Source organism: Acinetobacter baretiae (assembly GCF_015627105.1).
Lineage (GTDB): Bacteria > Pseudomonadota > Gammaproteobacteria > Pseudomonadales > Moraxellaceae > Acinetobacter > Acinetobacter baretiae.
This window is the reverse complement of sequence record NZ_VTDM01000023.1, coordinates 1-46,377: the sequence shown is the minus strand read 5'-3', so window position 1 is coordinate 46,377 and position 46,377 is coordinate 1. Positions and strand designations below refer to the sequence as shown.

At 38.3% G+C, this 46,377-nt stretch carries 46 protein-coding genes and 1 pseudogene; 16 read left to right on the top strand and 31 right to left on the bottom strand.

Annotated features, from left to right (window positions below):
* Positions 1-457: 457 nt before the first annotated feature.
* From I2F17_RS09835 to I2F17_RS09825, 3 genes and pseudogenes are all read right to left on the bottom strand, one after another.
* Positions 458-1,507 (bottom strand): 5'-methylthioadenosine/S-adenosylhomocysteine nucleosidase, encoded by a 1,050-nt coding sequence (locus I2F17_RS09835; protein ID WP_196423691.1) that lies wholly within the window; start codon positions 1,505-1,507, stop codon positions 458-460.
* Positions 1,508-1,580: 73 nt separating this feature from the next.
* A pseudogene (locus I2F17_RS09830) lies at positions 1,581-2,950 on the bottom strand (dihydrolipoyl dehydrogenase).
* Positions 2,951-3,076: 126 nt separating this feature from the next.
* Positions 3,077-3,415 (bottom strand): TIGR01244 family sulfur transferase, encoded by a 339-nt coding sequence (locus I2F17_RS09825; RefSeq protein WP_196423692.1) that lies wholly within the window; start codon positions 3,413-3,415, stop codon positions 3,077-3,079.
* Positions 3,416-3,606: 191 nt separating this feature from the next.
* Here I2F17_RS09825 and trxC point away from each other — a divergent pair, with 191 nt between their 5' ends.
* Both trxC and I2F17_RS09815 read left to right on the top strand, forming a co-directional pair.
* The gene (trxC, locus tag I2F17_RS09820; RefSeq protein ID WP_196423693.1) at positions 3,607-4,044 is read left to right on the top strand and encodes a thioredoxin TrxC; all 438 of its coding nucleotides are present in this window, start codon (positions 3,607-3,609) and stop codon (positions 4,042-4,044) included.
* A 9-nt stretch (positions 4,045-4,053) separates the two neighbouring features.
* Positions 4,054-4,473: an acyl-CoA thioesterase gene (locus I2F17_RS09815; RefSeq protein ID WP_196423694.1), complete on the top strand. Its 420-nt coding sequence runs from the start codon at positions 4,054-4,056 to the stop codon at positions 4,471-4,473.
* Between the two features lie 15 nt (positions 4,474-4,488).
* Here the strand turns inward: I2F17_RS09815 and I2F17_RS09810 are convergent, their stop codons facing one another.
* Positions 4,489-4,977, bottom strand: coding sequence for a YajQ family cyclic di-GMP-binding protein (locus I2F17_RS09810; protein ID WP_211139777.1), 489 nt, complete (start codon positions 4,975-4,977; stop codon positions 4,489-4,491).
* Positions 4,978-5,067: 90 nt separating this feature from the next.
* Between I2F17_RS09810 and I2F17_RS09805 the strand changes: the two genes are divergently transcribed.
* On the top strand, positions 5,068-5,376 hold the full coding sequence (locus I2F17_RS09805; RefSeq protein ID WP_196423696.1) for a rhodanese-like domain-containing protein: 309 nt from the start codon (positions 5,068-5,070) through the stop codon (positions 5,374-5,376).
* Between the two features lie 24 nt (positions 5,377-5,400).
* Here the strand turns inward: I2F17_RS09805 and mnmC are convergent, their stop codons facing one another.
* Genes mnmC through I2F17_RS09785 form a run of 4 tightly spaced genes read right to left on the bottom strand, consistent with a single transcriptional unit; the run spans position 5,401 to position 8,680 of the window.
* Entirely contained in the window at positions 5,401-7,251 is a 1,851-nt protein-coding gene (gene mnmC / locus I2F17_RS09800; protein ID WP_211139780.1) for an FAD-dependent 5-carboxymethylaminomethyl-2-thiouridine(34) oxidoreductase MnmC, read from the bottom strand.
* An 11-nt stretch (positions 7,252-7,262) separates the two neighbouring features.
* Positions 7,263-7,736, bottom strand: coding sequence for a hypothetical protein (locus I2F17_RS09795; protein WP_196423697.1), 474 nt, complete (start codon positions 7,734-7,736; stop codon positions 7,263-7,265).
* Between the two features lie 4 nt (positions 7,737-7,740).
* A complete protein-coding gene (locus tag I2F17_RS09790; protein ID WP_196423698.1) occupies positions 7,741-8,043 on the bottom strand; it encodes a YciI family protein in 303 nt (100 codons plus the stop codon).
* A gap of 25 nt (positions 8,044-8,068) precedes the next feature.
* Positions 8,069-8,680: an inner membrane-spanning protein YciB gene (locus tag I2F17_RS09785; RefSeq protein ID WP_196423699.1), complete on the bottom strand. Its 612-nt coding sequence runs from the start codon at positions 8,678-8,680 to the stop codon at positions 8,069-8,071.
* A gap of 44 nt (positions 8,681-8,724) precedes the next feature.
* On the opposite strand from I2F17_RS09785, the gene I2F17_RS09780 reads away from it, so the two are divergent.
* Positions 8,725-9,576 (top strand): PHP domain-containing protein, encoded by an 852-nt coding sequence (locus I2F17_RS09780; protein ID WP_196423700.1) that lies wholly within the window; start codon positions 8,725-8,727, stop codon positions 9,574-9,576.
* Here I2F17_RS09780 and I2F17_RS09775 read toward each other — a convergent pair.
* Together I2F17_RS09775 and radC are read right to left on the bottom strand one after the other, a co-directional pair.
* Positions 9,573-10,484: a bestrophin family protein gene (locus I2F17_RS09775; RefSeq protein ID WP_211139776.1), complete on the bottom strand. Its 912-nt coding sequence runs from the start codon at positions 10,482-10,484 to the stop codon at positions 9,573-9,575. The genes I2F17_RS09780 and I2F17_RS09775 overlap by 4 nt on opposite strands.
* Positions 10,485-10,504: 20 nt before the next feature.
* Positions 10,505-11,203: a RadC family protein gene (gene radC, locus I2F17_RS09770; protein ID WP_196423702.1), complete on the bottom strand. Its 699-nt coding sequence runs from the start codon at positions 11,201-11,203 to the stop codon at positions 10,505-10,507.
* 106 nt (positions 11,204-11,309) lie between these two features.
* Here radC and coaBC point away from each other — a divergent pair, with 106 nt between their 5' ends.
* Positions 11,310-12,554, top strand: a complete 1,245-nt coding sequence (gene coaBC, locus I2F17_RS09765; RefSeq protein ID WP_407926563.1) for a bifunctional phosphopantothenoylcysteine decarboxylase/phosphopantothenate--cysteine ligase CoaBC — start codon at positions 11,310-11,312, stop codon at positions 12,552-12,554.
* A 3-nt stretch (positions 12,555-12,557) separates the two neighbouring features.
* On the opposite strand, the gene I2F17_RS09760 is transcribed toward coaBC, so the two are convergent.
* Positions 12,558-13,910 carry an MATE family efflux transporter gene (locus I2F17_RS09760; protein WP_196423703.1) on the bottom strand — a complete coding sequence of 451 codons (1,353 nt, stop codon included), beginning with the start codon at positions 13,908-13,910 and terminating at the stop codon, positions 12,558-12,560.
* 230 nt (positions 13,911-14,140) lie between these two features.
* On the opposite strand from I2F17_RS09760, the gene hemW reads away from it, so the two are divergent.
* A complete protein-coding gene (gene hemW, locus I2F17_RS09755; RefSeq protein WP_211139775.1) occupies positions 14,141-15,295 on the top strand; it encodes a radical SAM family heme chaperone HemW in 1,155 nt (384 codons plus the stop codon).
* 45 nt (positions 15,296-15,340) lie between these two features.
* Here the strand turns inward: hemW and aroE are convergent, their stop codons facing one another.
* Complete coding sequence (aroE, locus tag I2F17_RS09750) at positions 15,341-16,147, bottom strand: shikimate dehydrogenase (protein WP_196423704.1); 807 nt, start codon at positions 16,145-16,147, stop codon at positions 15,341-15,343.
* A 197-nt stretch (positions 16,148-16,344) separates the two neighbouring features.
* Between aroE and I2F17_RS09745 the strand changes: the two genes are divergently transcribed.
* Complete coding sequence (locus I2F17_RS09745) at positions 16,345-17,838, top strand: OmpA family protein (protein WP_211139774.1); 1,494 nt, start codon at positions 16,345-16,347, stop codon at positions 17,836-17,838.
* Positions 17,839-17,904: 66 nt separating this feature from the next.
* On the opposite strand, the gene I2F17_RS09740 is transcribed toward I2F17_RS09745, so the two are convergent.
* The 3 genes from I2F17_RS09740 to ribA form a co-directional block, all read right to left on the bottom strand.
* Entirely contained in the window at positions 17,905-18,114 is a 210-nt protein-coding gene (locus I2F17_RS09740; protein WP_196423706.1) for a hypothetical protein, read from the bottom strand.
* 159 nt (positions 18,115-18,273) lie between these two features.
* The gene (gene hemF, locus I2F17_RS09735; RefSeq protein WP_211139773.1) at positions 18,274-19,212 is read right to left on the bottom strand and encodes an oxygen-dependent coproporphyrinogen oxidase; all 939 of its coding nucleotides are present in this window, start codon (positions 19,210-19,212) and stop codon (positions 18,274-18,276) included.
* Positions 19,213-19,327: 115 nt separating this feature from the next.
* Positions 19,328-19,948, bottom strand: a complete 621-nt coding sequence (gene ribA / locus I2F17_RS09730) for a GTP cyclohydrolase II (RefSeq protein ID WP_211139772.1) — start codon at positions 19,946-19,948, stop codon at positions 19,328-19,330.
* 300 nt (positions 19,949-20,248) lie between these two features.
* On the opposite strand from ribA, the gene dxs reads away from it, so the two are divergent.
* From dxs to I2F17_RS09715, 3 genes are all read left to right on the top strand, one after another.
* Positions 20,249-22,174 (top strand): 1-deoxy-D-xylulose-5-phosphate synthase, encoded by a 1,926-nt coding sequence (gene dxs / locus I2F17_RS09725; RefSeq protein WP_211139771.1) that lies wholly within the window; start codon positions 20,249-20,251, stop codon positions 22,172-22,174.
* A gap of 114 nt (positions 22,175-22,288) precedes the next feature.
* A complete protein-coding gene (locus I2F17_RS09720; protein ID WP_211139770.1) occupies positions 22,289-23,119 on the top strand; it encodes an inositol monophosphatase family protein in 831 nt (276 codons plus the stop codon).
* Positions 23,120-23,482: 363 nt separating this feature from the next.
* Positions 23,483-25,297, top strand: coding sequence for a DEAD/DEAH box helicase (locus I2F17_RS09715; RefSeq protein ID WP_211139769.1), 1,815 nt, complete (start codon positions 23,483-23,485; stop codon positions 25,295-25,297).
* A gap of 61 nt (positions 25,298-25,358) precedes the next feature.
* Here I2F17_RS09715 and I2F17_RS09710 read toward each other — a convergent pair whose 3' ends face one another.
* Both I2F17_RS09710 and I2F17_RS09705 read right to left on the bottom strand, forming a co-directional pair.
* Entirely contained in the window at positions 25,359-25,781 is a 423-nt protein-coding gene (locus I2F17_RS09710) for a ClpXP protease specificity-enhancing factor (RefSeq protein WP_196423712.1), read from the bottom strand.
* Between the two features lie 9 nt (positions 25,782-25,790).
* Complete coding sequence (locus I2F17_RS09705) at positions 25,791-26,444, bottom strand: glutathione S-transferase N-terminal domain-containing protein (protein WP_196423713.1); 654 nt, start codon at positions 26,442-26,444, stop codon at positions 25,791-25,793.
* A gap of 182 nt (positions 26,445-26,626) precedes the next feature.
* Between I2F17_RS09705 and I2F17_RS09700 the strand changes: the two genes are divergently transcribed.
* On the top strand, positions 26,627-27,838 hold the full coding sequence (locus I2F17_RS09700) for a glycoside hydrolase family 28 protein (RefSeq protein ID WP_211139768.1): 1,212 nt from the start codon (positions 26,627-26,629) through the stop codon (positions 27,836-27,838).
* Between the two features lie 48 nt (positions 27,839-27,886).
* On the opposite strand, the gene rpsI is transcribed toward I2F17_RS09700, so the two are convergent.
* Positions 27,887-28,273 (bottom strand): 30S ribosomal protein S9, encoded by a 387-nt coding sequence (gene rpsI / locus I2F17_RS09695; RefSeq protein WP_195769999.1) that lies wholly within the window; start codon positions 28,271-28,273, stop codon positions 27,887-27,889.
* 12 nt (positions 28,274-28,285) lie between these two features.
* Positions 28,286-28,714, bottom strand: a complete 429-nt coding sequence (gene rplM, locus I2F17_RS09690) for a 50S ribosomal protein L13 (RefSeq protein ID WP_196423715.1) — start codon at positions 28,712-28,714, stop codon at positions 28,286-28,288.
* A gap of 258 nt (positions 28,715-28,972) precedes the next feature.
* Here rplM and pdxA point away from each other — a divergent pair, with 258 nt between their 5' ends.
* From pdxA to I2F17_RS09675, 3 genes are read left to right on the top strand one after another with little or no spacing between them, the layout of a single operon-like run.
* Positions 28,973-29,944, top strand: a complete 972-nt coding sequence (gene pdxA / locus I2F17_RS09685; protein ID WP_211139767.1) for a 4-hydroxythreonine-4-phosphate dehydrogenase PdxA — start codon at positions 28,973-28,975, stop codon at positions 29,942-29,944.
* A 17-nt stretch (positions 29,945-29,961) separates the two neighbouring features.
* Positions 29,962-30,777 (top strand): 16S rRNA (adenine(1518)-N(6)/adenine(1519)-N(6))-dimethyltransferase RsmA, encoded by an 816-nt coding sequence (gene rsmA / locus I2F17_RS09680; RefSeq protein WP_196423717.1) that lies wholly within the window; start codon positions 29,962-29,964, stop codon positions 30,775-30,777.
* A 4-nt stretch (positions 30,778-30,781) separates the two neighbouring features.
* Positions 30,782-31,627, top strand: a complete 846-nt coding sequence (locus I2F17_RS09675) for a symmetrical bis(5'-nucleosyl)-tetraphosphatase (RefSeq protein ID WP_211139766.1) — start codon at positions 30,782-30,784, stop codon at positions 31,625-31,627.
* On the opposite strand, the gene I2F17_RS09670 is transcribed toward I2F17_RS09675, so the two are convergent.
* From I2F17_RS09670 to I2F17_RS09655, 4 genes are all read right to left on the bottom strand, one after another.
* Positions 31,624-32,295 (bottom strand): LrgB family protein, encoded by a 672-nt coding sequence (locus I2F17_RS09670; RefSeq protein ID WP_211139778.1) that lies wholly within the window; start codon positions 32,293-32,295, stop codon positions 31,624-31,626. The two genes, I2F17_RS09675 and I2F17_RS09670, sit on opposite strands and share 4 nt — an antisense overlap.
* Before the next feature lie 12 nt (positions 32,296-32,307).
* Complete coding sequence (locus tag I2F17_RS09665) at positions 32,308-32,679, bottom strand: hypothetical protein (protein WP_211139765.1); 372 nt, start codon at positions 32,677-32,679, stop codon at positions 32,308-32,310.
* Between the two features lie 21 nt (positions 32,680-32,700).
* The gene (hflX, locus tag I2F17_RS09660; protein WP_196423720.1) at positions 32,701-34,035 is read right to left on the bottom strand and encodes a ribosome rescue GTPase HflX; all 1,335 of its coding nucleotides are present in this window, start codon (positions 34,033-34,035) and stop codon (positions 32,701-32,703) included.
* A 72-nt stretch (positions 34,036-34,107) separates the two neighbouring features.
* Positions 34,108-34,245, bottom strand: a complete 138-nt coding sequence (locus I2F17_RS09655) for a hypothetical protein (RefSeq protein WP_196423721.1) — start codon at positions 34,243-34,245, stop codon at positions 34,108-34,110.
* Positions 34,246-34,386: 141 nt separating this feature from the next.
* Here I2F17_RS09655 and I2F17_RS09650 point away from each other — a divergent pair, with 141 nt between their 5' ends.
* On the top strand, positions 34,387-35,193 hold the full coding sequence (locus I2F17_RS09650; RefSeq protein ID WP_213014468.1) for a lysophospholipid acyltransferase family protein: 807 nt from the start codon (positions 34,387-34,389) through the stop codon (positions 35,191-35,193).
* Here I2F17_RS09650 and I2F17_RS09645 read toward each other — a convergent pair.
* Positions 35,185-36,789: a phospholipase D-like domain-containing protein gene (locus I2F17_RS09645; protein ID WP_196423722.1), complete on the bottom strand. Its 1,605-nt coding sequence runs from the start codon at positions 36,787-36,789 to the stop codon at positions 35,185-35,187. The genes I2F17_RS09650 and I2F17_RS09645 overlap by 9 nt on opposite strands.
* A gap of 77 nt (positions 36,790-36,866) precedes the next feature.
* On the opposite strand from I2F17_RS09645, the gene I2F17_RS09640 reads away from it, so the two are divergent.
* Positions 36,867-37,877, top strand: a complete 1,011-nt coding sequence (locus tag I2F17_RS09640) for a metallophosphoesterase (RefSeq protein WP_211139764.1) — start codon at positions 36,867-36,869, stop codon at positions 37,875-37,877.
* Positions 37,878-38,065: 188 nt separating this feature from the next.
* Here I2F17_RS09640 and polA read toward each other — a convergent pair whose 3' ends face one another.
* From polA to I2F17_RS09605, 7 genes are all read right to left on the bottom strand, one after another.
* Positions 38,066-40,828, bottom strand: coding sequence for a DNA polymerase I (polA, locus tag I2F17_RS09635; protein WP_211139763.1), 2,763 nt, complete (start codon positions 40,826-40,828; stop codon positions 38,066-38,068).
* Between the two features lie 100 nt (positions 40,829-40,928).
* The gene (locus I2F17_RS09630; RefSeq protein WP_196423725.1) at positions 40,929-41,798 is read right to left on the bottom strand and encodes a mechanosensitive ion channel family protein; all 870 of its coding nucleotides are present in this window, start codon (positions 41,796-41,798) and stop codon (positions 40,929-40,931) included.
* Between the two features lie 8 nt (positions 41,799-41,806).
* On the bottom strand, positions 41,807-42,628 hold the full coding sequence (locus I2F17_RS09625; RefSeq protein ID WP_196423726.1) for a hypothetical protein: 822 nt from the start codon (positions 42,626-42,628) through the stop codon (positions 41,807-41,809).
* Positions 42,629-42,709: 81 nt separating this feature from the next.
* Positions 42,710-43,534 carry a carbon-nitrogen hydrolase family protein gene (locus I2F17_RS09620; RefSeq protein WP_211139762.1) on the bottom strand — a complete coding sequence of 275 codons (825 nt, stop codon included), beginning with the start codon at positions 43,532-43,534 and terminating at the stop codon, positions 42,710-42,712.
* A 23-nt stretch (positions 43,535-43,557) separates the two neighbouring features.
* Positions 43,558-44,067 (bottom strand): STAS domain-containing protein, encoded by a 510-nt coding sequence (locus I2F17_RS09615; protein WP_196423728.1) that lies wholly within the window; start codon positions 44,065-44,067, stop codon positions 43,558-43,560.
* 111 nt (positions 44,068-44,178) lie between these two features.
* Positions 44,179-45,147, bottom strand: a complete 969-nt coding sequence (locus tag I2F17_RS09610) for a PP2C family protein-serine/threonine phosphatase (protein WP_211139761.1) — start codon at positions 45,145-45,147, stop codon at positions 44,179-44,181.
* Between the two features lie 54 nt (positions 45,148-45,201).
* A complete protein-coding gene (locus I2F17_RS09605; RefSeq protein WP_407926562.1) occupies positions 45,202-45,942 on the bottom strand; it encodes an MlaA family lipoprotein in 741 nt (246 codons plus the stop codon).
* Positions 45,943-46,377: the final 435 nt, after the last annotated feature.

Genomic DNA, 46,377 nt, shown 5'->3' with positions numbered 1-46,377 from the left:
TTTTTTTAGCCTTACATTTTTATAAATCCAAATGACACCTACTGTACATACAACATCTATAACCCACACTCAAAGAAAAAAACACAACATCTACCCACGACAATATCACCTCGTAAGAGCATGATACTGTTCTCATACATAAAGAAAATCCTTTATTTTATCCCTAAATCCTGTTTAAGGAATTCAGCTAAGCTACTGTTTTAAATAGCTTACTTTGAAGTTTAGTATAATAAATAGACCGATTTCCTTAAAAAATAACTCTGAGTGACTAAAAATATATGCGATATAATTTCAGTGTTTGATCAAAATACCATAATTAAATGATTTTAAAATAAAGGCTTAAGCAGGATTCGAATTATTTTATAAAACTAATTTTAATTTTATGTATTTTACTAATATTAATAAATTAAATCGTATTAAAGAGAAGTTTAAATTTCTCTTTAATACGAATATGTATTTATGGAGTAGTCCACTCTTTAACAAAACCTAAAGTAAGTTTTGCTGCATTACGCTGAGCAACACCTGAACCAAAAAACGCAGCTACATTGGGGTCATGATCTGCACCTGCTAAATCAGATAAGCTACGGAAGGCAATAAATGGTATCTCATTTGCATAAGCCACTTGAGCAACAGCAGCAGTTTCCATATCTACATAATCACCTTGCATATACTGATGTAAATAATCGCGATATTTTGAATTGGCTAGAAATGCACCACCTGAAACTCCATGATTCCCCATGACAATTTTAGGCTGATAACAAGTTGTTTTATCACTACAAATTGCTTCTAGTTGAATGGTGGGCTGGATAGTGTTGGCAATATTCCACATAGACTGATCAACAGAAAAATGACTTTTCATTTCCCCATAGGCAACTGGAATAGTTTGATCTCCAATTTTTGTAGTTAAAGCAATTTTTTGGTAGTTAGAAGAATTAATCACATTGGTTTTACGGAAAAACTGTTGTTGATAAGGTGGAATAGATTGATCTAAAACTAAGCCTAAGCATGAGATATCACCTGCTGAACCACATGCTGAGGGTAGGTCGGTATTGTTGGCAAAATAAACCTCATTGGGTGCAACCCAACCTTTTGCAATAACAACATCACCAACATGGTAATTAGGATTCAAACTACCAGCAATACCACTAAATATTAATCCTTTTAATTGAAAGTGGTCAGATAATAGCTGTGTAGTCATTGCAGCATTGGTCATACTGATGCCACTTAAAGTAATAACAACAGGTTTATTTTCAAGTTCACCTGTTGTAAATGTTTTACCGCGAATTAAATATTCTTTTTTATGGGTCATTGATGCAAGAAGCAAATCAGCTTCTTGACCAAACGCTGCAATAATACCAAGTCTTGGTGTTGCATCTGTTAAATACTGTGGTGTAGTAGAATGAGAGTGCATAGAAGATGATTTATGAGTGTTCATTGTCGTACATGCAGTTAAACCACCAACAATACTGACCATACCCAAAACAGTTAATAATTTTTTAAGTTGCATTAGCGTTTTCTACACAGAGTGATTTAAATGCACACATTTTAATATAAAACCAAGCTGTGTAGAATTTTAAAATTTATTTAGATTTTAGTTTATATTTGGCATCGCGAAATGCTGTTCTTACACCTTCTTCAAGTGTCGGGTGATAAAAAGGTTGACTGAGAATATCCTGAATCGTTGGTTTTTGTTTTAAGATCCATGCCAATAAATGCGCTAAATGTTCGCCTTCAGTGACAAAAATTTCTGCACCTAAAAATATTTGAGTGTCTTTTTCTATATAAACCTCGATTCCACCTATATTTTTGCCAAGAACTGTAGCACGACCTTGATTTTCATATGATGCAAAGCCTGTTTCAAAGTCAATTTGCTTATCTTTAAGCTGTTTATAAGATTGACCGACAATTGCAATTTCTGGAGATGAAAAAACAACAGATAATGGTGGTAAATCTTTTCCTTCTGTCACATCTGGAAAGTTAAATACATTTTTGACTGCAATTTTACCTTCATAAGATGCTTCGTGTTGTACAGGGGGTGTTGTGTGTGCATCACCTACAATAAAAATAGGATGTTTGGCTAATTGTTTAGTATATTCATCAATAGGTAATTGTTTTAAATCGGAATAGGTAGGATCAATTTGGTCTAAACCAAGCCCATCAAGATGAGATACACGTCCGGTCGCATTCAGCACATAATCTACAGCAATTTTTTGTTTTTGATCTTGATAAGTAAAATCAACTTCAACTTTAATGTCAATGAGTCGGGTGATGTTTCAAATAATACATTGAGCTTAGGTTGTAATGCTTTAATAACTAACTCTTGAATGCGTGGGCTTGTTGCACTCGCAATATGTTTGCCACGAGCAAAAATAGTAGTTTTAACATCTAAGTGATGTAAAGCAAGCGCAAGTTCAGTTGAAATTGTTCCGCTACCCACGACAGCGATTGAATTTGGTAAAGTTTTTAATTCAAAGAGGGTATCTGTTGTGAGTAAGCGATCTCCAACTGCTTTTTGCCACTCATCATTTGGGCGTGGAGTACTTCCAACAGCAATAATAAAGGCTTTAGCCTGATATTTTTTACCATTGACCTCAACCGTATTTGAATTTATAAAACGTGCTTTGCCATTTATTTTATGTTCAGCTTTCCAAGAGTCTACTGTTTTTTGCATGCCCTGTGTAAATCGATCACGGTATTCTCTTACACGTGGTAAAACCCCTGATAAATCTGCTGTAACTTTTGCATCTATGCCAACTAAAGATAAGTTTTTTGCATCATGGTATTGGTTTGCACTTGCAATGAGCACTTTACTTGGCATGCATCCTACACGGGCACAGGTTGTATCCCAAGGGCCATCGTTAATAATTAAAAGGTGATCTGTTTGTTTTTTTGCTGCAGTATATGCACTAATTCCTGCTGATCCTGCACCAATGATGATGATATCGTAAATCATTATGTGTTTGGGCTAATATTGTAATGATCTTAATATAGCTTATTTTTTGCCAGTCATTTTAGATATTGCATTTCTTTACATTTAAGAAAGCTACACTATACATATAGCGCAGCTTTCTTTTGCTTATTCGTCATCTAATAAGTCCATTTGTTTTGCAATTTGATATAAGTTATTTGCCCTACTTCCTGTACGACAAAACATTAAAATCGGTTTAGGGAGTTCATTATAATGATTAGCAAATGTTCTCACATCAAGCTCAGTAATTTGTCCTGAAATGACAGGTTGAAATACATAGTCTAATCCAACATTTCTAGATGCTTCTTCGATTTGTGCGCTTGTGGGTTGTTCTGCACCACCTTCAAAATCTGGGCGGTTGTTAATGACTGATTTAAAGCCCTTTTCAACAATTTGATCTACTTGTTGAGGAGCAATTTGTCCTGCAAAACCTACATTTTCACTCATCGTATACTCCAATATTTATTGTGTCAGCTTATACTACTCTAAATTATTAACAATGTGAGCGATGATCATGCTCTCTATTTTAATTTTTTACTGAATGAGTTAATGATTGGCATGATCGTCTATTGGGTAGCATCATTTAAGCTTTGGCATTATGATGGTTTGATAAATAATATCTGAATCATGGAGCAAAAATGATTGTTGTATGTCCTACGTGTACAGCTAAAAATCGATTAGAAAGCGCTCAGTTGAATGATGATCCTTTATGTGGTCAATGTCGTACTATATTGCTTCAAAAAAAACCAATTGAGCTTAATGAGAAAAATTTTAGTACTTTTATTCAATATAGTGACTTACCCATTGTGATTGATTTGTGGGCAGACTGGTGTGGTCCTTGTAAAGCAATGGCACCTCATTTTGCGCATGTTGCATCTCAATATCAACAGGTGGTTTTTGCAAAAATTAATACAGAAACTAATCCAAGGTTAAGTCAAGCTTTTCATGTTCGAAGCATTCCTACATTGGTATTAATGAATAAAACCACTGAATTGGCACGAGTGAGCGGTGCGCTCAAAGCAACTGAATTAAAACAGTGGGTTGATCAAAATATCACAAAAGTCTCATTCACATAGGAGTGTTATATGTCACAAATGAGCAAACCAGAAGGCACGCTGTCATTACAAACCATTGCTATGCCTGCAGATACGAATTGGAGTGGTGATATTTTTGGTGGCTGGATTGTTTCACAAATGGATCTAGCTGGCGCTATTCATGCAGAGCGTTTTAGTCAGGGGCGTTGTGCCACCATTGCAATTAATCAAATGTCATTTTTGGTGCCTGTAAAAATAGGTGATGTCATTAGTTGCTATACTAAAATTTTAAAAGTAGGAAATACATCTATTCAAATTCAAATTGAAGTATGGGATAGTCACGATGAATCTCGACCTGCAAAACAAGTGACAGCGGGGATTTTTACTTTTGTTGCGGTTGATGCAAATGGACGTAAACGTCAAATTGTAGAGGCATTAAAAAGTAAGGTATTAAAAGAAACAGCTCCTTAATGGAGCTGTGAGAGGTTAGTCTTTAAAGTTATTAAACTGTAATGGAATACCAAATTGTTGATCCTTCAAAAAGGCCATGACATTTTGTAGCGTATCTCGCTTTTTGTCTGTGACTCGAATCTTATCACCTTGAATAGATGATTGAACTTTGATGCCACTTTCTTTAATCGCCTTATTTACTTTCTTTGCTGTGTCTGAGTCTAACCCATCTTTAAGCTGAATGACTTGTACAATGTGTTTACCAGAAGCGGCTGCTTTTTGTGGGTCCATTGCTTGTACATCAATTTTGCGTTTATAAAAGTGATTTTCTAGCATGCTATATACTTGCTCACATTGAAAATCACTCTCAGTCGAAATTTTAATTTCTTTGTTTTTTTCATTCAGCTCGATATTCACGTCTTGTCCACGAAAGTCAAAACGTGTAGAGATCTCTTTTTGAGTGTTTTGTACCGCATGGTTCACTTCAAAAAGTTCGAGTTCAGAAACGATATCAAAAGATGACATATCTATACCTTTACAAATGGATGAAATATCTGAGATGCTATGGGGGTTTTCTTGATTTGCCAAGTGTTGTTTTATAAAAAGGAGTATAGCATGATCCGTAAACAAGAAATTACAACATTTGACTTCCCAAAAGATGCAGTCATTTGGGATGTTCGTGATGTTCAGTCGTATCGTGAAGGTCATTTGCAAGGCACAGTCAATTTACCAATTGATGATATTAATGAGCAAAGTCTGACGAATATATCTGTGGATCAGCCAATCTATGTACTTTGTGGCGGTGGGAGTAAAGCACCACGTGCAGCAGAAAAATTAGAAAACTATGATAGTCGTAGAGAGTATGTGGTGTTGATGGGTGGTATGCGAGCTGTTCGTGCAGCAAATATGCCTATACAGCATTAAAAAAAGCGCCTTAAGGCGCTTTTTTTAATGCTGATAATATGGCTTTTTAGCCTTCTTTTTTTTGTTAAAACGTTGAGTTGTGAGTTTGTTATAGAGGCTCTTTGGAATGGGAAGAACTTCGCCATTGATTTCTGCTGCTAAAACCTCTGCACATAGTGGTGCAAATAAAAAGCCTTTAGACCCTAAACCAGACAGAGTATATACACGCGTATACTCTTTAATTTTTCCAACTATAGGAAAATAATCAGGGCTTTGTGCTCTGATTGCACTGCGTCCTTGCCATGTGCTAATGGACGGAAAATGTTGGCTGTAGTTAGGGTACGCTTGATTTAGGAGCGTTAGATTGTGTGCATGGTCTTCTAAAAGAATCTCTGTATCTGTACGCTGTGGTTGAAATGATGCTCCAATAATTAATTGTGTTGGATCAAGTTGAGCCATGTAACCACCATAACTGAGTGCTGTTTGTGGTTTAAGTGGTGAAGTATTCGTTTTAAACCAACTTACTTGACCACGAATCGGTTTTAATTTTGGGTGTGCCGTAAAGAGTTCATGACTGGCGGTAGCAACGCAAGAGATAACGTGGTCGACTTGAATGCGATTTTTTTGTTGATCGATGACCATAACGCTCTGTTCATTTTCTTGTATTTCACATATGTCTGCGATACAAAGTTGAATATTTGGATGAGCAAGTATTTCATCTTTTAGTACATGGGGTCGAACGGCTCCAGCATGCATTAAAGTGGCTGTTGGATAGAGGCTATTTTGATGGGCTAAGGTCAATTGCGTAAAAGTATTGTGTGGATAATTTTGAGCAATTTTATGAAGTTCACCACTGTGTTTTAAGTCATTTTGTTCAACAGCAATGAGGGAGAATGCTTTAAATGCTGAATAGTAATTTTGTGCATATTGCCAACTCGACACCATAAGGTGTTCATGGGCTTGCTCGATAGGACAAATTTTTGGATTGATGAGCGCTAGAGGATTTCCTGAACCACCACAAATGGGGGCAGTTTTTTCAAAAATACGTACGTGATGTCCACGCTGTGCAAATGCCCACGCTGTGGTTAAGCCTGCAATACCTGCACCAATGATGGCAATGTCTTTTTGTGCGAATTGAGCATGATGTTGTGAGGTTGTTGTGTGAGGCCAAATACCTTTAAGCATTTCACGTTTATGTCCAAAACCTCGAGGTCGAGTAATTTGAATACCATGTGCTTGCAGCCCTCTTTTTAAGACTCCCGCAACACTAAATGACGCAAATGTTGTACCTTGATTAGACAAGCGAATCATATGTTTTAAAATATTTTCTTGCCATAATTCAGGATTGCATGAGGGTGCAAAACCATCGAGAAACCAAGCATCAATCGGTGTATTACTGGTGATGACAGGGAAAATATCCGTGGCATCTCCTAACCATAAATCGAGACTAAATCGTTCTTGAGGAAAACAGAGGCGATGACAGCCAGAAATAGGCTGAGGATATTGAGCAATCAATTGTTTGGCAAGCGGTTGAAGCTCAGGCCATGCATTGAGTGCTCGAATGAGATCGCTGTGCGAAAGTGGATATTTTTCTACACTGACCACGTGTAAGTGGCTATGGTTTTGGGGGCGCACTTCACGCCATAATTGCCAAAGTGCCAAAATGTTTAAGCCTGTACCAAAACCTGTTTCACCCACACAAAAGTATTGGTGATCGCTGAGCTCACTTAGGCGAGTATTCAGTTCATTACCCTGTAGAAAAACGTGTCGTGTTTCGAGTAATCCATTGGCTTTTGAAAAGTACACATCCCCAAACTGGCGAGAGCAAGGAATATCGATGCCATCTACGCATTGCCAATCTAACTGAGCATGTTCAATTTGTCCAAACACGTGTATTCCTTTTTACTTTACCATTGTCTACGGCGTTTACTATAAATATATCCTGCTAATATAAAGCCAAAAAGTACACCAACGCCAAGAGTGGCTGCACCATACATAAATAACTGAGCCGTACGCTCACTTTGTAGGACTTGTACTTGTACACCAAGATTATCATTTTTAAGTTGTAGTTCTTGATTGCGAGCCAATGCATCGAGGTTGGCTTTTTCAAGCTGTTGCATACGTGTTTCTTGGTTTTTAACCAATGCTTTTATTTTTAGGTCATCTTCTGCTTTTTTTTGAGCCAGTTGTGCAGGTGAATTAGGCTCTACAAGGGGAGCGGGCCCCTTTCTAACGGTGGGTGTTGCGGTAACACTACTGCTAGGGTTTGTTGGGATCGTTGTTGTCGGTTGTTGAGTTGGTGGTGCAGATGATTCTACCGCCCATGTCAACGAAGGGATGAACAGCATGCTCGCAACAAAACGACATACAATATGACGCATAGTGTTAGCCTTTAGGAAAAACTTGAAGAAATGGTTTTACATCTACATGACTGTAAACACCTGCTTTAAGATACGGTTCTTCTGCGATCCAAGCATCTAGTGCTTCTTTTGAAGAAAAATCAACGATTAAGGTACTACCATAAAAACCTTCTTGTACGTTTTCTGGGTTTTTAGGCATTGGGCCTGCAAGAATCAATTGTCCTGCTGTTTGTAATTTTTCTAAACGCGCAAGATGATCTGGTCGTGCAGCAAGTCGTTGAGCCAATACATTGTCATGGTCTGTACAGGTAATAATATATAAAGCCATCTTTTAGTCCTTGTGAATATCTAATTTAGTCTGTTGATTTAAAATGCTTTCTTAGCAAAATAAATTGCCCAATAATAAATGAAAACATAACGAGCATATCACCAAATGACGTGAATTCACCCCAATATTTACCGTGCATAAATATAAATGCAAAGAAGACATGTAAAGAGCACATCACCAAAAACATGCCTGCCCATGCATAATTGAGTTTACGCCAGCCTTGTGCTGAAAGTTCAAGTACAGGGCCAAACATACGCTTAATTAATGGGGTACGCTCTTTGTTAAAAAGTGGCGAGACTAAAAAGGCACCTGCAAATAAGAAATTGAGAAGAGCGGCTTTGAGCTTGATATAAAAATCATCGTTTAAAATTAATGTTACGCCACCAAAGATCACGGTCATAAATAAAATTAACCATTGTTGCTTATCAAGGCGAAATTTTTGAAAGATAAACAAGGCGGTATAAACGACAACCATGGAAATAATGAGTGCTGCTGTTGCAACCAAAATATTATTATTATCTTTACCACCTGCAGAACCAATCAGGGCGAGGAGTGGGTGATGATTATTGCTTGGATCGACTGTTTTATAAAAATAAAAAAATATAATTAATGGGATAAAGTCCAAAAGTGCTTTCATGTTAAAGTGTTTAATCCTATCTCGCGAGTGGTATAGTATAAGATATGCAGGGTATAGATTTACATACACATAGTAATATTTCTGATGGTGTTTTGACCCCAGAAGCCCTTGTGCAACGGGCTGTAGATTTAGGGGTGCATACCTTGGCATTGACAGATCATGACTCTATGGATGGTGTGCAAAGGGCGATAAATACTGCAGCTGATCATGACATAAAGATCATTCAAGGCGTAGAAATTTCTAGTCAATGGTCACGCCCAAGTACCCATAAAAACTATGGCGTGCACATTGTGGCGTTAAACATGCAACATGTCGAATGTTTAGAGGTAGTATTATGTACGCAAAAGCATATACGTGCACAAAGAGCTCAGCAAATTTGTGAAAAATTAGAAAAAGTACTCAAACATGATTTTTATGATGAAATATTACAGCGAGTTGATGGTCATGCTGACCATATTACTCGTAATCATATTGCACAGGCACTGTTAGAAAATAGAGTGGTTAATCGATTACAACAAGCGTTTGACCGTTTTTTAAAAGAAGGTAAGCCAGCTTATGTAGGGTTAAATTGGATCGATCTTCAGCAAACCATTGATGCAATTCATGAGGCTCAAGGTATTGCCGTTTTAGCGCATCCGACACGTTATGGCTTATCTGCCACGAATATTCGTTATTTGGCTGCACTGTTTCACCAACTTGGAGGAGATGCGATGGAGTTGCCACCACGTAGTGAAAAGGCATCTACACGACAAATGATTGACCGACTGATTGCTGAATATCATTTTGATGTGTCGGTTGGCAGTGATTTTCATGGTGATCATTTACCGTGGGCAAAACTCGGTCAAACTCCTGTATTAAAAGACGGACAAATTGGAGTTTGGGAAAAATTTCATTAATTTAAATGATGATGATTCAATATAATACTCGGTGGAAGAGGTTCATTGAGTGACGTGAGTAATTCTCTTTCGACCAGTCTAACAATTGAATCAAGCGGTAAATCATTATCTTGCTGTCCGAAAGGTTCTTCAAGCTCTGCAGCAAGTTTATCTAGTCCCAAAAACATATATGCAAGTAGCCCAACTAAAATAGGTGTCCACAGCCCAAGTGTTGAACCGAAGCTAAAGGGAAGTAAAAAGCAAAAACTATATACCGCTCGATTTAACAACACAGCATAGGCATAAGGGATGGGGGTGCCTGCAATACGGTCACAGCCTGCTTGTACTGAGCCAAGTTCGATGACGTGTGTGTTAAGTTGGGTGTATAAAATATCGCTAATTTCGCCTGCTTTATATGCATTAAACAGCTCTTGTTGCATGAGCCCTAACATGTACTGTGGCGCATTGATATGCTGGTTTAAGTCATTCACTGCTTGTATAGGAAGCGATGCTTCTTTTAAATAATTTTCTAAATCAATGGTTTGTTGGCGTAATCGGTCGCGTAATACATTGCTAAAAATCATTAAATGATGAAGAAGTTGTTTTCGTTTTAATGTGGGTAGAATATGACTGTCACGGTCGATGTGGCGTGCAGTTGCAATGAGTGCTCCCCACAGCTTACGTCCTTCCCACCAACGTTCATAACTGGCATTATTTCTAAAGCCTAAAAAAATAGATAAAATAATGCCAAAAAGTGTAAATCCGAGCGCTGGCATTTGTGGTGCATGAATGTATTGGTGAGAAACTAAAAAAACGATCACGGCTGATAAAAGCATTAAAATGGTCAGTTCTGGTAGTACCTTAGGCAGGATTGTACCTCGCCAAGAAAAGAGCAGTTGAAGAATATTATTTTTATCTCGGACGATCATATTGGCGTTCTGTGTGTCATTTATATGAGTTGATGTTCAGCAAATGAGAATGAACCTGTTGGTGCAATAATGCAATGGTCAACCAATTGTATTTCAAGCAAACTACAGATTTTTTGAATATCTGTGGTTAACTGATAGTCGGCATCGGATGGGTGTGCATGCCCAAACGGATGAGTGTGGCAAATAATAATTTGCGATGCATGGTGCTTAATAATATGTCGGGTAAATTGATTACTTGAAAACTGACATTGATTTAAACTGCCATAAAATAAAACACTAAAATCGAGTTGGCACAGTTCAGCATCTAAACAAAGTACAGCAAAGACTTCTTGTTTTTCACCTTGTAGTTGATAACGCAAAAAATCAATAACATGTTTAGATTGGTTTAATGGTTTTTTTGCCAATAGGTAATCTTGCTCCATATAACGCCGTCCTAACTCTTTAACAGCCATGATTTGTGCATATTTTGTGCTTCCAATGCCATGAAATGCGGTGAGCTGTTCTAAACTACAATCAAAAATTGGATTGAGTCCACCAAAATGCTGAATAAGCTGACGAGCAAGACTGACCGCAGAATGTTGTTGCGAGCCTGAACGTAAAAAGATCGCCAATAATTCTGCATCAGATAAACTGTGTGGCCCTTGTTTTAAGAGTCGCTCTCGAGGACGTTCCTGCTCAGGCCATGAATGAATAGGAGATGTCGTGTGGTAAATACTCATGTGTTTTGGTGGTTTATATGCTTGGGTCGTATTGTATTTAATGCTATTGTGACGTGCAGTGCAAGAGAAGGTGTCATGGATGAGTCATTTGAATCAAGATATAAATATGAGTAAAAACATTGTATTGGCTGTGACAGGTGGTATTGCTGCGTACAAAAGCGCAATTTTAGTTCGCCGTTTAAAAGATTATGGGTTTGATGTACGGGTTGTTATGACGACAGGTGCACAGGCATTTATTACACCGCTCACATTTCAAGCCTTATCTGCAAATCCTGTACACACAACTTTACTTGATCCAGACGCCGAAGCGGGCATGGGGCATATTGAGCTGGCACGTTGGGCTGATTTAGTTCTGGTTGCCCCTGCAAGTTGTGATGTGATGGCCAAACTTGCACAGGGCTTGGCAGATGATTTATTGTCAACTTTATATCTTGCCACCAAAGCACCTGTATGGATTGCTCCTGCAATGAACCAACACATGTGGTCTGCAAAAGCTACTCAACGTAATTTAGAAACTTTAACGGCTGATGGCGTACATGTGATGATGCCTGATGCAGGATCACAAGCATGTGGTGATGTAGGGCGAGGTCGTATGCCTGAGCCTGAAGTGTTGGCTGAACAAGTGTTTGCATACTTTCAGCAAAAACAACGAGATTTAGCAAAAAAAGTAGGGATACTGGCCGGACAACGTGTTGTAATTACGGCAGGTCCAACTCGAGAAGCAATTGACCCTGTGCGTTATATTTCAAATCATAGTACAGGAAAAATGGGTTTTGCTTTGGCTACTGCATGTTATGCAGCAGGTGCTGAAGTAACTCTGATTGCAGGGCCTGTGAGTTTGGCTACACCATTTGGCGTTAAACGTCATAATGTAACTTCCGCCACTGAAATGCTCACACACAGTTTGGCTTGTATAGATGCAGGGTGTGATGTATTTATTGCAACAGCTGCGGTTGCCGATTATAAAGTGGCAGAAGTGGCCACCCAAAAAATTAAAAAATCGGGCGACACATTAGCCATTCATTTACTTAAAAATCCTGATATTGTTGCAACAGTTGCCGAACATGCTAAAAGACCATTTATGGTGGGATTTGCAGCTGAAACACAGCATGTGGAAGATTATGCTCATAAAAAACTGATCGCGAAAAAATTAGATATGATTGCATGTAATGATGTATCTAGATCTGACATTGGTTTTGCTTCAGATCACAATGCAATGGTGGTCTTTTTCGCACAACAATATGCCATGCCTGCTCAAACATTACCACGTGCCACTAAATTTCAGATCGCAGAAAAGTTGGTTGAATCTATTTCAGTCGCTTTAACTCAACTAAAACATCATCGCGCATAGTGGCTATGATGTTTGATGGGTGATTTTTTGATTGGTAATATATAAGCGACTTAAGAGTAAAACACAAGCGACCAGTAGTCCAATGTTTAAACTTAACCAAATGGCTTCTGGGCCATGCCCAGAATAGCGAATCCAATAAATACTTAATGGCATACTAATACCCCAATATGAAAGCAGTGTCACCCACATCGAAGAACGAGTATCTTGCATGCCTCTTAAACAACCTGCTGCACTGACTTGTAATGCATCTAATAATTGGTAACTAATACAAAAATAGAGTAAAGATAATGTGATGTGAGCAACACGCATATCGTGAGTATATAGTGCAGTAATGTGTTCTTTAAAAATGGCAATAATTAGCATTGTAATACAGGACAAAAAAGCGGCCGTCACTAAACCGACATGTTGTACTTTTTTCATGGCATCCCAATTTTTCGCACCATAGTATGTTCCTACACGAATCGTGAGCGCAATCGATAAAGACATTGGAATCATAAATAATTGTGAGGTCACAGAGATGGCAATTTGATGTGCTGCAACAATGGTATCACCTAATGTGCTTAAAATAATTGCACCTGACGAAAACACACTCACTTCAAAGAAAACGGCAAGACCAATCGGGATGCCAAGAAGCATAATTCTTTTTGCCATGATGGGATTAAAACGATCCCACTGTGTAAACAGTTGATCGCTTTGATATGTTTTGGATTGCGCAATATAGATGGCCAGTGTAAATAACATGAGCCATTGTAGGATTGCCGTGGCAAAACCTGCACCTGCACTGCCCAATTCTGGGATTGGGCCTATGCCATACATAAAAATATAATTGAGTGGAATGAGCACGATCAAAGACAAAAGGCTAATAACCGTTACAGGGCGAGGATATCCAAGCGCTTCAGAATAGCAACGTAATGAAGTGTACATACATACTGCGGGCATACCAAACGCGATGGCACGTAAAAACAAACTAACTTTAGGCTGTAAATCGGCAGGTACTTTAAACACAGAAAGCATAAATGGCATAAGTTGCAAAATAAAAAATGCAAAGATCCCAAGTCCTGCAGACAGCCACATTGACTGTCGAACAATGTAGGAAATATTTTGACGTTTCTGCGCACCCATCGCTTCAGCAATTAATGGGGTGGTTGCAAGCACAATACTGGCGCAAAGTAACATGATGGGTATCCATATTCCTACACCAATGGCGATTGCAGCTAAGTCGGCCGCTGAAATTTGACCTGCCATAATCGTGTCGATTAAACCTAATCCTGCTTGCGAGAATTGTGTCATTAAAATTGGAATCATCAGTGTTAATAACTGTTTGAATTCAGTGCGAAAACTCGCAACCTGTGCCATACAAATACTCTTATGTTGCTATAATGGTTTGTGTTTTATAAAGTGCGGAAATACGATGTCAATGTTTTGTGTTAAACAGGTGGCAATATAACAAAATCTAAGCAAAAAAACTCAATTTAACTGACTTAAGATCAAACAGCAGTAAGATTATTTTGTAGCGAATATCAAAATTAATCAGACAGCATGTTAATATTACTACCGAAAAATTGATGTGTAATTGAGTGACATTTTTGACTGTATTAAACCCAAAAAATATTCCGTTGTCTTTGTATATTCATATGCCTTGGTGTGTGAAAAAATGTCCATACTGTGACTTTAATTCGCACACTGTCCCAGATGGCACACTCTCTTTAGATTTAGAGCAACAGTATTTACATGCTTTAGTTGAAGATTTGAATACACAGCTTGAGTATGTGCAAGAGCGCTGTATTGAAAGTATTTTTATTGGCGGTGGTACACCATCATTAATTTCTGCTCATGGGTATACGTGGTTGTTTGAGCAAATTAAAAGGAAAATCGAATTTCGCTCAGACTGTGAGATTACCTTAGAGGCAAACCCAGGTACACTTGAACACCAACCATTTGAAGACTATTTAAAAGCAGGTATAAACCGATTATCGTTGGGTGTACAAACCTTTGATACGACACATCTGCAAAAATTAGGTCGTATTCATTCTGCAAATAATGCTGTAGATGCAATAAAAAATGCCAAAAAAGCAGGGTTTCAACGTGTTAATGTCGACTTAATGCATGGATTACCTGAACAAAGTTGTGAACAAGCACTGTTTGACTTAAAACAGGCCGTAGAGCACGGAGCTACACATATTTCATGGTATCAGCTGACCATTGAGCCAAATACAGTTTTTTTTCGTACTAAACCCATTTTACCTCATGAAAACACCTTGGAAGACATACAAAGTCAAGGAGAAGTATATTTAAGGTCTCAAGGCTTTGTACAGTATGAAGTTTCTGCATGGCGTAAAGAGGCACCATCGCGACATAATATGAATTATTGGCAATTTGGCGACTATTTAGCAATTGGGGCAGGCGCACATGGTAAGGTTACTTTAAACCATGGTATATATCGTTTTCAAAAAACAAGGCAACCTAAAGATTATTTAGCTGATGTTCCTGCACCTAATATTCATTGGCAACACATCTCTGAGGAAGAAATGCCTTTTGAGTTTATGATGAATGTATTACGTTTAAATCAAGGGATTAGTGTCGAAAATTATACATTAAGAACAGGGTTGTCCTTAGAGCCTTTACATGCCAAGATTAAAAAATTGCAAAAACAAGGGTTGTTACGTGACGACCGCGAGGTACTTGCATGTACAACACAAGGTCACCTATTTTTAAATACTGTATTAGAGCAATTTTTATAGTCTATGGATCAATCTTAATCGATAGACTATAGCTATAAAGTAGGATTATTTTAAATCTAAAAAATCAGTCAGCTTAGGTTTGCATCCATTCCAAATTTCAAAAGAAACAATAGCCTGACCCACCAACATACCAAACCCATCGCTATAAGCAATGCCACGTTGCTGGGCATGGGTTAAAAAACTCGATGCTTTGCCATATGCCATTTCATAGGCGTAATTGAACTGAAGATCTTTTGGGAGTGTTAAAGTGTCGCCTGAAAGAGAAGCCGATGTTGCATTAATAACAAGGTCATATTGGCCAGATATTTGATCGATCGGGCATGCAGTCAATATGGTTGATGGAGTAATGAGCGCTTTAAGATCACAGACTAATTGCGCAGCTCTTGCGTATGTGCGGTTTGCAATGACAATCTGTGTTGCCCCTGCTTGTGCAAGTGGTAGAACAACACCACGAGTGGCTCCACCTGCGCCTAAAATTAAAATTTTTGCATGAGCTAGAGGCCAACCGAGAGCATGAATGGCATCGACCAATCCTTGGCCATCGGTATTATCACCATAAATCAGTCCATCTTTTGACCATAGTGTGTTGACAGCTTTGGCCGCTTGAGCACGGTCACTCAGTACATCACATAATGCAAATGCATCTTCTTTGAATGGAACAGTAACGTTCATACCTACGCCATGATGCGTAAAAAAATCATATACCATGCTTTTAAATTCTGATTTTTCTGCATATATTTTGTCATAGGTTAAAGATATATTTTCTTTTTTGGCAAAGGCTTGATGTAATTCAGGTGAGCGAGATTGTTCAATCGGATTACCAATCACGGCAAATTTTTTAATGTGACTCATACGCTGTACTTTAATGAATTGAATGGCTTTTATGTAAACATATGATAACAAAAATACAATGATAAAAACGGTTTTTGGTGAATATCTGAGCTAGTATAAATAAGTAGCATTTTATATAAGAAGTAAGTAGTAGCTGCAATAAATAGTCCTATTTATAGGCGAAAACAACAACCCAAATAATAACTTTGGAGTTCATAATGTCAATAAACCCGATCGAATTGCTGAAAGAGAAGGTTACACCGCAGGTGGTGAGTAATCAGCAATTAGAAGTTGATGCAGATAAAAAATCCTCCTTGTTAGCACAGTTTTATCCTGTTTTTTTATCACTATTGCATAATTTTCCCGAAAGAGTGGACGCAATTTTAGCAGATAAAAGCAATGCATTATCTGCATTGTTTGCAGATGATGCACCAGTCACAAAACAACTGGTTCACCGTTTAGCAAAGCATCATAGTTTACCCGATCAAACCGTCATTTCTTTACTTGATCAATCCATTGTACCGAGTGTAGAAGCGATTAAAGATGAAGTTGGAGTTCATGGTTTCCAAGGCTATTTGTCTCAACATATTGGGACTATAGCCAATGCGTTTCCTGCTTGGGCATCAGGATTGTTGTCTGTATTGGGTTTGAGTAGCATGTTAGGTCGCGAGGAAAAATCACAACATGTATATGCACAAAAAACAGATAAGCCCGTGAGTGTGTTTAGAAAGATTTTTCCAATTTTAGCTTTAATTATTTTGGCAATTTTAGTGTTTTTTGGGTTAAAGTCTTGTCAAAAACCCGATCAACCTTCAATGACTGCACCTGCTGCGAGTGAAGCAAATCCGAGTACGTCTCAATCAAGTGTTGCTTCTGAGGTTGCAAAAAATACGATGCCTGCGCACATTACGTTGGCTTCAGGAAAAGGGGACATGCTTCCTGCATGTACAGCACACGTCGGTAATGACGCACTATCAACCACAATTAAGTCTGCATTCCAAAAAGTATTTGGTGAAAAAGCGTCAAGTTGTAATGTCATGACAGACACAGCATATGCGTCAGAGTTACCTGCATCAGACAAATTAGAAGCCGTTCTTGCCGCGATTCATAAAGTTCCACGTGCAAGTTTTGAGTGGAAAGGTCAGCAATTAGTGATTAATGCACCAGATCAAAATGCATTAAAACGTTTAATTGATGAAGTAAAAGCAATTGCACCTGATTTAGATGTGACAGCTGCTATTCCATTAAATGTAGAACAGTCTGTGAATAAGAGTATTGAAGACAGTAAGCAAGCACTCGCTGAATTAAGCCAGCAAGCAAAACCTGCCGATATTGCGCATGCATTAAATTTACAGATTATAAATTTCCCAACTGCATCAAAAGAGCTTCCTGCTCGTAACAAGGAAATTTTAGACCAAGCAGCTGCATTGCTTAAAAATGTACCTCGTGTAAATGTCGTTGCAGAAGGCTATACAGATTCTACAGGTAATGCTGAAGCCAATAAACGATTGTCACAACGCCGTGCACAATCTGTTGTTGATTATTTAGTCGCTACAGGTGTTTCAGCAAGTCGATTGCAAGCGGTAGGGTATGGTGCAGAGAACCCTGTTGCAGATAATGAAACAGAAGAAGGTCGTTTTAAAAATCGCCGTATTGAGTTTAAAGTGATTGATACAGAAAATGGACAGTCTGAAGTCGTAAAAGGTCAGTAATCGATTTTGGCTTTAAAAATGCAGGCAATCGCCTGCATTTTTAGTCAAAAATAGGCGTGATTTGAGTTAAGGGTTACAAATATCGCGTATTTTTTCCATGACAAATAAAGATAAAAATAAGCACAAAGAAAAACCAAAAAATACACTGGCAGTCATTGATAAGCGATCAAATAAGACGTCATTATAAGCAAAAACACTACCAATCGCACTCAACATCAGGCTTGCAGCAATGGTGGTAAGGATAAGCCATTTATGTTGATGAAAATGTTTAAGCATAGTTTATATAAGTCCTACACGCTTACGCGGTGCTCAAAATTGTTGAGTACAACATCATAGAGTAAATGTATTAAATAGATATGAATAAGTGCGATTCATTTTAAAAAACATGAACAGAATGTAAGCGCGTAAGATTTAGGTGTGTACAAACGTTGCAGATTACGACTTAGACAACCAATCACGAGGTTTTAGATAATAGCTCGTTAAACGCTCTTCTGGCGAGCCTTCATCCCATGTGGGTCTATAATGCCAACTTACGGCATTGGGTAAACTCACTAAGATAGATTCGATACGTCCGCCTGTTTGTAATCCAAACAATGTTCCTCGATCATAGACTAAATTAAATTCAACATAACGGCCTCGTCGATACAGTTGAAAATCTCGCTGGGCTTGGGTATAGGGTTGTTCACGATGCTTTTCAAAAATAGGGATAATCGCATTTAAATAGCCATTTCCTACAGCTTGCATGTATTGAAAACAGGTTTCAAAATCCCAGCAATTTAAATCGTCAAAAAATAAACCGCCCACACCTCGTTGTTCATCGCGGTGTTTTAAATAAAAATAATCGTCACACCATTTTTTGTGTTCTGCATAAACCTGATCACCAAAAGGCTGGCATAAATCAAAGGCATTTTGATGCCAATGTTGAATATCTTGTTCGTCTGCATAAAATGGCGTTAAATCAAAACCGCCTCCAAACCACCAAATTGGATCTTGTCCCTCGGGATGTGCAACAAATAAACGTATATTGGCATGTGATGTTGGAATATGAGGATTTTTAGGGTGTATTACCAATGAAACACCCATGGCTTGTGCTTTAGCACCTGCAATATTTGGATGTCTAGCTGTTGCAGAAGCGGGTAGGTTTTTAATATTGATGTGTGAAAACATCACTCCACCTTTTTCAATCACTAGACCATCTTGTAAAACACGAGACCGACCCCCGCCACCTTCTGCTCGTGTCCAATCATCTGTAATGAACTGTGCTGTCCCTTGACCTTGCATTTCTTGTTGTTCTAGTGCAGTACAAATACGCGCCTGTAGATCGAGTAAGAAGTCTTTGACACGTTCGATGTCTACATGTGATGGATTTTGCATAACAACCTCATCGTTATTTGTTATGGTTGATGAAGCAACTATCAAAACATAAAACCATAAAATAAGTAAGGGATTTTATATAGATAAAATCCCTTAGCTTGATTTATTTTTTAACTTATGGATGTTCTTTAAAATCTTCTTGTTTGTAAAGATGTGACATTCTGCTGACTTTGGTTTTTAAATACGATTCATTAAATGGATTAAGTCCAACTGTTAGCGCAACACGATCACTGACATTAATGCCTAAATCGGTCAACGCTTGTACTTTTAATGGGTTGTTAGTAATCAGTTTAACTTGTGTAATGTTTAAATAATCTAACATGATTTTACACATGTCGTAACGACGTGCATCAGCAGGTAAATTGAGCATCAGATTGGCATCTACTGTATCATGCCCTTGATCTTGTAAAGCATAGGCACGAATTTTGTTGGTGAGCCCAATACCACGACCTTCTTGGCGTAAATATAAAATCACACCTTGCTCAGCTTCTTGAATCATTTTTTGAGTGGCTTGCAGTTGTGGACCGCAGTCGCATTTGAGAGAAGCAAAGGCATCACCTGTTAAACACTCTGAGTGAATACGGACTAACACAGGTTGATCGCTCGCAGGCGCACCGACCAGTCCTTTAGATAAAGCAATATGCTCTTCTTTGGTGTCTGGATCTTGAAAAACACTAATCTCAAAGTTGCCAAAAGCGGTAGGCAACCGAGAAGTGGCGATAAATTTTATCGGCATACAATACAATCTTCTATAATGAGTAAATACAAAAAGTATAGCTGAAGCAAAGGCTTTGCGTAGATTAAATATACAAAAACCTACCGAAATAGTTTATTTCCATTTAAAGTTAAAAAAATGAGTGATTGAACATAAATTGGTTTTTTTTAGATAATTTGTATAGCTATATCGCAAATGTGCATACTAAAATACATCTTTGCATATATTACATTGAAAATAAGCACCGATCAGATAGAATTGTCGGTTTAAATCTTACCCCTAAGCTTTGGATTGACCAGGCTACAAAAGGCTCTGCTACATATGTTGTATACAGAAATACCGGCTCAACGTCCTGTTACGCCATTGTTAGATCAGATTAATGATCCAGAACAATTACGTCAATTTGCTACATCACAACTGGTGCAAATTGCAAATGAGTTACGTCAATATATTTTGTATGCAGCAGGGAAAAGCGGTGGTCATTTTGGCGCAAATTTAGGCGTAGTAGAGCTCACTATTGCACTACATTATTGTTTAAATACACCAAAAGATCGCTTAATTTGGGATGTTGGACATCAAGCATATCCTCATAAAATTCTCACAGGGCGCCGTGAACAGATCACGAGTATTCGTTCAAAAGGTGGATTAGCTGCGTTTCCAACCCGAGATGAATCGATTTTTGATACATTTGGAGTGGGTCATTCTTCAACAGCCATTTCAGCGGCTGTTGGTATGGCATTGGCACGTCGTTATCAAAAAAAACCATGTGATGTTGTTGCGGTTGTGGGCGATGGTGCAATGACCGCAGGCATGGCATTTGAAGCGATGAACGATGCTGTGGCTCATCAAGCGGATATCATGGTCATTCTTAATGATAATGACATGTCGATCTCGTGTAGTACAGGTGGATTTGCCAAACATTTAGCAGGGATTTGGCAACAAGGGCAGTTTGTTAATATTAATGTGAATGGAGAGCCTGTGATTGAGCCGTACCCCGATTGGGAGTATCGTTCTAGATTACACCAACCAGCAACACAAGCGCCAGATAACTTATTTAAAGCCATTGGTTTTGAGTATTACGGTCCATTTGATGGGCATAATCTTGAACAAATGGTACGGGTCTTACACGCGGTTAAACAACGTAAAGGGCCACGTCTGATTCATGTCTATACTAAAAAAGGCAAAGGTTTTTCAGCAGCAGAAGCAGATCCTATTAAGTATCATGCCATTGCAAAAGTATCTCAAACGGTAACCACACAGCCGTTAATTACACCGAAAACACCACCAAAATATTCTGATATTTTTGGACAATGGTTGTGCGATGAAGCCCATAAAGATACGCGTTTATTAGCAATTACGCCTGCCATGTGTGAAGGTTCTGGCATGGTTGAGTTTGCAAAAATATATCCAGATCGCTTTTTTGATGTGGCAATTGCAGAGCAACATGCATTGACTTTGGCTGCGGGCATGGCTTGTGAAGGAGTGAAACCTGTGGTTGCGATTTACTCAACGTTCTTACAACGTGGGTATGATCAATTGGTTCACGACATCGCTTTACAAAACTTAGATGTTACCTTTGGTATTGATCGTGCAGGTTTAGTGGGCGAAGATGGCCCAACACATGCAGGTGTATATGACTATGCATATATGCGTACAATTCCAAATCTAGTACTGATGGCACCCAAAGACGAAAACGAATGTCGGCAAATGTTGCACACAGCCTATTGTTATCAAGGTCCAGCGGCTGTGCGATACCCAAGAGGAACAGGTCTAGGCGTGCATGTTGAAGAAGAGCTGACTTGTTTAGAGATTGGTCGTGCAGAGGTTGTATTGCAACTGAATCACAAAAGTGACGAACAAATTACAATTTTGGCGTTTGGTAGCCGTGTTGCACCTGCAATGCAAGCAGCACAAAACATATTTGACCGTCTAGAAGTGAATGTTTGTGTCGTTAATATGCGATATATTAAGCCATTAGATGAACATATCATTCAATCATTGAGTGAGGTCACGACTTTGTTTGTGACGGTCGAGGAACATGCCATTATGGGCGGAGCAGGGAGTGCAGTCAGTGAATATATGGCTAAAGACACTATTGTTAAACCAATCATTCACTTAGGATTATCAGATAGCTTTTTAGAACATGCAGAACACAGTCAGATGCTACATGAGGCAGGTTTAGATTCAGCAGGTATTACACGTAGTGTCGAGCAAGCATGGCAAAATACCATGCAACTTATGTTGTAAGCTGAAAATTATTTCAGAATAACTCCTATCTAAAATGAGGATGATTTGTTAAAATAGACCTGCTTATATGCATTATTCTTTGTCAAAATCTTCAATACTTAGCGCGGGTGTTTAATGGAACCGATGGTGGTCATGGCTGCAAGAGCAGCTCAATTAGTTGGTCAAGAGCTTTTAAAAGCACATCAAAATCGTCATAAATTAGACCTACAGGTTGAAGAAAAAGGCATTGAAGGTCCTGTCACCCGTGTTGATCGCTACATTGAACAACTGACCATTGACACATTACGCAAAAGCTATAAAAACCACAGCTTCTTAGGTGAAGAATTTGGTTTGCAAGAAGGTAAAGGTCATGATGCTGATTGGTGTTGGGTCATAGATCCACTCGATGGCACGTTGAACTTTGTACATGGACTACCTCATTTTTGTATTTCAATTGCGGTACAACATAAAGGTGTGACACAACATGGGGTGATTTATGACCCTGTGCGTGATGAGTTATTCTCTGCAAGTCGTGGCCGTGGTGCAGTATTGAATCAACGCCGTATTCGTGTCAATGTGAAAGAAAATTTACAAAACACATTTATTTCAGTAGGTCATGCTTATCGCGCTAAACGTGATGGCGAAGTGATCTCTTATGCAAAACAACATTTTGATGCTATGCTTGCTGTTACCGAAGCAGGGGCACAATTCCGCCGTGGTGGTTCAGCTGCACTTGATTTAGCATATGTGGCAGCAGGTCGTTTTGATGGCCTCTTTGAACTAGGTTTAAAACCTTGGGACATTGCTGCAGGTGAGCTGATTGTGAAAGAAGCAGGTGGTATTGTGGTTGATGCACGTGGTGGCTCAGATTCAATGCAAAATGGTCAAGTGATTGCAACATCTATGAAAATGTTGAAACCACTAATGCAAGCAGTGACGCCGTTTTGGAAAGATGCAGTAAAATAAAGTATAAATTTTAACAATAAGGGCAGTTGATATTGCCCTTTTGTTTGAAAATAAAAAAATAACGTGACATTTTAATTTTTTTTGATATAATTCGATCACGCACTTCATTTTCGTTCATTACCTGAACATTTCTCTTCTTATTATTGTGTATGCGCGTCGGTCCATAGAGGACGAACTCTCGCGCCCCAATCGCTAAAAGCGATTCTTCAGGTTGCTATCGTATCAAGCGTGCGTACTATCCACATCGTCGTATCTCGGATCGCCGCTGAATCTTACCATTTTTTCAGCTGATGTTACTGGCCGCTGTTGCCGATGTTTATTTTTCATTATTAAATGGAGCACCCACGTTGGGTGAGACTCTCTATGAGCAAAACTTTTGCCGATTTTTCATTACACGAATCTCTTACACAAGCATTAGAGGCGCTAAATTTTACAAGCCCAACGCCTGTACAAGAGCAGGCGATTCCAGCTGCACTAGCTGGTAAAGACTTACTTGTATCTAGCCAAACAGGTTCAGGTAAAACTGCAGCATTTTTACTGCCAACATTAAACCAACTTGCTGCAAATGATGCACTTGTATCGTTTAAAGATCGTATGCGTGCAGTAACTCAGCCAAATATTTTAGTATTATGTCCAACTCGTGAACTTGCACAACAAGTGAGCCAAGATGCGATTGGTTTTGTTCGTCACATGAAAGGCGTTCGTATCGCTGCTGTGATGGGTGGTATGCCTTTTGGTAAGCAAATTCAACAACTTAAAGGTGCTCAAGTTGTTGTTGCAACACCAGGTCGTTTACTTGACTTGGTTAATCGTCGTCAAATCAAACTAGACCAAGTTGATGCTTTAATTGTTGATGAAGCAGACCGTATGCTTGATCTTGGTTTCTCTGAAGATTTAGAAGCGATTAGTGATTTTGCAAATAACCGTAAGCAAACGTTAATGTTCTCTGCAACATTTGCAGGACGTATTATCAGTTTAGCTGAACGTATGATGAATAAGCCTGAGCGTATTGCAATTGAAACAGGCCATTCAACCAATACAGATGTAACGCAAACGTTGCATTGGACAGATGGTTTTGAACACAAGAAAAAATTACTTTCACACTGGTTAAGTGATGAAAGCTTAGACCAAGCTGTAGTTTTTGCAAGTACGCAAGAAGATACAGATATGCTTGCTGAAGAATTATCAGAAGCTGGTCATTCTGTGGTTGCTTTGCATGGTGCAATGCCACAAACTGTACGTAATCGTCGTTTACGTAGTATTCGTGAAGGTCGTGCACGTATTTTAGTTGCAACAGATGTTGCAGCACGTGGTCTAGATGTTCCAACAATTTCTCACGTGATTAACTTTGGCTTGCCAATGAAAAATGAAGACTATGTACACCGTGTAGGTCGTACAGGTCGTGCTGGTCGTACAGGCCAAGCCGTTACATTAGCAACTTATCGTGAGCGTGGCAAAATCCGTGCGTTAGAAGATTACTTAGAAACTAACCTTAAAGTTTCTGAAATTGAAGGGTTAGAGCCATCTCCACCTCCTGCACGTTCACGTCGTGACGGTGGCAACGGTCGTGGTAATGGCGGTGGTAAACGTGATGGTGGTCGCCGTAATGGTGGCGGTGGTTTCGGTGGCGGACGTCGTTTCGAAGGTGAAGGCAAGTTCAAACGTGATGGCGATCGTCCAGCGCGTGAATTTAACTCAGATCGTCCAAAGCGTGAATTTAACTCAGATCGTCCAAAGCGTGAGTTTAATTCAGATCGCCCGAATCGTGAATTTAATTCAGACCGCCCAAAGCGCGAGTTTAATTCAGATCGTCCACGTCGCGAATTTAATTCAGACCGTCCGAACCGTGATTCTGGTTCAGATCGTCCAAAGCGTGAATTTAATTCAGATCGTCCACGTCGTGAATTTAATTCAGACCGTCCGAACCGTGACTTTGGTTCAGATCGTCCAAAGCGTGAGTTCAACTCAGACCGTCCGAACCGTGACTTTGGTTCAGACCGTCCAAAACGTGAGTTTAACTCAGACCGTCCAAATCGTGAGCCAAGTCGTTTCAATGACAAGCCTCGCTTTGGTGCTTCAGATGATAATCGTGGTAACCGTACTGATTATAGAAAATCAACTAAGCCAAGCGGTGAGCGTCGTTTCGATGACCGCCCACGTCGCAAATTTAATGATTAATTAATCATATGTAAAAAAAGCCAGTATTTATACTGGCTTTTTTTATGTCTTTAAATATTGATTATTCAACAATTTTTAAACTTGGTCTTTTTTTAATTTCAGGTGTAGGTTCATTGGTTTCTTCTTTTGGTGTGTGCTCTTGTATACCATCATATTCGGTTGGATCAAAAAATAAGCCTTGTCCATTTTCTTTGGCATAAATACCAATCAAAGCAACAAGTGGAATATAAATATTTTTAGAAACTCCACCAAATCTTGCAGAAAATGTGATTGCATCATTACTCATATTGAGTTGATGAACAGCATGTGGCGCAGTATTTAGTACAATTTGCCCATCTTTAACAAATTGTAGTGGTACGTCTGTATTGGGTTGAGTCGCATCTACCAATAAGTAAGGGGTAAGCTGGTTATCACAGATCCACTCATAAATACCACGTGCAAGGTAAGGTCGTGTAGGCGTGAAAAGGGTTTCTTGGTCAGACATGAGTTTACTCTAGCGTTTTACAAGGTGTTTACTATACCGATTTTTTTCTTGTGTTGTCATTGCTTTGACAAAGCTTGTACGATTAAATAAACGTTGTTGGTACAAAAAAATAGCACGGCATTGTGTGGTTGGGAGTAAAACTCCCATGCTTTCTAAACGTAACAGCATTGGTGCGATCATGCAATCAAGTACAGAGAAATGATCTGACATAAAAAATGGAAAATGTTGAAACAAAGGGGTAAGAGAGATAAGGGTATCTTGGAGTTTTTTTTGTGCCAATTTCTTCTTATTTAAGTCTAAGCTATCGGCATGGCGTAGCATATGGTCTGCCAATTGGAACCAATCTTTTTCAAAACGCCAAATGTATTGTCGTTGTTCTGCTCGTTGAATTGGATTATCTGTAAATAATTTATTTTGACGATATCGATCATCTAAGTATTCGGCAATAATTGCAGTATTAAATAATTTAACACCTTGATCTAGCAGTACGGGTAAGTTTTGATATGGGCTCAGTGAAATTAGATCCTCATCGTCATAGTCCGTTAAAATCAGTTGATGTTTGATTTCTTTTTCAGCAAGCATAAATCGAACCCAGTGCGATCTAAAATCATCTGAGTGACTCAATAAAGTCATACTTTGATTGTCTGAAATGTCGAGTGCCATACAAGTACTATGTGGTTACGTCAATCGATTAGCATACTAAAAATAGGTTTTAAAAGCACGATTTAAGCCATTTCTTTTATTGATCAATGTCATGATTTATAGGGTTCGATGTGTTATTTTAAGGGAGAAATGATATGGGCATGTTTAACTATGATATTTCGATGATGTGTTTGACATAAAATATGTTCACTTCTTTGGTGCAATTTTTTGTAGGTTTTTTTTCATGTTGTGTTTGTATACTGAGTTTTGCTCAAGATACTCGCCAAGTCACTGAGCCCAAACAACCCATGATCTGCCGTACTTTGTTTGCCAATGGTGATGATGATCGTACATCAGATATTCAATCTGCACTAATGCATTGTACATTTGGACAAGCAGTAGAGTTGAAACAAACAGCACAAAATAAGGTCTTTTTAACAGGCCCGTTAAACATTCCAACGGGTATAAGTATAAAAATTGATGAAAATGTAATACTTCGAGCAATAAATAAAAGTGCAATTTTTGATCGCGGGGGGCATCGTTGTGGTGTGTTGAATGGTGATGGAAATGGTTGTTTGCCATTAATTACGTTTGAACATGCTTTAAATGGTGGTATTTATGGGAAAGGTGAAATTGATGGACAAGGGGGTGAAACGTTACAAGATCAACCTTGGAGTTGGTGGCAATTGGCAAAACAGGCACAACATTTACATGCCAAATATAATGCACCACGTTTAATTCAAATTAATCATAGCCAAAATATGACGTTTTATCAGCTATGTATTAAAAATGCACCACATTTTGGATTGGTTTTTTCACAAAGCAATGGCTTAACGGTGTGGGATTTGCACCTAGATAATCCAAGTGATGCTCGAAATACTGATGGTATAGATATTAACTCGTCAGAAAATGTCACCATTACACACAGCCATATTTCTACAGGCGATGACCATATTGCGATTAAAGCCAATATACACACAGGGCCATCACACCATATTTCTATCATTGATAATAATTTTGCTGCAGGGCATGGGTTGTCTATTGGGAGTGAAACACAAGCAGGTGTTTATGCCATCGATGTTGATTGGTTATATATTCATGATGCTGAAAATGGTTTAAGAATAAAAAGTAATGCAGTTACAGCAGGTGAGGTTTCACACATTTTATATCAGCATGTGACTTTACAGCATGTAAAGCATGCTTTGGTACAAGATACCATGTATGAAAATAAAATAGGTGATACAAAAGCCCATTGGCACGATATCTATTACCAGAATATTGCTATTTTAGGTGCATCGAAACTAATTTTTAATGGAAACAATGCAAAACAGCCTTTGCATATTCATTTACAAAATGTGAGTGGTTTAGACCATGTAGAGTGGTTATTGCAGCAATCAATTGTAGAGGATAAATAAAAAAACCTCGGAAAATCCGAGGTTTTTTGTCCAACTTCTGTAAACGGATTAACGTTTAGAGAATTGAGGACGTTTACGTGCTTTACGTAAACCAAGTTTCTTACGTTCAACTTCACGAGCATCACGAGTAACGAAACCAGCTTGACGAAGCGAAGACTTTAATGTTTCGTCAGATGCAATTAGCGCACGAGTAATACCGTGACGGATTGCGCCAGCTTGACCACCAATACCACCACCTTTAACAGTGATGTAAAGGTCATATTTAGTTACAACGTCAAGAAGCTCTAATGGTTGACGAACAACCATACGTGCAGTTTCACGACCGAAGTATTGCTCTAAAGAGCGATTGTTAATTTTGATGTTTCCTGTACCAGCAGACAAGAAAACACGTGCAGTTGCGGTCTTACGGCGACCTGTACCATAATTAGTAGCCATGTGCAGTATCCCTTAGACGTCTAAAACTTGTGGCTGTTGAGCAGTATGAGGATGCTCGCTGCCAGCGTACACTTTCATCTTCTTGATCATTGCATAACCAAGAGGGCCTTTTGGCAACATGCCTTTTACAGCGCGTTGGAAGATTTCTTCTGGTTTATGTGCAACTAACTTTTCAAAGTTAGTTTCTTTTAAACCGCCTGGGAATTCAGTGTGGCGATAGTATTTTTTGTTCAAGGCTTTTTTACCAGTTACTTGAACTTGCTCTGCATTAATAACAACGATGTAATCGCCAGTATCAACGTGAGGTGTGAAAGATGTTTTGTGCTTACCACGTAAACGGCGAGCGATTTCAGTCGCTAAACGACCAAGAGTTTTGCCAGAAGCATCAACAACGAACCAGTCGTGTTGAACCTCAGCTGGCTTTGCGCTGAGAGTTTTCATCTACTACATTACCTATTATAGTTGGTTTGAACACAAACGTGCTCAAACAATAAAAAAGTTGGATATCTATGAAAAAATCATTCGACATCACAACGTCAATATAAAATTGAGCGCACATTCTAGCTTAATCAATACACAATGAAAAGTAATTTAGTGTCATTTTTTAGCGTGATTTTAAAATAATCAATCGTGTGAATGTGGTCTTGGCGTATAATTGTTAAACTTTCTCTTTATCACGTAAAACATACAGGAAAACCTATGAAACCACTTTATGTGACCAGTGGCGAACCTGCTGGTATTGGACCTGATATTTGTTTGTCTCTTGCAGAGCAAGTTTACGATCGTCCTATTGTTGTTTTAGCGGATATAAACTTGATGCAAGCTCGTGCAGAGCAATTGAGTTTAAATGTAGAATGTATTGAGTATGTGGGACAGTCTGAACCTGCTCAGCCACATCAACTTTATGTTGAATCGGTACCATTGGCTGAAGTAGTGGAAGCCGGACAGCTTAATGTAAAGAATGCTAACTATGTGGTCGAACAATTACGACGTTCAGCACAATATGCATTATCTGGTAAAAGTGTTGGTATAGCCACTGCGCCTGTACAAAAATCAGTTATCAATGATGCTGGAATTGCGTTTAGTGGTCATACAGAATTTTATCAAGAGATGGCTGGAGTGGCACAAGTCGTGATGATGTTGGCGACAGCAAATTTGAGAGTTGCTTTAGTAACAACCCATTTACCTTTAAAAGCGGTAGCTGAAAATATTACTGAACAACGTTTGATACAAGTGATTGATATTTTAATCGATGATTTAAAAAAGAAATTTAAAATTATTCAACCAAGAATTTTGGTGTGTGGTTTAAATCCACATGCAGGCGAAGGTGGATATTTGGGTCATGAAGAAATTGATGTGATTAATCCTGTGCTGATGCAATATCGTCAGCGCGGTGAAAACATCAGCTTGGCTTTACCAGCAGACACGCTGTTTAGGCACGATTATTTAAAAGATGCCGATGCTGTGTTGGCAATGTATCATGATCAAGGCTTACCTGTGTTAAAATCTCAAGGCTTTGGTGAAGCTGTTAATATTACGTTGGGCTTACCGTTTATTCGTACTTCTGTTGATCATGGCACAGCGTTGAGTTTAGCAGGTACAGGTCAAGCCAAAGCTTCTAGTTTACATGTGGCTGTAATGTTGGCATTACAGTTGGCACATGATAAATAATTTGTTGGAATTTATATATGTATCAGATTAATGCCTTGAACCCAAAAGAAGAAGGGCATCAGGCACGAAAACGCTTTGGACAAAACTTTTTACACGATCAACGTGTAATTACAAAGATTGTGCGGGCAGTTCATCCTCGTGCAGGTGAAAATGTGGTTGAAATTGGTCCCGGTTTGGCAGCATTAACATCGCCTTTGATTGGTGAATGTGATGCCTTGACGGTGATCGAACTAGATCGAGATTTGGCGATGGGCTTACCTGCACGTGTGCCGTATCCTGAGCGTTTAACAATCATTGAAGCTGATGCATTGAAGTACGATTTTTCAACGCTGTTTCAACCAGAAAAACCTTTACGTATAGTGGGTAATTTACCATACAATATTTCAACACCTTTACTTTTCCATTTGTTAACTTTTGGTGGAAATATTAAAGACATGCACTTTATGTTGCAAAAAGAAGTGGTCGATCGAATTACGGCTGAGCCAAATACCAAAGAGTATGGCCGTTTGTCGGTGATGATTCAATATTACAGTAAAGCCAGTTTTTTATTTGAAGTACCCCCTGGTTCATTTAATCCTCCACCTAAAGTGACCAGTGCGGTGTTTCGATTAGTTCCGCATGATATAAAGCCCATTGTTGCAAAAAATGAAAAAGCGTTGGCACGATTGGTGGCACATGTATTTACGCAACGTCGTAAAACATTGCGTAATAGTTTAAAAGGTATGTTGTCTGAAGATGCATTCGAAATGACAGGAATTAACCCAATGGCTCGACCTGAAACATTGTCACTGGCTCAATTTGTTGCACTTTCAGATCAAATGCTTGAGTCTTAGTACAATGACTGGGTCTAATTATGTGATTGGTGATGTGCAAGGTTGCTACCAAGCATTGTTATTGTTGCTTGATGAAATTGCATTTGATCCATCACAGGACTTTTTGTGGTTTACAGGTGATTTAGTAGCACGTGGTGAAGACTCTTTGTCTGCACTGCGTTTGATTAAAAATATGAGCATACAAGGCTGTGCGGCAACTGTACTTGGAAATCATGATTTAACTTTATTGGCTTGTGCCCGTGGCTTTAAAAAAATTAATAAAAAAGATCGTATTGATGATATTTTATCTGCAGATGATGCCTTTGAGTTGATCGATTGGTTACGTCAGCAACCTTTATTTTTACAACTTAATGCATCTACGATCATGACCCATGCAGGGGTTCCCCATATTTGGTCAATCGCACAAACAAAAGCTTATGCACATGAGGTAGAACGTATTTTACAAAGCCAAGATTGGCAAGTTGTCGATCGTTTTTTGGCACAAATGTATCGTAAAAAACCAAGTTTGTGGTCAAATGATTTAGTGGCTGAAGATCGCTTTCGAGTGATTATTAATTATTTAACACGTATGCGCTTGATTGCACACGATGGTACGCTTGAATTTGGTTTTAAGGAAAGTTTATCGGAAACCATGCCTGAGGGCTTTATGCCATGGTTTAATTATGCAAGAACAGATCAATGCCCACAGCAGATATTTTTTGGCCATTGGGCGGCATTAGAGGGGCAAACACATCAACCACACATGTCTAATGTGGATGGTGGCTGTGTATGGGGAAATACGTTAATTGCACAACGGTTAGAAGATGGGCAGGTTTTTTCAGTCAAAAATCCGATTAATCATACGGTTTAACCGTGAATCAATGAAAATGCAAGTGGTAACCAAATGGCAGTAAATACGCCATTAACAGCCATGCCAAAAGCTGCATATCGTCCTGCAACAGGACTACGTTGCCATGCTTGAACAGTGCCAATGGCATGTGCAGCAAGGCCTAGGGCTAAACCAATTGCACGTTCATCATGTATATTTTTTAAAACCAATGATGCAAAACCACCACCGATTAACCCTGATAAAATCACAATCAAGCTGACCATAGATACAGGAGAGCCAATGAGTGTGGCAATATTTAAAGCAATAGGTGTGGTCACAGCTCGTGTGGCAAATGCTAAAATAGTCGGTTCAGATAAATGAAATAAGTATGCCAAAAGCATGGGTAAGCTAACGGCACTCAAACTTGCAAAACTCAAAATGCCCACTAATGGTTTGAGTGATAAGTCATCATAACGCATAGTTGCTAAAGGAATGGCAAGCGCAACGGTGGCGTAACCAAGTAAGTGATTAAAAATATTTTGTGTACTGATAGCATACTGTTCATAAGGTACACCGAGTAGATACAAAAACGCCACGACTAAGCACATGCTTGTCACAATAACAGGAATGCGTGGCAGATAAGTGTTGAGGCCTTTTGCGAGAATGTAAGCGATCAGCGTCAGCGCAAAACTATAAATAATCACGTATATTCCTTTTAATATTTATAAAAATCGTTTAGAAATACGAGCGTAAACCCATAAAGGAACAAGGGTACTCACAAACAAAATCAATAGAAATACCAAAGTTTGCTTTCCCATATGCATGAGTGTAATTAAAGCACCTGCACAAATCGGTAAAAAAGCAAAAGCGCTTTCTTTCATTAATTTATTATTGGTATCGACCACTCGTAATGGTGAACGTTTAAATGTCCGCCAAAGTGCCATACACCCCAAAAGGCTAACAAGACCAAGTAGATTGCCAAGTTCTGGGTGATGAAGTTGAGTCATGAGCCAAACTGCAACTTCACGAAATAGCACAATCAGTGAAATATTGATAATCCACGCTGGCCAATCAATGGTGCTCATTTTTTGCATGAATGATGTACTCTTTATACGCTAAGATGTTTCTTTTTCGAATGCTTCTAATGGGCGTGAAAATTGTTGTGCTTGTTCACCTAAAATTTCATGAATAGATAAATGTAATTTTTTGATGATCTCTTCAAGTTTTTGAGGTGCAATAACAATGTCTAAAATTAGATTTCCTAAGTCATCATATTGCTCGTGTTGTATAACATTTAAGTCATACAGTTGTGTTTTGAGCTTACCATGTTGTGGCTTAATGGTCAGTTGGAATGACTGCCTATGTCCGAGTAAAGATTCTTGTACGGCTTGTTTAAGTAAATCTAAACCTTGTTTACTGTGTGCTGATACATAAACACGTTCAGGAACATCAGGCTTGGCATAAATAATTTTGGCGTCTTCTCCGCTGCGATCAATTTTGTTATAGACCCGTAAAGTGTGAATGTCTGCACCAATTTCTTTGAGAACTTTTTCAACAGCATCTATTTGTTCCATCATTTCAGGACTACTGCTGTCAATCACATGAAGAAGTAAGGTGGCTTCGAGGGTCTCTTCGAGTGTGGCTTTAAATGAATCAACCAAGGCATGGGGTAGATCACGCACAAATCCTACGGTATCTGCAAGAACTAAAGCACCAATCCCATCCCATGTTAAACGCCGTAATGTGGGGTCTAAAGTGGCAAAAAGTTGGTCAGCTGCATATACATCACTTTCAGCTAAAATATTAAATAGTGTTGATTTACCTGCGTTGGTATATCCCACAATGGATACGGTAGGAATGGCTGCTTTTTGGCGAGCGGCACGACCCTGTACACGAGTTTGGCGTACTTTGTCGAGTTTGTCTTTGAGTTGTCCCATGCGAACACGAAGCAGTCGACGGTCAGTTTCTAGTTGTGATTCACCTGGGCCACGTAAGCCAATCCCCCCTTTTTGTCGTTCTAAATGCGTCCAACCTCGAACAAGTCGGGTAGAGAGGTGTTCAAGTTGTGCAAGTTCAACTTGTAATTTACCTTCGTGCGTTCTGGCACGTTGGGCAAAAATATCTAAAATAAGACCTGTACGGTCGATAACACGGCATTGAAAGACTTTTTCAAGATTTCGCTCTTGTGCAGGTGAGAGGGCGTGATCAAAGATAACTAAGTCGGCTTCAAGAGATTGTACAGACTGTGCAATCTCTTCTGCTTTTCCTGATCCAATAAACAATTTGGGGTCTGGCTTTTGTCGCTGGGCCGTAATTTGTTCTAAAATATCTGCACCTGCAGATTGTGCAAGAAGCTGAAATTCTTCTGCGTCAAGGTCTTGTAATATTTGTACGTTAACATGAACGAGTATTGCTCGCTCACCGCCTTCATGCCGATCAAAATATTCCACTGATTGGTTTACCTGCCTAAGCTAAAATTTATCGAATATAAAAAGTGTAGCACTAGGTGGTAGACAATACACTTATAAAATTGTTGAAAATACTTTGCACACCAATAAAAATGAACCGATATATAAAATAGAACAGCCCACAATTATTTTTAATTGGTACAATGCATTTTGTGACTTCATTTTTTCTGTTGCATGATTTACAGTATTCATAACTTTTGCTCCTACCTTTAATAAACTAATTTTATTAGAATTGGACAATTAAATAAAATTGAAAAATATAATTGTTTTATTCGATTGTTTGAATGGTGGTGTAGCACAACCCTTATTATATTTTTGTGTTGTACTTTGATTATGATAAATAAAATACAGAACTTACTTAACGCTGGACAACGAAAAGCAACGCGTATTTTGCACTATGGTAAAAAAATGAGTCATGGTGTGACAGTGATCGGAGAAGGTTTTTTCGTTGTTTATAAAAATCAATTATACAAATCTCCAAATACGCCTGAAAATACCAAATATATTCAATGGTTTTGTCGAAAAATGTGTGATGTATTTAATGTGAAAGTACAGGTACATGGGCACATTGATCGACACGCTACGGCTTTATGGGCAAGTAATCATGTGTCTTGGTTAGATATTTTGGTACTTGGGTCGAGTGCGCGCGTTTTTTTTCTGGCCAAAGCTGAAATTGAAACATGGCCGATTGTTGGGCACTTGGCCAAAAGTGCGGGCACTTTATTTATTAAACGTGGTTCTGGCGATGCCAATAAGATTCGTGAGCAAATTAGTACATTTTTAAAACAAGACACGCCTGTTTTATTTTTTCCTGAAGCAACAACCTCAGATGGTACAAAAATTCAACGTATACATGGTCGTATTTTGGGTGCTGCTATTGCTGCGCAAAAGCCTGTGCAAGTGGCTTTAATTTGTTATGTGAACCAAGATGGAAAATTAGATCAGGTGGCACCTTATTATGGTAATGTCACTATGGCAGCGCATGTACAAAAAGTTTTAGACATGCCTCAAGTGACAGCACATGTACTACTCATTCCTTCAATTTCTGTGCAAGATCACGATTTAGAAAGTTTAACAGCAACTGTACAAACAGCAATGCGTGATGGTTTAAATCGGTTACACACACAAGTATTACATTAATCCTTCTATCGGCAGTAATGAAATGATTTTTAACCCACCTTGTTGCCACCACTGCATGCTTGGTTCTTTATGGTAATGAACTTCACCTTGTGGTGTATCTGTAATCCACGTGATTTTTTGATCAGGAGTGAGGGTGAGTTTGTAACTATAGTTATTAATGTCTTTTGAAAGTGTTTGATGAATCTCTTCTGCAAGGGGTTTGCTATACAGTAAAACACCAATCTCTGCATTTAATTTTGCAGATCGTGGATCTAAATTAAAAGAACCAATAAAGACTTGTTCATCTACAGCCATCATTTTGGCGTGTAAACTAGATCGACTTAAGGTTTTTAAGCTAATTTTGGTATCACGAGAGACATTCTTGGTATAGGCTTTGAGTGCTTTATCACTGAGTGTCGGTAAAAACTCGTAGAGCTGTACACCATTTTTAAGTAAGTCCGTTCTGTATTTTTGATAAAAAGCATGTACGAGCCAAACATCATTGGCTTTAAATGAGTTGGTGAGTACTCTTACTTTAACCCCTTGTTGCGCCATACGGCTCAGTAATGCAACACCTGCTTTTTCAGGCACAAAATACGCTGAAACAATATCCAAATTATCTTTTGGATTATCTAAGTAGCTAGAAAGTTGTGTTTCTAAATAATCTTGTGGTTGAGCACGATTATGTATTTTACTTGGATTATCGTAAACGACTTTGGCTTTAACCCAGTCTAAATCTAGATCATGATATAACCATTGGTCAAATGCATGTGAATGATTGGCTAAATCTAAGTAATTTTGTACACTAACTTTTTCATAATGTGTGGTTAATTGTTTTTTTAAACTGTCATAACGCAGTTTATGTTGGTTAGGGTTAACAATTTGTTGTACGGGGTAGGCATATGAGTCATTCCAGTAGTCATCAAAAGAATGACTAATATCGTTGACTGCTTGCCCAACCAGTACCACATCTAGATCTGAAAATTGGTAATTTTCACTGGTGTAGTAATATTGGTTACTCATATTACGTCCACCAATTAAGGCAATACTTTGGTCAACAACAAAGCTTTTATTGTGCATACGTCTGTTAACACGCTTTAAATCAAGCATGATGTCAAGTACGCGTAAATTTCTGAATTTATAAGGATTATATAACTTAACATCAATATTGGCATGTTGGCTTAATGCTAAAAAAATACCTTCCATTTCTTTTGCATTGTTATCGTCAATTAAAATACGAACTTTTACTCCTCGGTCAGCGGCTTGAATAATTTCATACAATGCTAAAGCACCAATCTTGTCGTTATCCCATATGTAATATTGTAAATCTAAGGTTTTTTGTGCTTTGTTAATCAAATTTAATCGTGCTGCAATTGCTTCTAAAGGATCAAATAAAAGATGGTATCCTGTAAGGCCAACGTGGCTTTTCTTTAATGGTGTAATAAGCTGAGACAATTGGGTTTGAGTGGTATCAAAATCAGTACTGTATATGGCTTTTTCTTGTACTTTCATGACAGGAAGTGTACTACATCCATTTAAACTGATGAAAATACTACATGTGTATATGGCCCGAACAGTCGCTTTTTGAAGTTTAGATAAAGTCGGTATATACATCATATTTATAAAGTGAGCCTAAAGAGTGAGTCATGTGTATGTGTAGCGTAAACTTAATTTACCCTGATCTGAGGTAAAGTGTGTTGGATTCTAGTTTATTTTTTCAAGTATTTTATATTATTTTGAGTTTCGTGGCGATTTGGGCAATTGCTCGGTCATGGTATCGTCAGTCTAAAACGCTAACTCACCAACCTTTTAAAGCATGTATACATCTTTTAGCTGGATATTTGTGTTATTTGCTTTTTCCGCTATTTTTTATGGTGGTATATGCATGGAGTGAAGGGATGTTTTCAAGTTGGGGTACAGCAATCATCTTGATCATGATTTTATGTCTCAGCTATGCTCACTTTATAGAGCCTCGTAGCTTGGTGGTGAAATATACTGATTATCATTTAACACAACAAGCGCATACTGATAAACCCTTAAAAATCGCATTAATTGCTGATTTACATATTGGGTTGTTTTCAGGGTCTAAACGACAAATTGAGAAATTGATTCAACAAATTAATATAGAACGTCCAGATCTTGTGGTAGTGGCAGGAGATTGGACATATGAGCCAACGCATGAATTAGCAGATCATTTGCTTGCATTTAAGCAGTTGGAGATACCTGTGTATTCGGTCAATGGTAATCATGATGAAGAATTTCCAGGTCCTCCTATTTTAGAGCAACTCAAATTTGGGTTGTCTCAATCTAATGTTATTGATATCGAACAAAAAGTGATTGAACTCGACAAATTTCGGCTCGTAGGTGTCGGTGATTTATGGGCGGGCAAAGCAGACATGCAATTTATTGCAAAATTACCCCAAGATAAACCATTTATTATTGTGTCGCATAATCCCGATACAGTAGATATGGTTCCTAAACTCGCTCATAAAGCACTTATGCTCTCAGGACATACGCATGGTGGGCAGGTCGAAATACCATGGTTTACAGACATCATGATGAAAAATAAGTCTACTTTAGGACACAAACGTGGCTTATATCGACATGCTCATGCAGATGTATATGTCACCGTAGGAATAGGAATGGTTGGTGTGCCTTTTCGTTTTCGTGTTCCCCCTACAATCGATATTTTAACCATATCTTAAGACAAAAAAATGCCCTTTTATCGTGTAAAAGGGCAATCTATTACATTTGTTTAATGGAGGAGCTCAACAAATGCAATCTAGATAAAGTTTTGCGCTGAGCCATTATATTTTCATGGCACATGAAAGATATTAACAGATCAAAACACGAACGCATCATCTTGCAATATTTTGTTGCATTATATTCTCATTTAGTGAGCTTCATCCCAGTTTTTTCCTTGTCCGACATCAACATCAAGCGGTACAAGAAGAGGGTGTACTGATGACATGATACGCGCAATTTCGGGAATAAGTACATCTACTGCATCCTCATCTGCTTCAAAAATTAATTCATCGTGTACTTGTAGCAATAATTTAATTTGATCTTTTGGTAGTTGTTTTTCGACCTCAATCATCGCCAATTTAATCAGATCGGCTGCACTCCCTTGTAAAGGAGCATTAATCGCTGCTCGTTCGGCTGCTTTTCTGACCATTACATTACGTGCATTAATTTCAGGTGTATATAAACGTCTCCCTAAAACTGTTTCAACAAAGCCTTGTTCAAGGGCTATTTGTCTGGTTTTTTGCATGTATTCGTAAATACCTGGGTAGCGATGAAAATATTGTTTAATATAGTCTCTAGATTCTTCACGTGTAAATCCAAGTTGGCGAGTCAATCCAAACTCAGACATACCATATAATAAGCCAAAGTTAACTGCTTTGGCCTGACGCCGTTGATTTGAAGTGACTTCATCTAAAGCAATACCGAGTACTTCTGCGGCTGTACGTTTGTGAATGTCTTGGCCTTGGCGAAATGCATCAATTAATGCATCATCTTGTGAAAAGTGCGCCATTAATCGTAGTTCAATTTGTGAGTAATCGGCAGCAATGATGGTTTTGCCAGTAGGTGCGACAAATGCTTTACGAATTTGACGACCAATTTCATTACGAATCGGAATATTTTGTAAATTTGGATCAGATGATGACAATCTTCCTGTCGTTGTGACTGCTTGATGATAACTAGTGTGTACACGTAAAGTGTCGTGATGAGCTTGTTCAACTAAACGGTCGGTATAAGTACTTTTGAGTTTAGATAGACCTCTATGCTCCAAAATAATTTCAGCCAAAGGGTGTTCTATTTTTTCTAATACACTTTCGCTGGTACTGTATTGCCCTGAGGCCGTTTTTTTACCACCTTTTACCCCTAACTTATCAAACAATACCTCACCAACTTGTTTGGGTGATGCCACATTAAAGGCTTCACCTGCAATGTCTATGGCACGTTCCTCGAGGGATTGAATTGTTTTTGAAAATTCAACACTTAATTTGTCTAAAAAAACAGGGTCGAGCTGAATACCACGCTCTTCCATTTGAGTAAGAACAGCCGCAACGGGCATTTCTATTTGATGTAATACATTTTGAAGTGTTGAGTCTTGCTGTAACTTGTTCTTAAGTACTTCGTATAAACGATAGGTAACATGTGCATCTTCTGCTGCATAGTGACCTGCTGTATCTAACTCAATTTGATTAAATGTTTTTTGTTTTACTCCTTTGCCTGCAATTTGTTCAAATGTTGTACTTAAATGACTCAGGTACAAACGAGCAACATCATCCATTCCATGCCGAGTGGCTGTTGAATTGAGAACATAAGAGGCCAACATGGTATCAAAATACCATCCTTGTAGTGTAATGCCATGGTTGGCAAAAATATGTGCATCATATTTTAAATGATGACCAATTTTTTTTATGTGTTCATTTTCGATCATGGGTTTGATTTGTGCCAAGATCGTTTCACGGTTTAATTGTGGTGGTGCATTTTCGTAGTCATGCCCAAAAGGGACGTAATAGGCATCTTTTGCATCAAAAGCGATTGAAAAGCCAACCATTTCAGCCAAACGATAATCAAGTGATGTTGTTTCCGTATCTATGGCAAAGTGTGTGGCTGTTTGTATCCGTGAAAATAATTTTTCCCACGCTTCTGTACTCAGTACCGTATGATAGGTTGCCTCACCTAAAATGTCATCGCCACTACTTTGTGTTGCATGATCGAATTTAGTGTTTTGCTCAGAGTTTTCTTGGTTGACTGCAACACGTTGTTGTTCTTGATACGTTTTACTGTTTGGGTTGTTTGGATGATCTAGAGATTGAAGTTGATGGCGAAACTCAAGTTCAGTATATAGTCTACGTAGCTCGTGGTTATTTTGAGATTGTAATTTTAAGTCATCCCATTCAATTGATAAATCGAGGTCACAGACGATGCTTGCAAGCTGATGATCTAGAGCAATGCCATCGGCATGTTCAACTAAATTTTTACCTACACGACCTTTAATTTGTTCTACATTTTCTAAAATACGACCAATACAGCCATATTCTGTGAGTAGTTTTGCTGCTGTTTTTTGTCCAACACCAGGAACGCCCATAATTCCATCAGAGGCATCACCCATGAGTGTTAAATAATCTATAATTTGATGTGGCCATACCCCAAATTTTTCAAATACGCCATCAACATCAAGTACGCGCTCTTTGAAGCTGTCTTCGAGTTTTACATTTTCATTAACCAATTGAGCCATGTCTTTGTCACCCGTCGAAATCAATACGTGTTGATTTTCACGTTCTGCATGTCTAGTGAGTGTCCCGATAATGTCGTCAGCTTCTGCACCGGGCAGGCTATATAACGGAATGCCCAATGCACGAATAATGGCATGTAAGTAAGGAATTTGTTCTGCTAATTCCTCAGGCATACTTGGACGATTGCCCTTGTAAATGGGTGAAAGATGATGGCGAAAGGTCGGCTCTGGGGTGTCAAAAATAACAGCCATGTGAGTGGGCTGTGTGCGGCGCATGAGTTTTTGTATGGCAGAGATTGCACCACGAATGGCATTGGTATGTAGGCCTGTAGATGTGGTCAGTGGCGGAAGTGCATGATATGCCCGAAATAAAAAATAAGACCCATCAACTAAAACAAATGGTGGCATAACAAACATTCCTCAATAAAATCTTTATCTATTTTACGTTAAAAAATAGCTTAGAGGCAGATTTAGTACGTACATTCACAGAATAAAGAAAAATAAAGGCTTACTGTTTGATCGTGAGGTCTGCTAAAGGATCTTGTGCAAAACTAATTTTAGGCACGGGTATTTCAATATCATGTTCAATAAAACTATTGCGAATTCGCTCTAAAATTTCATCTTTCACTTGTCCATAGTGACTTTGATGACACCAAACAAAAAAGTTGAGCTGGATAAATGATTCTGCAAATTCAGTCACAGCCATATGTGGTTTAGGATCATTTAAAATTAATGGATGGTGAAATGCTGTCGAAATAAGTACTTTGCGTACTTTACCAAGATCTTCTTGAAAAGAAATAGGTATAGACAATGGAATACGTCGAATGGGGTATTTAGACATATTGTAAACGGGTATTCGAATTAATTGTTCATTCGGTACACGAATATAGGTGTTGTCTAGTGTTAATAATTTTACAGACAGTAAATCAATGGAGATGACTTCACCTTCAATAATTTGCCCACGAAGAAGAGACATTTGAACCATATCACCCACTTCAAAAGAACCTTCACCAATTAAAAACAAGCCACTAATAATGTTGGTAACAGAGGTCTGTGAGGCAAAACCAAGAGCAACTGTTAAAATTCCTGCTGCTCCTAAAAAAATACTGACTTTAAATCCTGCTTCTTTCAGTGCTGCAATAATAAAAAATAAAAAAATAGTATAAAAAATACCTCGTCGCCAAACCATACGTTGGTGTGCATTAAAGCGCAGGCCAATGGTACGAATAAACATATTCGAGACTAAGCGAGCGCTGATAAAGCCAATCGTACACAGTAAAACAGCAATAAATAATTCACTTACACGATCTAGGCTAAACGATGTAAATAGTGCTTTTATGCTTGAAATAATATCTTGGGGAATTTGTGTTTTATCCATGATTTGGCCTAGAAAAATGAGTCAAACATATTAAATAACACGCCACCGGGTGACCGAGGTGCATGAATATACATGACCTCACCAGCACGAGGAGGTGTGCGATTTTCTATTTTAATACGAGGAAGTTTATCTGAAGCATCATGCATAACTCGAATATGTGACGTCCATAAACGATTGGTACTTTCACTATAAAATAAAGGTAAAGCGACAATGGGTACATTCATACGATCAAAACGCAGTTGTTCATGACTTGTATTTTGAAAAATCACAGGCGTAACTGCTCTAAATAAATTATGTCTTAATTTATCTAAATCTGTACGACCATTGACTTCAGTGGCATAACACAATTCACCTTTACGTGTGTCTGGGCCAAACCATGTTTCTTTAGGTTGAATAATTGGCATATCAAACAAAGGTTCTTCTTGGCCCTCAGCAAAGCCAACAAGCCAAAGAGGAGTAGTGACGTACAGTAATCCTTTTTGGCCTGCAGGAACATAAATAGGTTCAATAGGGTGAATGACAACAGAATGATCTGCCAATTTAGGCATAAGTTGTAATTGAGGCTGTGTTTTTCTGAACATATAACGTTCAATATGTACAGGTTCTGGCAGTGCAAATTGATCATCTATAATTTCATGCCACCCCATTTCATCATCATGTTGTAAAACAGGACGATGGTATTCCATGCGCCATTCTTGAGCGTGACGGGTAATACGTAGAATCAGTGATCCAAATTGCCAAGTTCTAGGGGTGTCTATTTCAAAGGTATATTCACCCCACCAAAAAGATTTATCTGAAGCTTGATTTTCTTCTATAGAATCAATGTTCACATCAGCCTCATTTAACTATGACCTAATAATCAATAGCATATCGTAAAAAGTCATGATGGATACAGTGCTAAGCACTAAAAATTATTCTTTTAATAAGCGACGGTGTTGCATGAGTGGCATATTGCGTCGTATAGATTGTTGTTCTGTGAGATCAATATCTGTATGAACAACATGATTTCCAGCTTCAGTCACTTGGCATAATACCTCACCCGAAGCATTCACGATACTTGCATGTCCCCAAGTTTGACGTGTTTCTCCATGCCAACCTTGTTGTGCAGCACCTAGTACGGCACATTGTGTATCGATTGCGCGAGCTTGCAGTAACGTTTGCCAGTGTGCACGCCCTGTCGAAAAAGTAAATGCAGAAGGTGCAGTTAAAAAATCTGCCTCTTTTTGCCGTAAAGCCAATGCCAATTCAGGAAAGCGCAGATCATAACAAACCATTAAGCCAATATGGCCAAAAGGTGTTTTTGCAATAACTACATCGTCTCCTGCTTCAAAATGCTCAGATTCTTTATAGCCGCCAATAACATCGTTGACCATCACATCAAATAAATGAATCTTATCGTAACGTGCAATCGTACCTTCGGGGGAAATACATAAACTGGTGGTACGTACTTTGCCGTGAGGGACAATATCTCCATTGGGTCTGAATGGGCAAGGAATTGTACCCGCAACGATCCAGAGTTGATGAGTATGTGCTAAATTTTCTAAATATGATTGAATATATTCAAATTGCTCAGCGGTTTCTCGTTGTTTTCCAGGCGCAAAACAAGAAAAATTTTCAGGTAAAACCAAAAGTTGTGAACCTTGTGCCTGACATGCCAAGACTAAATCTTTGACACGAGCTAAATTTTCTTGAATCACGTTTTGGGATGTCATTTGTGCAACAGAAACTCGTGCCATATTTGCATCCTATCAATTAAATTTTAATGATTACATTTTAAAGCATCTTTTTCTTTTTCTAATTGTTTAACTAATGGTTCAAATACATTTTTATTACTATGATTAAGTTGGCATAAGGTTTTATGCGCATTAAGTACAGTAGTGAGCATAGACCTTTGTGTTAGATCGTCATCTGGCAGTACTTTAGTACAAACTTGTGTTTCTTCATTACATGTTAAAATAGAGAAAACTTGCCCAAGTCCCATACTATTTGCCAAAGTTGTAATGTCTGGGTTTGTAGAAAGCATCACGCTTTGTATCGCATGTTTCTGTTTTAACTTAATGCCTAGCTTGGCTAGAATTCCAAGCACGGTGCTATCAATAAAAGTTGTTTGTGTGAGATCCACAACAGCACTCACAATATTTGTAGATTGTTGCTCAATCTTACCCAATAATTTGTCGAGGCTTATACAAGACTGCGCACGTACTTCTCCGATAATTTTGAAAAAGTGAGTGCCATTTAAGCTTGCATATTCAACATGACCTGTTGACATATATATGCCATTTCTTGAGAAGGATTGGGTAATTATCCCACAGCCTATAAATATACTCAAGAGGGTGGTATGTTAAAGTCATTTTATTTGATATATCTTACTGATATTTATTTATTTTTCTCGTGTGATCGTTAAGATTGCGATATCATCTACAACGTGATCAGGGGCAATAAAATCACCATATTCGAACTGTTTGACCAATTGTTTGAATTGCTCACTTAATCCACCTTCAAAGGCTTCAAGTACACCATCAGAACAGACAATAAATCGCGAATTTTTCGACAAAACACATTCAAATTCTTCAATATTTAAATCTTCTGTTAAGCCTAAAGCAAAACTACTAGTATTTAAAACAGTAGGTTGATTTACATCATTAAATAAAATAGCAGGAGGGTAGTGTCCAGCACTAGACCATCGCAAGGTATGCGTTTCAAAATTTAAAATTCCCGAAATCATCGTAATATGTTTTTCAATATCTTCTTGAATTAACATACCATTTAATTTTTTAATTAACTCACGGGGTCGTTTGGAGCTACCATGAAAAGCAGCCATCCATGATGTTAATAAACTACTTGCTACCCCATGACCAGATACATCGGCCAAATAAAAAATGACCTCTTTATCACTGATTTTCCAGTAATCATACCAATCGCCAGATAGATATGCAGAGGGTTTAAAAAAAGCATTGATCGCATAATTAGGAATATTTATGGCATCAGGCAGTAATTTTTTCTGGAGTAGAGCAGCGGTCGGTAAATCTCGACTATCTTGGTTGCGTTTATATTGAGCATTAATTTGATTTAACTGTTCTAGCGGGTGCTTAGGTATTTTGTGCCAAATCCAGCCTGCCAATGCGCCAAGTTGCCAAGCTTCTGCTAATGCAGAGCCTTCATGTTCAAAAGCAAGAACAACTGTTGGTCCTTGCCATTGATGTTGTAAAAAATCATGTACATCAGCGATTTTTACAACATTTGGATCACATTGTGAAAGATCTTCAATAGAAATAAATGTAATACTTGGTAGTGCCTTTAAAACAAAATCAAGGTGAGATACCGTACGAGAAGGCTGAATAAAATACATAAATACCAATGATACTGAAAAGAATGTAAAATAATGGCTGAATACTCAGTCAAACTAAGGTGAACTGGTATCATCTACAAAAGATACATCCGCACTTGCATTACCTTGTTTTTCTGCAATGACAAACTTATTACGCTGTAAGTAAGCATCGCGTAAAGCAGCATACTTATCACCTTGTAAAGCACCTTCAAGATCTAAAAAAGAGCTTCTTAAGTCAATGGCACCTAAAGCAGTATCTGTCCAATACAAACCATCGTAATCTTCAAAAATATATTTTTGTAAGCGAGCTTGTTTATCTACGACTAAGCCTAAACCATCACGCAAGGTACTTGGCCCTAAAAATGGCAACATGAGATAGGGTCCAGATGGCACATGGTAGTACCCTAAAGTTGTACCAAGACTTTCATCTTCGTGTACTAAATTTAAACGCTGTGCTGGGTCTGCAAGTCCAAGAGTTGTTAACGTATTTAGTGTAAAACGGCCAAATGTCTTCAGTGCTTTTAACGGTTTCCACTGTATTAACTGATTGGTTGCATTCCAAGGCTCGCCTAAGTTGTCTCTAAATGAGCGGTAAGAGCCACGCACTTCTGAAGGGACTTTAGCTTTATACTGAACAGCTACAGGTCGCAATATATAATGGTCTAATGTATCGTTAAATACATATATTTTTCGATTGAAAGATTGAAAAGGATCTTTGACCTGATCTGGTTGAGATGCACTTGCATCTACAGATAATTTTTTTCCAAAATGCTTGATTTGCATTTGTGCTGATTCAGTGAGACTCAACTGATCCATAGCTTGACTCTGCGGATTACTTTTATGATCAGTAATGGGCGAAGAGGATTCTGCATGGATAGCACATGACAAAAATAACGATAATGTAAATAAAGATATTTTAATTTTCTTATCAGATCGATTGTACATGCCATTAAACCCAAAATAACATAAATAATATACCTTAGTTTATAGCATGCATTTTTAAATGGGGCAAAAACATCATAAATCTTTATAAAAAGGGTCGAAGGATTTAAAAAACTCCCATATTTGTTCAGATATCACACATTTGATTAAATAAATTGAGATAAGAGATAAAAAGGGGTTGCAAAGGCTAGGGGATTATATATAATGCGTATCCATCGGCGGTGCTGTTGAGAGAAACTTCTTGATAAACAATAGCTTAGTTGATTAATTTAGGGTTTTGACTTTAAATTGATTGGTTGGGGGTTGAGT

Coding starts and splice junctions, on each gene's coding strand:
- I2F17_RS09835 (WP_196423691.1), bottom strand. CDS start 1,507: ATGCAACTTAAAAAATTATTAACTGTTTTGGGTATGGTCAGTATTGTT.
- I2F17_RS09825 (WP_196423692.1), bottom strand. CDS start 3,415: ATGAGTGAAAATGTAGGTTTTGCAGGACAAATTGCTCCTCAACAAGTA.
- trxC (WP_196423693.1), top strand. CDS start 3,607: ATGATTGTTGTATGTCCTACGTGTACAGCTAAAAATCGATTAGAAAGC.
- I2F17_RS09815 (WP_196423694.1), top strand. CDS start 4,054: ATGTCACAAATGAGCAAACCAGAAGGCACGCTGTCATTACAAACCATT.
- I2F17_RS09810 (WP_211139777.1), bottom strand. CDS start 4,977: ATGTCATCTTTTGATATCGTTTCTGAACTCGAACTTTTTGAAGTGAAC.
- I2F17_RS09805 (WP_196423696.1), top strand. CDS start 5,068: ATGATCCGTAAACAAGAAATTACAACATTTGACTTCCCAAAAGATGCA.
- I2F17_RS09795 (WP_196423697.1), bottom strand. CDS start 7,736: ATGCGTCATATTGTATGTCGTTTTGTTGCGAGCATGCTGTTCATCCCT.
- I2F17_RS09790 (WP_196423698.1), bottom strand. CDS start 8,043: ATGGCTTTATATATTATTACCTGTACAGACCATGACAATGTATTGGCT.
- I2F17_RS09785 (WP_196423699.1), bottom strand. CDS start 8,680: ATGAAAGCACTTTTGGACTTTATCCCATTAATTATATTTTTTTATTTT.
- I2F17_RS09780 (WP_196423700.1), top strand. CDS start 8,725: ATGCAGGGTATAGATTTACATACACATAGTAATATTTCTGATGGTGTT.
- I2F17_RS09775 (WP_211139776.1), bottom strand. CDS start 10,484: ATGATCGTCCGAGATAAAAATAATATTCTTCAACTGCTCTTTTCTTGG.
- radC (WP_196423702.1), bottom strand. CDS start 11,203: ATGAGTATTTACCACACGACATCTCCTATTCATTCATGGCCTGAGCAG.
- coaBC (WP_407926563.1), top strand. CDS start 11,310: ATGAGTAAAAACATTGTATTGGCTGTGACAGGTGGTATTGCTGCGTAC.
- I2F17_RS09760 (WP_196423703.1), bottom strand. CDS start 13,910: ATGGCACAGGTTGCGAGTTTTCGCACTGAATTCAAACAGTTATTAACA.
- aroE (WP_196423704.1), bottom strand. CDS start 16,147: ATGAGTCACATTAAAAAATTTGCCGTGATTGGTAATCCGATTGAACAA.
- I2F17_RS09745 (WP_211139774.1), top strand. CDS start 16,345: ATGTCAATAAACCCGATCGAATTGCTGAAAGAGAAGGTTACACCGCAG.
- I2F17_RS09740 (WP_196423706.1), bottom strand. CDS start 18,114: ATGCTTAAACATTTTCATCAACATAAATGGCTTATCCTTACCACCATT.
- hemF (WP_211139773.1), bottom strand. CDS start 19,212: ATGCAAAATCCATCACATGTAGACATCGAACGTGTCAAAGACTTCTTA.
- ribA (WP_211139772.1), bottom strand. CDS start 19,948: ATGCCGATAAAATTTATCGCCACTTCTCGGTTGCCTACCGCTTTTGGC.
- dxs (WP_211139771.1), top strand. CDS start 20,249: ATGTTGTATACAGAAATACCGGCTCAACGTCCTGTTACGCCATTGTTA.
- I2F17_RS09720 (WP_211139770.1), top strand. CDS start 22,289: ATGGAACCGATGGTGGTCATGGCTGCAAGAGCAGCTCAATTAGTTGGT.
- I2F17_RS09715 (WP_211139769.1), top strand. CDS start 23,483: ATGAGCAAAACTTTTGCCGATTTTTCATTACACGAATCTCTTACACAA.
- I2F17_RS09710 (WP_196423712.1), bottom strand. CDS start 25,781: ATGTCTGACCAAGAAACCCTTTTCACGCCTACACGACCTTACCTTGCA.
- I2F17_RS09705 (WP_196423713.1), bottom strand. CDS start 26,444: ATGGCACTCGACATTTCAGACAATCAAAGTATGACTTTATTGAGTCAC.
- I2F17_RS09700 (WP_211139768.1), top strand. CDS start 26,627: ATGTTCACTTCTTTGGTGCAATTTTTTGTAGGTTTTTTTTCATGTTGT.
- rpsI (WP_195769999.1), bottom strand. CDS start 28,273: ATGGCTACTAATTATGGTACAGGTCGCCGTAAGACCGCAACTGCACGT.
- rplM (WP_196423715.1), bottom strand. CDS start 28,714: ATGAAAACTCTCAGCGCAAAGCCAGCTGAGGTTCAACACGACTGGTTC.
- pdxA (WP_211139767.1), top strand. CDS start 28,973: ATGAAACCACTTTATGTGACCAGTGGCGAACCTGCTGGTATTGGACCT.
- rsmA (WP_196423717.1), top strand. CDS start 29,962: ATGTATCAGATTAATGCCTTGAACCCAAAAGAAGAAGGGCATCAGGCA.
- I2F17_RS09675 (WP_211139766.1), top strand. CDS start 30,782: ATGACTGGGTCTAATTATGTGATTGGTGATGTGCAAGGTTGCTACCAA.
- I2F17_RS09665 (WP_211139765.1), bottom strand. CDS start 32,679: ATGCAAAAAATGAGCACCATTGATTGGCCAGCGTGGATTATCAATATT.
- I2F17_RS09655 (WP_196423721.1), bottom strand. CDS start 34,245: ATGAATACTGTAAATCATGCAACAGAAAAAATGAAGTCACAAAATGCA.
- I2F17_RS09650 (WP_213014468.1), top strand. CDS start 34,387: ATGATAAATAAAATACAGAACTTACTTAACGCTGGACAACGAAAAGCA.
- I2F17_RS09645 (WP_196423722.1), bottom strand. CDS start 36,789: ATGATGTATATACCGACTTTATCTAAACTTCAAAAAGCGACTGTTCGG.
- polA (WP_211139763.1), bottom strand. CDS start 40,828: ATGCCACCATTTGTTTTAGTTGATGGGTCTTATTTTTTATTTCGGGCA.
- I2F17_RS09630 (WP_196423725.1), bottom strand. CDS start 41,798: ATGGATAAAACACAAATTCCCCAAGATATTATTTCAAGCATAAAAGCA.
- I2F17_RS09620 (WP_211139762.1), bottom strand. CDS start 43,534: ATGGCACGAGTTTCTGTTGCACAAATGACATCCCAAAACGTGATTCAA.
- I2F17_RS09615 (WP_196423728.1), bottom strand. CDS start 44,067: ATGTCAACAGGTCATGTTGAATATGCAAGCTTAAATGGCACTCACTTT.
- I2F17_RS09610 (WP_211139761.1), bottom strand. CDS start 45,147: ATGTATTTTATTCAGCCTTCTCGTACGGTATCTCACCTTGATTTTGTT.
- I2F17_RS09605 (WP_407926562.1), bottom strand. CDS start 45,942: ATGGATCAGTTGAGTCTCACTGAATCAGCACAAATGCAAATCAAGCAT.